The 57,671-nt window shown below is 41.3% G+C and carries 42 protein-coding genes (1 of these 42 cut by a window edge); 23 read left to right on the top strand and 19 right to left on the bottom strand.

Features of this window, described 5'->3' with window-relative positions; all coding sequences use genetic code 11:
• Positions 1–570 carry the 3' portion of a replication protein RepA gene (locus GCHA_RS22265; protein ID WP_007992392.1) on the top strand. 552 nt of this gene lie to the left of the window's left edge, so only the last 570 of its 1,122 coding nucleotides appear in the window; the start codon falls outside the window, past its left edge; the stop codon is at positions 568–570.
• A 657-nt stretch (positions 571–1,227) separates the two neighbouring features.
• A complete protein-coding gene (locus tag GCHA_RS22260) occupies positions 1,228–2,910 on the top strand; it encodes a glycosyl hydrolase family 28-related protein (RefSeq protein WP_007992390.1) in 1,683 nt (560 codons plus the stop codon).
• Between the two features lie 41 nt (positions 2,911–2,951).
• Here the strand turns inward: GCHA_RS22260 and GCHA_RS22255 are convergent, their stop codons facing one another.
• The gene (locus GCHA_RS22255) at positions 2,952–3,467 is read right to left on the bottom strand and encodes a hypothetical protein (RefSeq protein WP_007992388.1); all 516 of its coding nucleotides are present in this window, start codon (positions 3,465–3,467) and stop codon (positions 2,952–2,954) included.
• 14 nt (positions 3,468–3,481) lie between these two features.
• A complete protein-coding gene (locus GCHA_RS22250) occupies positions 3,482–6,481 on the bottom strand; it encodes a BNR-4 repeat-containing protein (protein ID WP_007992385.1) in 3,000 nt (999 codons plus the stop codon).
• 340 nt (positions 6,482–6,821) lie between these two features.
• Between GCHA_RS22250 and GCHA_RS22245 the strand changes: the two genes are divergently transcribed.
• On the top strand, positions 6,822–8,282 hold the full coding sequence (locus tag GCHA_RS22245) for a sulfatase (protein WP_318249037.1): 1,461 nt from the start codon (positions 6,822–6,824) through the stop codon (positions 8,280–8,282).
• A gap of 34 nt (positions 8,283–8,316) precedes the next feature.
• Here GCHA_RS22245 and GCHA_RS22240 read toward each other — a convergent pair whose 3' ends face one another.
• Positions 8,317–9,213: a hypothetical protein gene (locus tag GCHA_RS22240; protein ID WP_007992382.1), complete on the bottom strand. Its 897-nt coding sequence runs from the start codon at positions 9,211–9,213 to the stop codon at positions 8,317–8,319.
• 192 nt (positions 9,214–9,405) lie between these two features.
• Between GCHA_RS22240 and GCHA_RS22235 the strand changes: the two genes are divergently transcribed.
• The 4 genes from GCHA_RS22235 to GCHA_RS22220 all read left to right on the top strand — a co-directional run bounded on the left by GCHA_RS22235 (position 9,406) and on the right by GCHA_RS22220 (position 15,786).
• Positions 9,406–11,202 (top strand): glycoside hydrolase family 43 protein, encoded by a 1,797-nt coding sequence (locus tag GCHA_RS22235; RefSeq protein WP_007992381.1) that lies wholly within the window; start codon positions 9,406–9,408, stop codon positions 11,200–11,202.
• Between the two features lie 69 nt (positions 11,203–11,271).
• The gene (locus tag GCHA_RS22230; protein WP_007992379.1) at positions 11,272–12,732 is read left to right on the top strand and encodes a sulfatase; all 1,461 of its coding nucleotides are present in this window, start codon (positions 11,272–11,274) and stop codon (positions 12,730–12,732) included.
• A 33-nt stretch (positions 12,733–12,765) separates the two neighbouring features.
• Positions 12,766–14,265 carry a sulfatase family protein gene (locus tag GCHA_RS22225; RefSeq protein ID WP_318249036.1) on the top strand — a complete coding sequence of 500 codons (1,500 nt, stop codon included), beginning with the start codon at positions 12,766–12,768 and terminating at the stop codon, positions 14,263–14,265.
• Between the two features lie 12 nt (positions 14,266–14,277).
• Positions 14,278–15,786: a sulfatase gene (locus GCHA_RS22220; RefSeq protein ID WP_007992375.1), complete on the top strand. Its 1,509-nt coding sequence runs from the start codon at positions 14,278–14,280 to the stop codon at positions 15,784–15,786.
• Between the two features lie 443 nt (positions 15,787–16,229).
• Here the strand turns inward: GCHA_RS22220 and GCHA_RS22215 are convergent, their stop codons facing one another.
• Positions 16,230–16,460 (bottom strand): helix-turn-helix domain-containing protein, encoded by a 231-nt coding sequence (locus tag GCHA_RS22215; RefSeq protein ID WP_007992370.1) that lies wholly within the window; start codon positions 16,458–16,460, stop codon positions 16,230–16,232.
• Between the two features lie 153 nt (positions 16,461–16,613).
• On the opposite strand from GCHA_RS22215, the gene GCHA_RS22210 reads away from it, so the two are divergent.
• The 3 genes from GCHA_RS22210 to GCHA_RS22200 all read left to right on the top strand — a co-directional run bounded on the left by GCHA_RS22210 (position 16,614) and on the right by GCHA_RS22200 (position 18,043).
• Positions 16,614–16,982 (top strand): carbon storage regulator, encoded by a 369-nt coding sequence (locus GCHA_RS22210; RefSeq protein ID WP_039992912.1) that lies wholly within the window; start codon positions 16,614–16,616, stop codon positions 16,980–16,982.
• Positions 16,982–17,494 (top strand): hypothetical protein, encoded by a 513-nt coding sequence (locus GCHA_RS22205; RefSeq protein ID WP_007992366.1) that lies wholly within the window; start codon positions 16,982–16,984, stop codon positions 17,492–17,494. The genes GCHA_RS22210 and GCHA_RS22205 overlap by 1 nt, the downstream gene beginning before the upstream one ends.
• An 87-nt stretch (positions 17,495–17,581) precedes the next feature.
• Positions 17,582–18,043: a hypothetical protein gene (locus tag GCHA_RS22200; protein WP_318249035.1), complete on the top strand. Its 462-nt coding sequence runs from the start codon at positions 17,582–17,584 to the stop codon at positions 18,041–18,043.
• Between the two features lie 602 nt (positions 18,044–18,645).
• Here GCHA_RS22200 and GCHA_RS22195 read toward each other — a convergent pair.
• From GCHA_RS22195 to GCHA_RS22175, 5 genes are all read right to left on the bottom strand, one after another.
• On the bottom strand, positions 18,646–22,092 hold the full coding sequence (locus GCHA_RS22195) for a glycosyl hydrolase (RefSeq protein ID WP_007992361.1): 3,447 nt from the start codon (positions 22,090–22,092) through the stop codon (positions 18,646–18,648).
• 103 nt (positions 22,093–22,195) lie between these two features.
• A complete protein-coding gene (locus GCHA_RS22190) occupies positions 22,196–22,882 on the bottom strand; it encodes a 3-keto-disaccharide hydrolase (protein WP_007992360.1) in 687 nt (228 codons plus the stop codon).
• 38 nt (positions 22,883–22,920) lie between these two features.
• Positions 22,921–24,156: a hypothetical protein gene (locus GCHA_RS22185; protein ID WP_007992359.1), complete on the bottom strand. Its 1,236-nt coding sequence runs from the start codon at positions 24,154–24,156 to the stop codon at positions 22,921–22,923.
• Positions 24,146–26,923, bottom strand: coding sequence for an alpha-L-rhamnosidase (locus GCHA_RS22180; protein WP_007992358.1), 2,778 nt, complete (start codon positions 26,921–26,923; stop codon positions 24,146–24,148). Before GCHA_RS22180 ends, GCHA_RS22185 begins: the two co-directional genes overlap by 11 nt.
• Complete coding sequence (locus GCHA_RS22175) at positions 26,920–28,671, bottom strand: sulfatase family protein (protein ID WP_007992357.1); 1,752 nt, start codon at positions 28,669–28,671, stop codon at positions 26,920–26,922. Before GCHA_RS22175 ends, GCHA_RS22180 begins: the two co-directional genes overlap by 4 nt.
• A gap of 398 nt (positions 28,672–29,069) precedes the next feature.
• Here GCHA_RS22175 and GCHA_RS22170 point away from each other — a divergent pair, with 398 nt between their 5' ends.
• The 6 genes from GCHA_RS22170 (at position 29,070) to GCHA_RS22145 (ending at position 39,058) form a co-directional block, all read left to right on the top strand.
• Entirely contained in the window at positions 29,070–30,428 is a 1,359-nt protein-coding gene (locus GCHA_RS22170) for a BNR repeat-containing protein (RefSeq protein ID WP_007992356.1), read from the top strand.
• A gap of 66 nt (positions 30,429–30,494) precedes the next feature.
• Positions 30,495–31,901: a sulfatase-like hydrolase/transferase gene (locus tag GCHA_RS22165; protein ID WP_007992355.1), complete on the top strand. Its 1,407-nt coding sequence runs from the start codon at positions 30,495–30,497 to the stop codon at positions 31,899–31,901.
• 34 nt (positions 31,902–31,935) lie between these two features.
• Positions 31,936–33,405, top strand: coding sequence for a BNR-4 repeat-containing protein (locus tag GCHA_RS22160; RefSeq protein WP_039992911.1), 1,470 nt, complete (start codon positions 31,936–31,938; stop codon positions 33,403–33,405).
• Between the two features lie 69 nt (positions 33,406–33,474).
• A complete protein-coding gene (locus GCHA_RS22155) occupies positions 33,475–34,719 on the top strand; it encodes a glycoside hydrolase family 88/105 protein (RefSeq protein WP_007992353.1) in 1,245 nt (414 codons plus the stop codon).
• 100 nt (positions 34,720–34,819) lie between these two features.
• On the top strand, positions 34,820–37,600 hold the full coding sequence (locus tag GCHA_RS22150; RefSeq protein WP_007992351.1) for an alpha-L-rhamnosidase: 2,781 nt from the start codon (positions 34,820–34,822) through the stop codon (positions 37,598–37,600).
• Between the two features lie 39 nt (positions 37,601–37,639).
• On the top strand, positions 37,640–39,058 hold the full coding sequence (locus GCHA_RS22145; protein ID WP_007992349.1) for a sulfatase family protein: 1,419 nt from the start codon (positions 37,640–37,642) through the stop codon (positions 39,056–39,058).
• Positions 39,059–39,084: 26 nt separating this feature from the next.
• Here the strand turns inward: GCHA_RS22145 and GCHA_RS22140 are convergent, their stop codons facing one another.
• From GCHA_RS22140 to GCHA_RS22115, 6 genes are all read right to left on the bottom strand, one after another.
• Complete coding sequence (locus GCHA_RS22140; protein ID WP_007992347.1) at positions 39,085–39,612, bottom strand: YgjV family protein; 528 nt, start codon at positions 39,610–39,612, stop codon at positions 39,085–39,087.
• Between the two features lie 187 nt (positions 39,613–39,799).
• On the bottom strand, positions 39,800–41,182 hold the full coding sequence (locus GCHA_RS22135) for an NAD(P)(+) transhydrogenase (Re/Si-specific) subunit beta (protein WP_007992345.1): 1,383 nt from the start codon (positions 41,180–41,182) through the stop codon (positions 39,800–39,802).
• A 12-nt stretch (positions 41,183–41,194) separates the two neighbouring features.
• Positions 41,195–41,479, bottom strand: a complete 285-nt coding sequence (locus GCHA_RS22130) for an NAD(P) transhydrogenase subunit alpha part 2 (protein ID WP_007992343.1) — start codon at positions 41,477–41,479, stop codon at positions 41,195–41,197.
• Position 41,480: 1 nt separating this feature from the next.
• Positions 41,481–42,638 carry an NAD(P) transhydrogenase subunit alpha gene (locus tag GCHA_RS22125; RefSeq protein WP_007992342.1) on the bottom strand — a complete coding sequence of 386 codons (1,158 nt, stop codon included), beginning with the start codon at positions 42,636–42,638 and terminating at the stop codon, positions 41,481–41,483.
• A gap of 177 nt (positions 42,639–42,815) precedes the next feature.
• The gene (gene rhaM / locus GCHA_RS22120) at positions 42,816–43,130 is read right to left on the bottom strand and encodes an L-rhamnose mutarotase (protein ID WP_033186970.1); all 315 of its coding nucleotides are present in this window, start codon (positions 43,128–43,130) and stop codon (positions 42,816–42,818) included.
• A gap of 2 nt (positions 43,131–43,132) precedes the next feature.
• On the bottom strand, positions 43,133–44,044 hold the full coding sequence (locus GCHA_RS22115; RefSeq protein ID WP_007992339.1) for a DUF4861 family protein: 912 nt from the start codon (positions 44,042–44,044) through the stop codon (positions 43,133–43,135).
• A 370-nt stretch (positions 44,045–44,414) separates the two neighbouring features.
• Between GCHA_RS22115 and GCHA_RS22110 the strand changes: the two genes are divergently transcribed.
• Positions 44,415–47,483: a TonB-dependent receptor gene (locus tag GCHA_RS22110; RefSeq protein WP_007992337.1), complete on the top strand. Its 3,069-nt coding sequence runs from the start codon at positions 44,415–44,417 to the stop codon at positions 47,481–47,483.
• A 331-nt stretch (positions 47,484–47,814) separates the two neighbouring features.
• Here the strand turns inward: GCHA_RS22110 and GCHA_RS22105 are convergent, their stop codons facing one another.
• The 3 genes from GCHA_RS22105 to GCHA_RS22095 form a co-directional block, all read right to left on the bottom strand.
• Positions 47,815–49,080: a Y-family DNA polymerase gene (locus GCHA_RS22105; RefSeq protein ID WP_007992333.1), complete on the bottom strand. Its 1,266-nt coding sequence runs from the start codon at positions 49,078–49,080 to the stop codon at positions 47,815–47,817.
• The gene (locus GCHA_RS22100; protein ID WP_007992331.1) at positions 49,080–49,484 is read right to left on the bottom strand and encodes a LexA family protein; all 405 of its coding nucleotides are present in this window, start codon (positions 49,482–49,484) and stop codon (positions 49,080–49,082) included. The genes GCHA_RS22105 and GCHA_RS22100 overlap by 1 nt, the downstream gene beginning before the upstream one ends.
• Positions 49,485–50,151: 667 nt before the next feature.
• The gene (locus tag GCHA_RS22095) at positions 50,152–50,382 is read right to left on the bottom strand and encodes a hypothetical protein (protein WP_007992329.1); all 231 of its coding nucleotides are present in this window, start codon (positions 50,380–50,382) and stop codon (positions 50,152–50,154) included.
• Between the two features lie 579 nt (positions 50,383–50,961).
• Between GCHA_RS22095 and GCHA_RS22090 the strand changes: the two genes are divergently transcribed.
• From GCHA_RS22090 to GCHA_RS22075, 4 genes are read left to right on the top strand one after another with little or no spacing between them, the layout of a single operon-like run.
• Complete coding sequence (locus tag GCHA_RS22090; protein WP_007992327.1) at positions 50,962–51,963, top strand: sensor histidine kinase; 1,002 nt, start codon at positions 50,962–50,964, stop codon at positions 51,961–51,963.
• Positions 51,960–52,652: a response regulator transcription factor gene (locus GCHA_RS22085; protein WP_007992326.1), complete on the top strand. Its 693-nt coding sequence runs from the start codon at positions 51,960–51,962 to the stop codon at positions 52,650–52,652. Before GCHA_RS22090 ends, GCHA_RS22085 begins: the two co-directional genes overlap by 4 nt.
• 4 nt (positions 52,653–52,656) lie before the next feature.
• Entirely contained in the window at positions 52,657–53,313 is a 657-nt protein-coding gene (locus tag GCHA_RS22080; RefSeq protein WP_007992323.1) for a potassium channel family protein, read from the top strand.
• On the top strand, positions 53,310–54,674 hold the full coding sequence (locus tag GCHA_RS22075; RefSeq protein WP_007992321.1) for a TrkH family potassium uptake protein: 1,365 nt from the start codon (positions 53,310–53,312) through the stop codon (positions 54,672–54,674). Before GCHA_RS22080 ends, GCHA_RS22075 begins: the two co-directional genes overlap by 4 nt.
• A 52-nt stretch (positions 54,675–54,726) precedes the next feature.
• On the opposite strand, the gene GCHA_RS22070 is transcribed toward GCHA_RS22075, so the two are convergent.
• A complete protein-coding gene (locus GCHA_RS22070) occupies positions 54,727–55,365 on the bottom strand; it encodes an RpiB/LacA/LacB family sugar-phosphate isomerase (protein WP_007992319.1) in 639 nt (212 codons plus the stop codon).
• A gap of 383 nt (positions 55,366–55,748) precedes the next feature.
• Between GCHA_RS22070 and GCHA_RS22065 the strand changes: the two genes are divergently transcribed.
• Both GCHA_RS22065 and GCHA_RS22060 read left to right on the top strand, forming a co-directional pair.
• Positions 55,749–56,063 carry a cupin domain-containing protein gene (locus tag GCHA_RS22065; protein WP_007992317.1) on the top strand — a complete coding sequence of 105 codons (315 nt, stop codon included), beginning with the start codon at positions 55,749–55,751 and terminating at the stop codon, positions 56,061–56,063.
• Between the two features lie 594 nt (positions 56,064–56,657).
• Entirely contained in the window at positions 56,658–57,176 is a 519-nt protein-coding gene (locus tag GCHA_RS22060; RefSeq protein ID WP_007992312.1) for a DUF421 domain-containing protein, read from the top strand.
• Positions 57,177–57,671 lie beyond the last annotated feature (495 nt).

Here is a 57,671-nt window from a genome sequence, read left to right as displayed (position 1 = left end):
AAAGAATTTGTTGAGTCACTTGGTTACGCCGCATCATACGTGGAGGGTGGAACAAATGACCAAGTTATGGCGCAACTAGAAAAACTGTATAAAACTGAATTCGGCCACGAACAGCAAGAAAAAATACTGTTGGATAACGGAACAATAGAAATTAGAACGAGCAAGAAAAGTTTCAAGCTATTCGATGAGAAACACACTTTTGAGATAGTAAGAGGAAATTTGACAGAACGAGCCGAAGCAACAGTGAGGCTATCAGATACTTACTACAAGGAAATTAAATCGCATCCAGTGCCACTTAGCCTAGAAACGATCAAAAGCTTAAAGAAAAGTCCGTTGGCTTTGGACTTATATGCGTTCATCTCGTATCGTACGAATACCAAACGGTTAATCGCCATCAAACTGAAAGATCTAATGAAGCAATTTGGCATAGAGGGTGAGGCATGGAGGTTCAAAGACAAAGCAGAAAAAGCACTGATACTGGTAAAGAAATACTGGCCAGAGTGTAATGTACTTATCAAGAATAACGCGATGGTAATCATTCCGAGTAAAACTCAAGTAACAGCCCGATAAACCAAAATTCCTAAAATATTTAGAACCAGCTTTAAGCTGGTTTTTTTATATTTATTAAAAACCTCTTACTTCATACTATTCACAAATATAAATAATTACCGATCTAATAAAAAAATTTACTTATTTGGCTAATTTTTATTGAATTTATATTTCTATTTTTTTTTATATTTTTATGAATCTTTCTAGTATTATAGGGACTTACAGAGGACTCAGCGGGACAAAAGGCAGGGAATGGTAAAATTTAAATAGCATGATCTAAGAGGGTTTATAGTATGAAGTCGGAGGTTTTATAACATCAACTGAGAGAATGCGGCGATCAAATAGGAGAACTTAGCGATCATGTCGGAGTAGCATCGATCAACTCAGAGGGCACATCCATGTGTCCCTTTAAAAACCTAGCTTGTAGAAGACTACAAGTAGATCTTTCAAGTAGATCTTAAGTAAATAAATATAAATAAAAAAACCAGCTAAGCTTAAAAACCAATTCTTATAAAGCGCCCTCTGTAACTCACCTACTTATATCAAGCATTTCAAAAACCATAATATGGAAGAATTAGCCACAAAACTTCAAATGATTGTAAATGAAAGAATCTGATTGTATATTGAATGTTACGTACATAAAGCAATTTATTTACAATATTATGACAAGGATATGTGATGAAGATACCAAAGTTGGTTCCCCTCGCTGATTTAATACATCACCACGCATTAATTTCTATACTAATAATTTTCCCTAATATCACCCTAGCTGACACAACCCCCGAAATATCAAAAGATGGTAGCAATGTGTATATGCCTGATTTTTCATATGCGGGATACCACTTTGGTGAAAAGGAAATTGTTACCGAAGCTGACACCACATATATAAATATAACGGATTTTGACGCATTCCCTAATGACAATAAAGATGATACAAAGGCGATCCTAAGTGCCTTAAACTTTGCACACTCAGTAAAAGGACATGTGACAGTGTCTTTTCCGAAAGGGCGTTTTATTATTAAAGACATTCTTAGAATTAGTCGCAGTAATATAACGATTAGTGGAAAGGGAATGGGTACGCAAGGCACTCAGCTTTACTTTCCAATGCCTCTTTCAATTATTGATAAAACACCTCTTTTAGATGAATTGAGAAACTATCTGAGGCTACATAACAAAAAACAACATGATGCTGAGATTTATATAGATGATTATTTCTCAGAGTACTCTTGGTCTGGAGGGGTGATATGGATTCAAAAAGAAGGTACTCGGCCAGTACCTTACTTAGAGGAATTGGATGAGCAACTTCCAAAGTTAGCGACGATCACAGAAGGTAAAAGAGGTACGAAAGCTTTAAAAGTTAGCGACGCATCAAAAATTTCGGTTGGCGACGTACTGAGAATAGATTGGCACAACAAAAACGGTAAACAAGCCGGCATTATAAAGTCAATTTATGGAGACACCGACCTAATGATCGGTTCGCATCATTTTGATTTTCCAAATCGTCCACTAGTAATGCAACCCACTCAAGTAAAATCAGTGAGCGGGAATATGATTGAGATAGCCGATCCTCTTTTACATGACATCAACAAAGATATACCTGCCCACTTATCATCATGGGAGCACTTAGAAGAAGTTGGTATTGAGGGGATCTCAATTCAATTCCCAACGGGAGATACCTATGGACATCACGTTGAACAGGGTTTCAACGGTATTTATTTAACCAGTGTTTTCAACGGTTGGATCAGGAACGTAAGCTTTAGCAATGCAGACAGCGCTCTATTAACCGAGAATAGTGGCAATGTTACTATCTCAAATATACGCAGCGATGGAACACGTTTTGGCCATTATGGTATTCACCTTGGCAGCGTACATAATTTTTTAGTTGAGGATGTTAAAATATCAAACCCGACCGTGCATACTTTTAGCATGAACACCAAATCGACTAAAAGTGTGTTTTTGCGAGGAGAAGCTTTCACTCAACCTTCGTTAGATCAGCACGCAGGGGCTAACCATCAAAACCTTTATGACAACATGATTTTTCATGTAGAGGCAGTGCGTGATGAAGAAGGCCCTTACTACGATTTGTGGTTTGGCGGTGGGGCAGGGTACTGGCAACCTGGTCATGGGCGTTATAACACGACGTGGAACGCAAAAATATTTGTTGAAAGTGGTGCTAATAGCAATGAAACCGTGAGAATTTTAGGGAAAACAGAAGGGCCCGATGCGAGAGTGATTGGTATGTATGGAAATAGAAAGCTTGCTGTAGAACATTACCCTTCACCGCATATTGCCGACATCAATTCAAAAGTAGCTATACCTTCTCTTTACGAATATCAGAAACAAAAAAGACTAGAAAAGTAAGGGGAATGCGGCCCAAGGCTTCAGTCCTTGGACCGTTTAATTTAAATCATTCGTGTTCTGACAAGTACAATTCCTGCAATACAAAATATTGCCAAGCTTGATGGTGCAGGCACCGCTTTTGCATTTATCTCCTCAAAGTCAATGTTTTGTGCAAGTACTTCTGTTAATAATAATTCTGGTGAGGACACACCGTCTTCTAAAGCAATAAAGCTGAATGTTCCTAATGTAAACGATGTACCTAGGAAGCTATCCCAATCAGCAAAAAGTCCTAACTGAAGTAACAATTCATCCCCTGAGGCAAAAGCGTCGTCAAAATATGAGTTATCAAAAACACTATCAGTAATAGTAAGCATTTCAAACTCAAATAGACTGGAGTCAAACTCCCATACAATCTCAAGAAAATCTATTGCTGGATTAGCTTTATTAATAAACACCTCTAGCTCTATTAAATCGCCAGTTGAGTATGACGATGAATCACTTGAAAAGGTAATGAGCGATGCCTTTGATGAAAAGGACATCATTAAACCAAGAATAAGTATTAAGTTCGCAATCTTCATTTTCGTTATTCCTTTTAATTAGAACTACAGCGTGAATAAGTACAGCGTCGAACAAGACCTCTTGTGTCTCTGTTATTTACAACGCCATCACCATTAAAGTCATAGCGGATATCTATAATTTCACCCGCCCTTAATTTTGAGGTAAAAAGCTGCGTATCAGCTTTGTCTATTACCGAGTCCTTGTTTAGATCGCCCAGTAAATCAATGTTGATAAAAATGCTTGATTCAGACTGCTTGTTGTTGGAGTCAGTGGCGACTACGCGTACTAAGTGCGTACCTTCCGACAACGATAGTAATTCAGTCGAATAAGCATCAGCTCCCCATATAAACGGAGGTTCATAAATTTCTCTTATTAATTGATCATCAATGTAAAGGGCTAGGCTGACCAGAGAAATATCGTCATCCGCTGCAGAGGCCTCTGCCGTGATAGCAAGGTTTTGATATTCAGTCAGTAGTGAGATATCACCCTCATTTATCATGACTGATGGCCCAGGTAAGCTCAGGACAATAAGTGTCATATCAGTTTCACTCTCAAGTCCTGCGCTGTCTCGTGCTACGGCGGTAAAGGTATGTGTGCCAACGCCTAAAGGTGAAGGGTTCGGCTCATGACGGTCTAGCCAACCCATAGCACCAAATTCATAGGGTGCAAAAGAATGTCCGAAGTTCCACACTGGGCGCGTGTCCACCCTTACTAGCTCACCGTTTCTAAAAAGGGTGACAGACTGAATATCTCGCCCCTCCACCGGTGTTTCTGCATCGATAGTGATTGCTAATTTCTCATAGCCTTCATAAACAGTCACAGTTGAGTTTGGCCAAGTAACGATTGGCGGCTCTGGCTCTCCTTTAACGACAAGCAGCATAGAGGCTGTTGTTTCTTCACCTTCATTATCTGTCGCAACCGCTGTAAATTCGTAACTGCCCGCAGCCAACGGAGACGGATTAGGTGAGTGAGTATCAAGCCAGCCCATCGCGCCTGTTTCATGAGGTTTTGAAGCATGACCAAACAGGTAGGGAAGGGAGGTATCTTTCCTCACCAGCTCGCCATCAATATAAAGAGAAACCGACTCAATAGTGCGTCCTTCAACAGCACTTTCTGCGCTAATGTTGAGACTCAGCTTTTCAAATCCTTGATCTACTTCCAAGCTCTCTTGAGGAAATGAAACGATTGGAGCATTTGAGTTAACATTGAGTATCATTGTTGCAGTAGAGCTGTCGCCCTCGCTATCTATAGCTACCGCTTTAAAAACGTGGCGTCCTGCTGAAAGAGGGGAGGGGTTTGGCTCGTGCCTATCAAGCCAGCCCATTGCGCCAGTCTCATGAGGCTTAGAGCCATGGCCGAATAAATAGGGCAAGGATGTGTCTGTTCGGACTAGCTCATCGTTTAGATAAAGCGTAACGGATTGGATAGCTCTTACTTCAACTGGACTTTCAGCAGAAATGTTAAGGCTTAATTTCTCAAAGCCTTCTTCTATAGTCAAAGAAGGAGAAGGAAAAGATACGATAGGAGCATCAGCGTCGCTTTCTAAATCCAAATCGATAATTTGAAGGTAAAGCGGCATTGCGTTACCTGATGTACGCTCCATGAGGTAATAGTAAACTTTACCGTCTTTTATATAGAGTGTGCCATGATCGAATACTGGCCCATCGCTCGCTTCATACACTCTAACAAAATTGTTGGTGCCACCTTGGGCTTTCTCAACATAGGGGCGGCCGCCCCCTAAACCTACAATATAAACATTGTCACCTGATGTATAAATCTCACTTGCACCCGGGAAATCAGTACTAATTATGAATTCTTCAGCGCCGGCTGGTTTATATGAATGAATATAAACTTCTTCGTAGTCTGCTCTGCCGCGGTCGGTTGAACGAACTTTGCTGATAATATGGATGTCACCTTTTTCAGTAACAGTCCAGTCGAAGCTTCCCACAATGTAAACTGAGTTGGCTTCGGTATGGCTAATATAGTCACCTGGCTCAAATACTTTTATCTCATCGGAATTAATGAGCGGCCATGTCATTGGTTCGCCTTTGTGATTCTTCCAATCACCGAAACCATCTGGATGGTCTGAATACGCGTAATAGACGCCGTTCTGGTATTTATACTTGTCTGAATTATCGTTGCTTCGCTGTTGAAAGCCAACACGAAGCTTGCCATTGACGTATTTCATGTTTCCGTAAAGGCCCCAGTTGTATGAGTTTCCTTTGAGTTTTTGGTTGTTTTCATTGAATTTGGTGAACGTTGACCATGTTTCAGTCTCTGCATCATAGCGATTGAAAACATAAGCGCCGTTGTTATTGCCGCCCAAGCGCATGTAAAGAAGTAGTGTACCGTCTACCGTAGTAAAAAATTTAGGGTAGGTAAGGCGAGCAAAATTCTCTTTATCGCTGAGGTCCCCTGTCATGGTGAGGTGCTTATAGTCATTGTCTCCCTGACTAACCTCACTAGTATCCTTTACAAATTTATCTAAGGTAAAGTCTGAATGTGGCAGTTCGGCAGCCCCTGGAATACTGTAGGAATACCTAAAGAAATCATCTTTGAACTTACCGCCGTGATTATTGTTATCGTAAGCGTGCATATCGAACACCATATGGATGGTGCCATTAATCGGACTTACTGATAATCCGATAGTATTATGAGACTCACCAACCAGAGGGTCGCCCCTGAACCCTGTGTGTCTGTGGGGAAATTCTATTGTAGATAGCTCACCGCTGAGAGTGTTGTAACGAGAGAGCATTACATTTCGCTCAGACTTTCCTCCTTTATACCAAGTCATAAAAACAAAATGCTTGTACGTTTTAACCGCGTCTCCGTGAGCTGAAATATTCGGGCCAAAAAAATAGTCGTACTTCTCGCCAGTGTCAGGCGTAGTTACGTTACTAAAATCTAGATTTTCACCATCAAAGTGGAGACCCTCTTCGGATATCTTTACTTGTTGCTTCAATGTCACTTGCGCATGGAGCGTGAATGCGGTGAGTAGCGTTGTAGAAAACAACAACATTTTTAAACCGTTCATAAGTGTGTACTCAATGTTATAGGGTTAATTATTTGAATAATTTAAGAAGCTGCATTGAAAATTAAATTCATACATCAACAGCGGCATTAACCATGTTATTACACATTATTTACAAATTCACTTATTAATGGTCAAATATGGTCATATGTTGTCATATTCTTTCTTGTTGGAATATTTCTCTTTTATTTATTGTGTAGGTAGTTGTTTATCGAGGTAGACCGTTACGTAAAGGACTTTAGATTTGGGTCTATATTGTTTTTCATTTGAAATAATCATGAAATACGTAAAGCGTTAATACCTTAGATAAGCATTAAAATTAACTGGTGTGTGGAGTAAAGTTATGTTCGATAGAAGGATGTTTTTATTGGGAGGGGCATGTGCGCTCACTGCTAGTTGCACCTTTGATACGGGAGGAGTAGTAAGAAGATTAAAAAAAAGACCGAATGTTCTGATGCTTGCTATTGATGACTTAAACAGTTGGCCTGGGGCCATAAATGGTCAACCTACCACTAGAACGCCAAATATAGATCGTCTAGCACAACGAGCAACTACATTTACCAACGCCCATGCGTCTGCACCTCTTTGTGGCCCTTCCAGAGCAAGTATAATGACGGGGTTACTACCATCTACAACAGGTATTTACGGGCATGTGAAAGATGACGATATTAAATCTGCTAATGTTAAAGCGGCACAATCGATATTTCTAAGTGAGTACTTTAAACAACACGGTTACTACACAGCTGCAGTTGGGAAAATATTCCATTACAACGTACCTAAAGGGAGTTTCGATGTGTACGGTGGGCGTAAAAAAGGCTTCGGTCCCTATGCGCCAACGCGTTTTAAGTGGAAAAATAAAGGAACGAACACTGACTGGGGCGCGTATCCAGAAAGAGATGAACAAATGCCTGATTACGACTCTGCGAATTGGTTAATAAATCAGTTGCAGCTGGAACACGATAAACCATTTTTTATTGCTGGCGGTTTTTTACGGCCACACGTTCCGTGGACAGTTCCACAAAAATGGTTTGACATGAATCCCATCGACGAAATCGACTTGCCTCCCTATCTCAAAGAGGATTTAAACGATGTTCCAGAAATAGCCAAAAAGATCACTGAATTTAAAATGATGCCGACGACAGATTGGGCGATAAAAAACGGTGAATGGAAGAATATGGTGCAGGCTTATTTAGCCAGCATTTCTTTCGTAGATCACTACGTCGGTGAAGTACTAGATGCCTTGGAAAAGAGTCAATATGCCGACAATACAATCGTAGTACTGTGGGGAGACCATGGTTACGATGTCGGTGAAAAAAACCGCTTTGCAAAAATGTCGTTATGGGAAACCGCCACAAAAACAACGTTAATCATTAAACCTGCGAAAAATTCAGTTAAAAGTGTCAGTAATCGTCCTGTTAGCTTACTAGACTTGTATCCAACGTTAGTTAAAATGTGCGGGCTTCCAGCGAATTCTGCGAATCAAGGACATGATATAACGCCTTTGTTGCACAACCCCCAAGAAAAGTGGGACAAAGTTGCCATCACCACGTTTGGACCAAACAATCATGCAATAAGAACAGACCGCTACCGGTATATTCATTACGAGGATGGTTCAGAAGAGCTGTATGATCATTCAAGCGATCCAAATGAATGGTATAACCTAGCTGGTAACCCGAGCTATCGTGCAGTTAAAAATGAACTAAAAAAGCGCTTACCTGATGTAAATGCGCCTTGGTCACCTGTTTCTCAATATACCAGTAATGACTATTTCAAAAAGTTGACTGAAAACGCAAATGCCAATTAAGCACTTGCGCTTCAATTGATCAAAGAACAGGCTTTTAGTGTTTTTGCAGTAACAAGGGTTTCAATTCATTTGGCGTGGCTGTTTTAACACCACCTTGGCCCGCTCCAGTTAACCACCAATAGACCATGCCTGCGTCTGAGCAATCGAATTTACCTGCCTGAAATGGCACTATGCCATCTTTTTCGGCGTAGGATAGCATGTCCCATATAAACGATAGTCCTGCTTGCTCGCTATTCTTTGCCCAATCCCACGCTTCAATAGGGGTCTGTAGGCCAACATTTTGGTCGCCTATTTGGTATTCCTCAACCCCAAAATCTAATATTTGCTGCCACGTAAAATAGTCCCCACTATTATCGTTAGCTGGGTGATGAGAAACAACCTTTACATATTTACGCTGTTCACTATCGGCTTTATCCAAGGCATAACCGATTAAATCAGGCTCACCAGCTTCTATTATCCAAAGAGGGGCATCTTTGGATGCCTTGTTAATCGCGTTTACTAGGTCTTGGGTTGCGGCGCCTTGTTGAGTTCTGCAATTATACAGTTGTGTAACGCTATTAAAGGGACCAAAAAGGTCAAGCCCTTTGTTTATCGAACTTTGCAAAATTTGTTGACGACGGCTTTCATTTTCAGCGTCAATTTGATATTTCGCCTTGTTCCGAAAAGGATCGAGATCGCAAGAGTGTGAGATGTGAACTAAGCGGTCAGCAGCATCTGCACTTTGCAGCAATTTAAGCATCACAGGTGTTGCACCAATATCGTCGGGGTCAGGGGAGTTACCATCAATTACTATTGCCAGATGTCCCTTTGGTAATTTAATCGCAATTGAATCAGCGTCGGTCTTATACTGCTTGGTTAACTGTTTCTTATGAAATGAATTACAAGCTGTAATAGATAATGTAAAGACCAAGACTAAAATTAGCGCTTTCATGTTTATTTCTTCCCAAGTTATGAAGCCTTACCACATTGATAATTGCGGGTGTCCGTAGAACGCAAGCAAAGCTAATTATGCATACATTTGACTGAATGTGATTGATGTATTGTCAATAGTAGTCATAATGTGTCATTATGTAAATATTGTTAATTACTTATTTGACCACTTATTTCGGGCACGACTCATAATATGAATAAATTTAGAGAGATGAAATATAAGGCTATTGGTTGTTCTACTGCATTTCTAGCTACTTTAGCTGGGTGTCAGACTGATACGCGTAACCATGCAGCAGAGGACAAAACCGATGAGATAATAGTGTCTCAAACAGGCAGTTTTGGAGACCAAGGTGACGGTACTTACATAAACCCAATTTTGAATGCAGATTACCCCGATTCAGACATTGAGCAAGTAGGAGACACCTACTATATGATAAGTTCCAAGCAACATATGTCGCCTGGTATGCCCATTTTGAAATCGAAGGATATGGTTAATTGGGAAAATGTAGGGCATGCGTTTGCGGATTTATCTTGGGCGCCAGAATATAACTGGGATCGAATGAATGGTTACTCATTTGGTGTGTGGGCGGGGGATATCGCTTATCACGAAGGTAAGTGGTTCGTGTATCAGATCGATTACCAACACGGTTTAATGGTAACTACTGCAGATAACATCGAAGGGCCCTGGAGCGAGCCTATCATGATGCTCCCTAAAGCAGACGTTCTAGATGACCCCGCAGTATATTGGGATGAAGATACTAAAGAAGCATATGTGATTATTAATACTGGCGCTAAACAAAAAAGCGACAGTAATAAAGTAGAAGGGAATGAAAATCGTATCTACAGAATGAGCTGGGACGGAACCAAAATTCTAGATGAAGGCAAACTGGTGTATACCGGGTTAGGCGCTGAAGCTGCAAAAATTTATAAGAAGGACGGTTATTGGTACATCTTTTTAGCACAATGGACAATGGGAGACCCATCCACCAAACCCGGCGTGAAGAACCCAAAAAACGACAGAAAGCAAATAGTACTTCGCTCTAAAGAGAGTATATATGGACCTTATGAAGTTCGTACCGTCCTAGAAAAAGGCACTGCATTTGGTGATCGCAGCGCAAGTCAAGGAGCTTTGATGCAGGCACCTGACGGTAGTTGGTGGTATATGCATCAGTTAATTCAAAATGATGATATCCCGTTTCAAGGCCGGCCTCAGAACTTAGAGCCAGTCACTTGGATAGATGATTGGCCTTTGATTGGCATCGATGAAGATAACGATGGGATAGGAGAGCCAGTGAAACGTTTTGAAAAACCGATCAAAGGTTATCCAATTACAGCGCCGAAATCTGATGATACCTTCTCAAGTGCTAAGCTTGGTCCACAGTGGGAATGGAATCATAATCCACGTAATTCGCATTGGTCGCTGACAGAACGCCCAGGTTGGTTGCGACTCAAGGCCAGTAAAATACTACCGCAAGGAGATAAATACGGCCCTAAGATAAACGAATGGACCAACAATGATGGGTCTGATAGTGATTTTTGGCGGGCCAGCAACACCTTGAGCCAACGTATTATGGGGATCACTACCGGAACAGCTATAGCAAAGTTTGACATCTCAGGTATAAAATCTGGGCAACTTGCAGGTTTTGTGCGATATGGTGGTACTTTTAATTTACTTGGTGTAGAAGGCTTAGAAAACGGGAAAACGCGTCTCTTTTACATGGATGGAATGAGTAAAAAAACTCAAGGCCCTGAAATAACAAGTGACACACTATATGTTCGCACTTCCAATGTGAGAAATCAGGCAACGTATGAATACAGTACCGACGGGAAAATATTCAATCCCTTTGGGCCCACTTTTACTATCAGTTTTGGTAAATGGACAGGTGACAGATTAGGTTTCTTTTCATGGAATGAAAAAGAAGATGCGGGGTATATAGACGTAGATTGGTTCAAATACGATTACGATGGTCCGAAAACCAAGCGGAAATGAAGTTCTAATCAAACTAATATTTGAATAATCACTTTAATTTGAAATCTATTTACGTTGAAGGAGTTAACTATGCTGGGACTCAAGGGATATATACTTAGTGTAGTACTTGTTTGCTTGGGTTTTGCTTGCAAGGCGTCAAATGAAACTAGTGAGTCACGCGCTACAAAGAGCGACTCGTCCGTGGCTAATCAGCAAAATATTGTAATGATTATTGTCGATGATTTAAGACCAGCGTTAGGGGTATATGGTGATGATAAGGCGCACACACCCAATATCGACTCATTGGCATTTCAAGGTGTTAGTTTTAATCAAGCGTACGCAAATGTGCCAGTATGTGGAGCCTCTCGAGCCAGCTTCCTTACAGGGCTTAGACCCCAAAAAAATAGATTTATTGATTACAAAGCATTAGCCGAAAAAGATGCGCCAGGTGCTAAATCATTACCACAAATATTCCGGGAAAACGGATATCAAACGATGGCCGTTGGTAAAATATTTCATCATGCACGAGACCTTGCAGATGAAAGTTGGAGTGAAGGAGTTCACACATCGGGAATACCTCATACCACTTCCTTAGCAGCAAACGCGGCGAAACTAAAAAATGATGTCCCAAGCGAATCAGAGCAACTTGACATGTTATGGTTCGAAAGTGCAGATGTCGAAGACGAAGACTATCCTGATGGAAAAGTAAAAGATAAGGCGCTTGATGCTATATCCCTTCTAGCTGCCAAAAAAGAGCCTTTCTTTTTAAGTGTCGGTTTTATCCGCCCGCACTTACCGTTTTATGCGCCAACGAAATATTACGATCTTCATCCGTTAGAAAAATTTTCACCGTTTTCGCACAGGACTACCCCTGATGATGCACCTTCTTCGTTGCGGGGATCTGGAGAAATTAAGACGTACAGCTTTAGTGACTATGTTTACAATAGTGATGTGTTCCATACTTCTTCCCTGCGTGGTTATTATGCTTCAATCAGTTATGTGGATGCCCTAGTTGGGGACGTAGTTGAACAATTAACGTCATTAAATTTACGCGAAAGTACAACGATAATTTTACTAAGTGATCATGGTTTCCATTTAGGCGAACACAACTTTTGGACTAAACACACTCTATTAAAAACTGCCTTGAGAGTACCTCTCATTATTTCAGGACCAAATACCGCAACTAATGTACAGTCAAATGCCCTTTTAGAGTTGATAGATATTTTTCCAACGGTTTTAGATTTAGCTAAAATTCCTAAGCCAGAGGGTATCGATGGTGAGAGTTTCGAAAGTATAACCAACAACCCTTTACTGGAACATAAGAAACAAATCTATAGCCGCTTCAAAAAAGGCGATTCAATCATTACTAGTGACTCAATTTTTACGTTGTATGACCTAGGAACCTCAAAAGAAGAAATGCTTTTTGACTTAATTGCCGACCCACACGAAACCCAGAATTTAGCGAGTGAATCAGAGTACCAAAATCGAAAAACAAAGTTAAAAACAATGCTTCTAGATTGCAAAAATAACAGCAAGTGCGTTACACATTGACGGCTAGTTGCGACATTTATTTAGAGTAAACTCATGGGGCTTTTTATAAACAACAGATTGATTTATTTAGTCATTAGCATGGTTCCGGCCATTTTTATAATAGGTTGCATGGACCAATATTTGTCTGCTTCGGTTACTGATGATGAGCGCAATATTGACATACGGCCGAATATAATTTTTTACTTAGCTGATGATCAAGATTATACGGATTATGGGTTTTCCGGTAACGAAAAAGTTAATACGTCAGCAATTGATAGGCTAGCAAAAGAAGGTATGGTCTTTAGTAATACATTTACAGGCCAAGCGATTTGTGCACCCAGTCGCTCTCAACTCTTTACGGGGAAGTACCCCATAAGAAACGGGACTTTTGCAAACCATACTCCAACGAAACCAGAGATAATATCCGTTACAAAGAAAATGCGACAGCTGGGATACGAAGTGGTACTGGCAGGAAAAAGTCATGTGAAACCTGCCAATGTATATGATTGGGACCAAGAATGGACGTCGATACCTAAGGCTGGTGTGCCACGAGATTACATACCATTAGAGGAAATAGAGGAGTACTTTTTAACCGCAGAAAAACCGTTTGTGATGTTTATTGCTTCAAAATATCCCCATGGTAAATATTTCACTGTTGAAAACCCTAAATCTGAAAACTTAGAATTTTATCCCCATGACGAGCATTTGAAAAATAATCCCGACTATATATCCAAGAGGGCGGGCTACTATAGGAGTATTCAAGAGGACAATACTCAGCTTGAATCGGTCTTGAATATGGTAGATCGCAACCTCGGAGACAATACATTATTTATATACAGTTCTGATCATGGAGTTTCTGGTAAATTTACCGTGAAAGATATTGGATTAAAAGTGCCATTGGTTGCTCGCTGGCCAGGTTTGATTCGGGCAAATTCTCATTCAGAGCAGTTAATTCACTTTACAGATGTATTACCTACTTTTATTGAAATTGCGGGTGGTAAGCCGGATAAGAACTTAGATGGTGAAAGTTTTTTACCTTTATTGAAAGGTGTGAATAAGCCAATCCATCAGTATGTTTACGGGGTAAGTACAAATCAAAATATCATCAATACTCATGTTTTTCCTTCGCGCATGATTCGTGACAACCGCTATAAATACATACGAAACTTCAATGCACTGGATGTATTAAGTGAAAATCTCACAAACAGAAAAAGTGTAAACATATTTTTGCGTTTAGGTGCAGAGAAACATCCTGATACTGCGTTTGAAGAGTTATATGATCTTAAATCGGATCCATTTGAAAAAATAAATCTTATCGATGCACCACATCTGCAAGAAACAGTACAACGCCTAAAAGGAGAGTTGTTTTCATGGATGACCAAACAAGGTGATTTTCTCGATGAACGTATGGGTAACGTTCCTTTGCTTTTATCCCCAACGTTCAAACTCGATCAAAACAATCCGTTAAGAAAAAATAAATTAAAGCCTGAGAATTTAAATATTTTGAAGGAAGAAGACTACCTGAAAATAGAACATTGGTTACAAAAAGATTAATAAGGATAACAAATGAAGTTACTTATAGCCTTAACAATGCTCTGCTACTTGCTTACATCTTGTAGCAATGAACCGATACTTCAGAAATCCATAATACAAAAAAAACCTATGGATATAGGTTCTTCTAAACCAAATATTGTAATGATAGTAGTTGATGATTTGGGTTGGTCTGACGTTGCTTACAATCAAACAACCGATTTATTTGAAACACCTAATATAAATGGTCTCGCTAAGCAAAGTTTAAGTTTTGATAATGCGTATGCTGGAGCAGCAAATTGCGCACCTAGTAGAGCTGTTTTAATGTCTGGGCAATATGGTCCTCGACATGGCGTATATACAGTATCACCTTCAGAGAGAGGGGATATCAAAACACGGAAATTAGTTCCAATTAAGAATACAAGAGGCTTATCCACAGAGAATGTAACACTTGGAGAAACGTTAAAAACAGCGGACTACACTACAGGCAGTTTTGGGAAGTGGCATTTGGGAGCTGATCCTGACAAACAAGGTTTTGACGTAAATATAGCAGGCAGTCATCAGGGTATGACTTTTCATTATTTCAGTCCTTATAACTTGCCTAATATCGAGGATGGTCCTGAAGGAGAGTATTTAACAGAACGCTTAACATCAGAGGCGATTCGCTGGATGAAAGCGCAAGAGGATCAGCCGTTTTTTGCTTATATACCCTACTATACTGTCCATACGCCATATCAAGCTGTACTAGACAAGATTGAAAAGTATCGGAAAAAAAGTATTACAAATGATAAGGAAGCGACTTATGCCGCTATGGTTGAGCACATGGATATCAATGTCGGTCGTATATTGGATATGTTGAAAGCTGAAAATTTAGAAGAAGACACTCTAGTCATTTTTACGTCTGACAATGGCGGTTATCGCATGTCATCATTCCCCTCCCTATTGAGAGCCGGAAAAGGTTCGTATTATGAAGGTGGATTACGAGTACCTTTGTTATTTCGCTGGAAAGGTAAGATAAATCCAGGCTTAAATCACAATCCAGTTATTAACGCTGATTTTTACCCTACTCTGCAGGCCATTACTAAAGCTCGGCCTCCTGAACAACAATTAGATGGAATTGACTTGACCCCTGTATTACTAGGAAAGCAAAAGGACATCAAAAGAGATTTGTTTTGGCATTTCCCGGTTTACCTTGAAGCGCACCATGCACCTTCAGATCAATCGCAAGATGCACTTTTCCGCACACGCCCGGGTAGCGCAATTCGCAGTGGTGACTGGAAACTTATTCAGTATTTCGAAAACGACGATTTTGAATTATATGATTTAAGCAATGACATTGGGGAAACTAATAATGTAAGTGAAATTTATAAAGAGAAATTCAACGAGTTAAAAGCCAAACTGTCGATCTGGCAACAAAATGTTGGAGCCGATATCCCCACCAAACTTAACCCAATGTATGATGAGACTTATAGTCGTCAAAAAGCCTCTGAGGTTTTAACCGGGAAGACTAGGTGGTCTAAGAGTAACGAACAGATTCACAATTGAGTGCTCCATTATTTCAGCCAATAATTTTTTGCCTGTTAATTAGGCGTTAATTTCTGCTTTAGGGTGATAGTCGAATTAAAATCTGAATGTCCCCAACGACTGCTTCTGGCACATAGCAGTATCTGTTTTAAACCGACACGAACGACCGCACCTTGTCTTCAGCGGACTACTAACGCAGTTTCGCCAATGACCGCTTTTCGCTCAAAGCTGCCAGTCAGAGAACTACCTCACAACGACTGCAATTGGCACATTGCCGTCGTTGTGAGGTAGTTAAAATCAACATTTCGAAAATGTAAAATCTACGCGGAACTTCAACCTAAAAACAATGGCCAGTTTACGCTGCTGACAAAACATGCCGTTCTCAAAAGGTGCTTGTGAGCATGACTGAATCAATAGCTTGATAATCGTCATGTTAGCTTTCATTCGATTTAATTAAATCAACATTAGCTAGCAGGGTAAAATTGAGTTGTTTTATTTTCTTTCCTTTCCAACAGCTCACCGACTTCACATTCAAATAATTCACATAGTTTATCGATTGCATCTAGATCAATACGCTGCGCTGTTTCTTTGTAGAGGAGTGTCACTGTATTTCTGTGCAAACCAGTTTCTCGGGCTACGTCCATCACCTTCATTTTTTTCTCGCCCATTAGGCGAGCCAAATGACATTTAATCATTCTTTTTGATACCTAGAGTTGTTATTTGTCTTTTTACATGACATTTTTAGATTGACTTGAGACGCTTATAATTACACAATGTCATTCAGGGTGGCAAAACGTTCTTATAAGACGTTAATTGCTGTGTAACTTAACATATTTAGGAGTGTCGAAATGAGTTTTTTAGTGATAACACGTAAATCTGGCGAATCTCTGGTACTGAGAGCAGGTAACCAAACTGTTCAACTTGTGGTTAGAAAAGTAACAAATGATGGGGTTAAAATCTGCTACAACACTTCATGTGCAGTAAATATAGACACTGGATTCAGCATGTTAAGCGTTAGCAGTATAGAGCCGGTTATTATCAATCATTCTAGCAACGATTTTGAAATTTCGGGCCTGAAAAATGAATTAGGTAACCCAGTTTATGTAGGCTGTTCTTTTTTAGATGTTAAACGAGGACACATAAAGCTGGGGGTGCAAGCTGATAGTTGCGTTGAAATCATGCGTGATGAACTTCTTTCAACTGAGGTGCTAGCATAATGTTTCGTTTAGGATTTGAAGGGAAAGGTAAGTTTGGATTAAATTATGATTATTACTGGGACTTGCAAAACTATCGTAATAGTCATGAGCACGAATCCGCTCCACTGTTTAATGATTGGCAGATGCAAACCCCGTTTGCGCGATATCTGTCTGAAGAAAAACGTGTTCTATGTTTTGCTTCTGCAAAAAGTAAGTGCGTTGTCACAATCGATAACTGTATTTTTCACCTTAGGCAGCATTATGCGTTGAATGAAGGTGACCACACATTAAAATTACATGTCATTAGCTATCATGGTCATGATGATGTAATCGTGTGGGACGTCATGAAACATTTGCCGGCCAATTTAAATAAGGGAGGGGCTCACACAGAGCATAAGGTGAAAATTGCGCGCCCTCTCAAAATAACGATGCTGCAGGATGATGAGCTCATCTTGACACATAGCATGAATATTCAATTGTTGGACTCTACGTGGATCGATATAAGGCAAGATGAGCATTGCTTAGAGCAATAGGCTGATATTTGTCTATTGCTTTGATTACTGACAGGTTCACGAATGAAAAATGAAACTCGCAGTGTGATATGAAAAGTTAAACTTGAAATGAGTACTAAAATGGATGTCGACGTCGTAAAAAAAATACCAGTGGAATACTCAAAATCTGACAAATTGATAGTCGCGCTAGATCAGCACGATAATCTGCATATCGCTATGTATATTGGACAAGGCGCATATGACTCAAGGCCTGTTGAGCGTTTTGTAGATGAAATCAAAGAGACCGTTATTGAACCGTATCAAAGTGAGCAGTTTATACTTGACGGGACGATAATCTCATACCCAGGATGTCCAGTGCTCAGGCGTTTAAAAGTTAAAGATACGATGCAGCAGGAGTTCATTTTGAATCGCGTTAAAATGTGGACAGGGAGTGATGAAGCGGCACTAAATTGGTATGAAACTGAAACGATTGCTGCATTTGGTATGACAGCGAAATCAGCTGTGGGATCTGGTTTCTTCAATGAACTTATCGATTACATTGAGAGCATAAGTCAGGGAGGTTACGCTTGATGCTCTACTTGTTGAACGTTTCTGTCTTCACAGAAGGCTATATTGGTAGACGAAAGTAAATCTTTCACATCAAGAGGTGATTTGATTAGTGTGTGTAATCTCATCATTGTCTGCTTGAAATAATCTAGAAAGCTATGTAGCAATCTGTTTACCCATGCTCTCATAAAATTTCGGATTTTTAGGGCTCAGAAAGCAAAAAGTGATTTATGGATTTGCAACGCATTGAAGGGTTATGGAAAGTTTCCATCGACACGAGTTGCCGATTGATGTGCTAATTAACAGAATCGAAAAATTACGAAAACATCGCTGAAGTGATCAGTGATTTTAAGGATAATTTAAAACAGCTAAGTCAGTGCGCTGTGAAGTGGTAGCGGTTTTCAAATAAAGGGTAAATAGTGAGGTATGAATCAACTATATTTGCGAAGGTTCATTTTGGTATTATTTAGAGTACATAATAATACATATTGCAAATAAGATTTATCAGTTAATAGTCTCCATTAACGAATAATACTTGGTTCGTAAACGCCTGCAAAAATGCGACGAGAGGACGCAGTTCTGCATTTCGTTTCGTAGATTAATCATTCAAAAAAGACGTGACTTGATCATTTTATTGGCAATTTAAAATACTTTTGTGCGCTTAGTGTCACTGGACCTAATAATCCAGAATCAATCAGCGGGTCACCAGCTTTCACAAACTTATAAGTGGTAAAAGTACGACGATGCCCTTTTTTCCCGTAATTGGGAAGCGGCTCATTGTTTGTATACCAACTTGGCATTACAGGCACATGGCTGCCATCTTGTTGCCAATATCCCGAGCTATCAATAAGTTCTTCGTCAGTGATTAAACGGTTGTTCCATGAGTTCGCTACCTTCACGGTGATATGATTGTCGCCGCTTTGTAGGTAATCACTGACATCTAGAGTAAAGGGAGATAACCAAACCGTACCTGCCTTGCTCCCGTTAATAAAAACTTCTGCTGTATCATGTACTTTACCAAGATCTAAAATAACCATTTGATCTTCAGCGAGTAAATCTTCGTTGACAATAAACGACTTTCTATAAGTGGCGATACCAGAGTAAGCGCGAATTTCGGGGTTATTAGAGTCTTTCCAATTGTTTAATTGTTCAAAGGTAACGTTTTGGCCGAAACCGTAATCTTTATCAAATACCACATGCCAACTACCTGATAGGGTTTGCGAGGCAGGGATACGTTGACCGTTGAAGTCGGCTAACTGTTCTTGTTTATTTGTAACTTTAAACGAAATTTCATATTGCTCGTCATATAACACTTCAATATCGTTGTCTTTTACTAATAGTGGGCTAAGAGTAGCCTTATTTGCGATATCATCGTTGAAGACGATAAATGTTGATTCATTTGGGTCTAAGCGGAACGCTAGATTTGTAGTGCTGTTACCACTATCGAAAGCAGCTATTTTCTTTATCCTGCCAGTCTTAGCATCCCATAACTCTGGTATCTTTCCACTGACCTCAAAACTAGCGTCAAATAGTTTTCTCTTTCCGCTATCGTTGTATACAAAGTAGATATCTTGTGTATCTGTTTTTCTGTGGGTATAAAACAAATCTTTGGTATCTTTTATGCGTAAATCAAAATCAAAGCCATGTTGCTGGTAGAGTTTTTCCCACTCTGAAGCGCTATTAATGCTTAGGTGAGTGGTCGGCTGTGCCCAAATAAATTGAATCATTTTCTCAAACTGGGCTTGTTGAACAGTGGTAGTATTTCGACCCGCTAAATGTTGAATTGGAGCCCCAATAATAACGCCTCCCTGCTTGGCGAACTCGTATATTTTTTTAACCGACGACAGCGATAAAGTGTCATGGTTTTTCAGCATCAGGATCTTATATTTAAGGCCATGATCAAGCTGATAGCGACCGGTTTGGTAACGTAACTCGTTCAGTTTTTCTGTGTTTAAACAATCGTAATTCACATAGGTTGGCACGTGTTTACTTTCTCGTTGGCGTCTGTCAGGGCAACCTGTTGGTGTAGCTTCGCCTATATACCATGCAACATCAGCAACTGGATGCCCTTGACGTAAGATATATTGCCCTCTTGAAAGGTATTCAAACCAAGCTTTTCCGGCCGTTTTAAACCAAGGCTGAGTTGCATCAACATGCGCTCCCCACTTATCCATGGTCATGCCGGGCACGACATGTGTATTCGCTTGATGAACGAACCGATGGAATACAAATTCGTTTACACCCAAGGCCCATGTTTTATCACCATCGAATTTCGCATACGCTGGATTAAACTTCCAGTTATGATCTACGGTTGCAGTAAAGGCTTCGGCAGATATGACATTTCGGTTATATATGTGACCTGCGGAAATTGCTGACGCTAACATATAGATATCACGTTTTAACCAGAACTCACCCATCGGTATGTCGACTTTACTGCCAGCGTCCAACTCATTAAACGGCCCATGCCCGTATGGTTCCGTATAGGTTTTCAAACCATCTTGATGCGCTAACTCAGTAAAGTACTCGTAATAGTTTTCGGTGATTAGTTTATTGCTAAAATCGCGTATATCCCAAGTAATATCCTCTGACGTTTCAGCTGAGTCTACAAACTTACCAGCGAGCAAAGGCAAAAAAGGTATTAAGTCGTAGCCTTTATACTGTTTAAACTGTCGGGCATAGCCTTGTGTCCAGTTTTGCCCGCCCACCTCATAACTATCAATTTCTAGATACTGCATTACTCCCGGTGCCACTTCTTTTACCTTATCGATAACGTTGGTAACATAAGCGCTGTAGTGATGTTTAAATGCAGCGCGGCTGAATTTGTCCACTTCTAGACCCCGTCCTTCATCGGTAGGAGGTATATTCGTTGTTCCTTTAGCTGTAAAACCAAATCGCATTATTGTCCAGTCCCCCTCGGGCAACTCTGCTGTTAGGTGACCATCGCCTGATAGCTTGTCGGTCAGATCGACAATCGATCTTGGGTCAATAATATGCGCTTTTTTAGGGTTACCAATTGGGGGAAGGTCATGGTATTTGGTATGAGTCGCAGATGTGCGTCCTAAAAAGTTTCCTATTCTAGGTGTGGAAGCAAGACGAGCCTCAAATATGTTTAAGGTCTTATCAGCAACAATTCTAAAATATTTAGCCGTTACTCCTTCAAAAGCAGCATCAAGTGCCCACCGGACACGGCCAGGCCGATTGACCCGCATATCGGTGTGCTTTTTAAAGTTCGTCCCATCTTGCGAATACTGGAGTTCATACTTTATATGTTTCCCCCAGTTTATATCGACACTGGCAAAGCGAATGGTAACAGGCTTTTCATAACTAAACTGTAGCCACACAGGTTCCCCGTTTTTTGATTCAATGGTCGAGACATTATCAACTTCGGTATTGTTCACTACCGTGACATCAAATTCAGGATCTGACGCTGTTATGATTGGCCTAAGTTGAGAATCAATTATATCGGTAGGCAATGAGGGGTAAGCGAGTACCGCTATATCATGATAATAGTCAAGCATAGTCATAGGTTGGTCTAATCTGAGACTTATTTTCCCCTCGTTACTAGCGTCACTAGTCACGACTGATTCACCCCAAGTAACTTGCTTCATGCTATGTTCTGGTTTGTTCCAGGGCCCACCACTTGACGACCATCCGTCAGCATTGTGAATACCAAATGTCAAACCAAGGCGCTTAGCTTCAGAGGCCATATGCCCTATCAGTTCAATGTGTTTTTCCGAGTTAAAAAGTACTTTTCCTTTAGAAATATTACGGCCAAGATTGAAATACAATACGCCTCCTATGCCAGCCTCAGCTATACTTTCAAAGTCTTTGGTGATCCCTGCTGCAGACATATTGCTATTCATCACGTGATACCAAGTATAAGGTCTGCTGTCGGAAGGTGGTGACTGAAAGTTTTGCACTAAGGTTTGATACTGTGTCTTCTCTTTAGCGCGAGGGATAGCTTGACTATCGATGTTTGACTGTGTTTTTGTACTTTGTCGATTCTCGCAACCCGTTAATGTGCCAATAGTGAGAAAGGTTGCGAGCATTAGTATTTTATTATTTAACTTCATGAATACCTCATTTCGTTATTTTCTGTTTTTCTAGTGCTACATAAAACAGGGCATAATTCGCTTTGAGTTGATTTTGTCTAGGACTATGTTGTCAGTGTGCTTCTTATAAACTTTCAATCGTAATATTTCGGAAAGCGACGATATTTGTAGTGTCGCCATGGTCTTTGTAAATTTTGCTTCCATGATGTTGAAACGCAATAACCCCTTTTCTATCTTTAGAGTCTTCAACATGGGTTGTTAAGGTGCCATTGACATAAATTTTTAATTCAGAGCCAATACACACAATTTTCAAAGTGTTCCATTCTAAGTGTTTGTACGCGTCTCGTTGCTCTTTCCTCCAAGCACCTAAATGACTTCTAATGAAGTCTTCATCACGATGTGATCGAGTCGGGTGAGTGGGATATAGCCACTTTCTTCTTGATTGATCGAATAGTGCGCCTGTCCATTTTCGATCACTAGGGTCCACTTCCGCTTGATAACCAATCACTTGTTTTCCATTGTCTGTATCTACAATTTGGCCGCGAAAAATGATGCCTGAATTGCTATATTCTGAGGTATTCGGCATTTTGACTTGTGCTTGTAAAACGAAGTCAGAATATTCAGCTTTCGTTGATAGAAACCAATTTTTCTGCGAAATAAGATGTAGTTCGTTATTTACAACCTCCGCATGACCGTATGTGTAGACATTTTCAAAGTTAGAAAGCTTATCGTCTATTAAGCTCTGCTGTGCTAAAGACTGATAAGATATAGTTGCTAATAGTAAGACAATGAATAAAGTTGATATTTTCATAATTGGATGCTTCTTCTCTGAATGTTTTGACTTGGGCGTTAGTCATATAAAACAATGCCTCTCCATCTTCCTCTAGCGAAAGCTGTTCCGCCGTTTTCAGGAATTTTCCCATTTGTGACAGCTTTCGCTTCAACTCGTAGGATATCGTTGGGTTTAAGCGTCAATGATCCGAGTTGGAAATAATTCTCCTGATAGTCGATTGCCGTTTCCTTGTTAGTAACCTGTGCTATCAATTGATCATTAAGAAAGACACGATATGATGATTCCCCATCAATCTCTCCTAGTGTCACTAAGGTTGCTTGTGAAAATACGCGCTTTTCTAAGGGCTTTTTACTCCAAATATTGTCTGAAACTTTTAACTCGGCTGAGACCCAAGTATCTCTGTATGCATCTTTCCGAGCATCAATAGAAAGTGCTTCATTATTCTGGTCGTAGTAAAAAGGTATATTGCCAGCTGAACCAAATTCTTTATCCGCTTTAAGAATTAGGCTGTACTCTTTGATCTTGAGAAACTTTGTTTTTTGTTTAATTGGGTCTGGGAAATAACGAGTCTCTTTTGGCCCCTTACCCGAAGGTACATAGGAAGGATCTTGGGTAAGAATAAGTTTATCTAACTCGAAACCGTCTTCTCGCATCGAAACGGAGAGGTTATGTATCCCCTCATTTGGAACGTCAATCCAGACAGTGTTTGGTGTTCCACAATGATTTCCTTGAACCCTTTGATTAGAAGACCATCTCCAGCTGTCTTTGCCTTTACATAATTGAAGGCGCTTACCACTGGCGGGCCACTGCGCGTTCAGGCCGAAGTGTACGCCGTTATCTTCGCTGCCTGTGCTGTAAGCTCTTGCCCAAATATAGTATTTCCCTCTTTCTCGAAAATGTATTGGATATGTAATGATGGCTAGTTTACCGGGCTTTGCTGAAAAATTTTTACCTTCGATGAGCTTCTCATTATGATGAGTTCGCGTGTCAGGTAGCAGTTCAATGTAACTGTTTTGACTTGCGCCCTGAACGTGCAACGGATCATTATCAGCGAAGCCGTGTAGCACTGCGCTAGAATCATTAAATACTATCCATCTTCTGTGATCGCTATAAATCTGCGTTGTATACTGTTCCGCTTCAATAACAACTAAACCATTCTTGCTCTGAATTGGGGTATCTCTTAACGCTAAAGTAGCGTTAGCAAGCTGACTGTTCTCAAGTGCCTTAGTGCTTGACGATACTAGAAAAAAACACAGTACCGTCAAGTTCTTGCAGCTTTTGTTACGAATCAAAATGCTTACTCTGTGTCGTTGGTGATTCGGAAATCAAATTGAACTGATAAGTACCTGGTTGAAGATCGAATGAATCGCTAATAGGTTTTTCATTCAAAATTTTAGATTTATCTATCTTGTAACCTACTGGTATGACCACTCTTGCTGTCGAGTTTTGGGGTATTACTACATCTAGTGTTAGTAAGCTATTTTTCGTACTCCAAGAGACTTTTACCTCCCCTTGAGGCGTTGGATATGAACCTTCAACAAAACTAAGCTTTGCTGTAATTTGGGGAGCAATCGTGATTTCCTTAAAACCTGGTTTGGCGGGCTTAATACCCAAGATTCCTTCATAGAACCATTTTGATATTGTGCCATAAGCATAATGGTTGAGTGAATTCATACCTTGTGGATTGAATCCATCTTCAGAAGAGTACGAGTTCCAACGTTCCCATGTAGTCGTTGCACCATTATTAATTGAGTAAAACCAAGATGGGTAAGTTTCTTTAAAAATAAGCTCGTAGACTAAGTCACTTCTGCCTGCGTTTTGAAGTGTTTCCGCTAACAGGGGCGTACCCAAAAACCCGGTGCGTAAATGCATATCTGATGCTTCAAGAAGGGCAATCAGCTTTTCTTGTGCTTGGGCTCTTTCATTCTCCGGAATGAGGTTATATGCCAATGATAATAGGTATGCAGTTTGCGTTGACTTGCCTTTGGTCACATTCAAATCGGAATCAAAAAAAGTATCTCGGAATGCTTTGGTTATTTTTGCATGTAATACACTCAAAGCCTCATAGTCCTGCACTTTATTCAGTTCTTTAGCTGTCTTGGCGGTCATTTCAACTGAGCGCGCGAAAAATGCGGTTGATATAAGCGAGAAATCAGTGTCACCACGGTTTGCGCCTTTGCCTTCAGCCTCAGGGTAAGGCTGCAACCAATCCCCAAATGTTTTCATGTGAGACACGTAACCTTTAGCCTCACTCTTATGATACTCAACCCAGGCCTTCATAGACGCATAACTGTCTTCGAGTATTTTGACGTCTCCTGTCATGGTATAGAGTTCCCAGGGTAAAATTGTCGCAGCATCTCCCCAGCCAGACGATGTCCAATCTATCCATTTCACATATGGAATATAAAGCGGAACGAACCCATCTGTTGTTTGTTCTTCGCGCAGACTTTTTAGCCACGCCGACCAAAAGCCATATGAATCTGACATGTACAAAGAGGGGGTAACAAAAGCGTTTGCATCGCCTGTCCAACCGAGCCGTTCATCCCTTTGGGGACAATCCAAAGGAATATCAAAGAAATTACTTTTTAGACCCCAGTTAATATTCTCAAACAGCTTATTGAGCTTTGGATTCGAGCTGTTAAAGTTTTTGTAAAGTTCAATATCAGAATGTTGAACATTGGCAGTTATCCAATTGATATTTGGTTTTTTGGTTTCATCAAAACCAGAAACTTCAACATAACGGTAACCATGGAAGGTGAATGTCGGTTTGTAGTTTATTACTGATGTTTTTGCTGGAAGATAATAATCAGTTGAATGCGCAGAGCGATAGTTCTCAGTATAAAACGCCCCCTTATGTAACGCTTCTGCAAATCGAATTGATACTTGCTTCCCTTTTGTAACTGGTAAACTAAGTGAAGGGACACCCACCATATTTTGGCCGAAGTCAAAAATAGCAGTACCTGGTTTGGTTTGAGTAACAGAGATTGGATTAAGCGTTTCTATTTCTCTTATAGGAAGATGACGTTTTGGGCGTAAATTTACAGATTGCAAAACATCTTCTACTACTACTTTACTCCAACCAGAGTCATCAAAGGTGTGTGTTTTCCACCCCGGCATTTCATAACGTTGGTCATACCGCTCACCGTCATAATTACTAGCAAAGCGAATCGGACCATCCTGCGTGGACTTCCATGTGCTATCCGATGCTATAATCTCTTTGCTTCCATCAACGTAAGTAATTTCTAACTGAGCTAAAAAGCGAGGGCTTTGTTTGTGATCTGTGTCTAATAGATCTGCAATCCTGCCTGCATACCAGCCTCCAGCAATTGTTGAGCTGATAACATTTTCCTTCGACGTCAGTAGGGGAGTAACATCGTATGTGAGGGTCTCAATTCTTTTCTTATAAGGTGTCCAGCCGGGCGTAAGGACATCGGATTTCGCAACATCTCCACCATTGATAAATACCTTAAAAACGCCTTTCGCAGTGACATAAAGTCTGGCTTTTTGTACATCAGGGAGTACGGTAAACGGTTTTCTTAAGTATTGAGGTGTAGCTATCACTTCTTGAGGTGGGGATAAATTAGTATCTGTTGTAGCAGCACCAATCCATTTTCCTACCCAGTCATTATTCTGTAGAAGCCCCATTTCAATAGTTTGAATTGGGCTCCAGTCGGACATGCTATTTACCTGATCCCAAATTCTTACTCTCCAGAAGACCTTTTCTCGTGAATGCAATTCTTGGCCCTTATAAGAGATCCAAGATGTTGACGACGACGAGATCTTTCCACTATCCCATTTATTGGGAGCAGACTGAAGCTGCTTGATGGATGTAGCCACTTGTATTTGAAAAGCTGTCTGCTCTAGGCCGCCTGTTTGATCGGAAGGAAGCTTCCATGAAAAGCGAGGCTGTTTTTCATAGTAACCCAAAGGGTTTGCGAATCCTTCTCCCACTCTCAACTTCTCTGGAGGAGCGTTAAGTGAGCTGACCTCATTGGTTGAGCAGCCGATTATTAGTTGGCTGATTAAAAGTGAGATTGAGATAAATATGATGAATTTCACTGCGACTTACCATCCTTTTGACTAGGTTGACTGATCTGGAATACCTTGCTAATGCTTTTTTGAAAACCAATTCGATGGGCATTTGCCTCTATTTCTCCTTGGTTTAAGTGAATTGCGTGAGTGTAAGGACGCCAACCTGACATTGATCCATCTTCACTTTGGATACGATATGAAATTATTGCACCCGGGGTTTTACTAGTTATTGCAATTTTTCCATTGAGTTGTTTAAACACTGGGGCAGACGTCTTGGGCTGCACATCGCTACCATTCCATAGTTTCGTTATAAGCTCTCGCTCGCTCAAAAGAGGGTCATCATTAATTTCTTCGAGCCAGCGGTCCATTTCTTTTTCCATTTGGCTGAGCACGGGTTTGTAATTTTCGATATGTGCTAGATTAGATAGCTCATTGGGATCTCTACAAACGTCAAATAGCTCATTCGAATCTTTCTTTGGGCGAAACCACTGCGATTGGTACGGTGTCAATTTGCCTGCTTCCTCAAGTGTCAGCAGCTCTTGCATTGTTGGTATTTTTTCACGATAGGCTACAGGCAGATAATAAGGAGTATCCGGTTGATAATTTCGAATATATTTATAGCACTTACTTCTCACTGCCCTTATTCTGTCAGTAATCGCATCAAAACGATCTGCTGCAGCATATATGTATTCACGTTGTTGAGTATCTTGTGAGAGAAAACTTCTACCTTGCATATAATCTGGCTGTGAAATACCGGCCATATCAAGTGCGGTGGGGGCAAAGTCAACAAATGAGATTAACTGTTCGTCAATTGTTCCTGCTTTTTCACCGTCAGGGAAACGGATCACCATAGGAACTTTTAGACCACTATCATAGATTAAACGTTTTTGCCTTGGCAGCGGCCCCCCATGGTCTGAATAGAAAACGATAATGGTGTTGTCATACAAACCGTCTTCCTTTAATAGTTTGAGTATGGCGCCAATTTGTTTGTCTGTTTCGACGAGATTATTGTACATCTTCCAAAGGTCGTGCTGCACAACGAGCGTATCCGGCAGATACGGTGGAACAGGGAAGTGAGTATCTTTACTAATGTGTACAGGGGTGTGTCCTTTGTCGGTTTTAACGAGTGCTTCGGTGGGTAATTTGGAAATTTTTTCCGCGTTGTCAGAGTAGTAGTGTCTTTGTTCAATTTTTCGGATGCCATAGGGTTCAAACAATCCTGACTCGTGTGTAGTGGTGAAATTAAAAACAGAGAAGAAAGGCTGGTTACTGGGTCGATGACGCCAGTGTGCATATATACCATTTTCATTCCAAGCACTATCTGGCGCTGTAAATTGATAATCAGTTTTATAATTATTTGTAGTGAAGTACCCAGCTTCTCGCATTAATTGACTTAACATTTTAGCGTTAACCGGAGGGACAGCTTCATACTTTGGTAACCCAGTTTCCTGTGTATTTGAAGAGGTACGCATATTATTGGCGCCCATTGAAGTCGGATATATTCCCGTGGCTATCGCTGCTCTGCTTGGGGCGCAAACACCTGAAGTAGAGAACACATTGGTGTATACCACTCCTTCTTTAGCCAAACTATCAATATTGGGTGTCGCTACCGTATCGTCACCGTACAAGGCCAACGTAGGGCTCATATCTTCGATTACTAGCCAAATAATATTTTTAGGCTGCGATCCCACACCATCTTGTGCAAAGGATTTAGCTGGAGAGACTGACACTCCTATAAAGATAAGCATTGAGATAATTATAAATACACGATTCATGAGATGTCCTATCACTTATTAGTTCTAATTAATCAGCCATAAGCTTGTGCGGCGTAGAATTTCCACTATGTTAACACTTTTTTAATCATAGGTAATAAATAATAGTCATAATCAATCTTTGCTGTAAGTGGAATCTGGTACTTATTGCCTTCATTTTTATTTTTTTAAGATCATTTTATTCTCTTTAACTGGTAGGTTACTCTTTAATAGTGAGTGTGGTTCACATGCGGAACACAAGTATGTCAATGCTTTAAAAGAGATTATTGTTAATTCAGAGGTATTTGCATGATCTTTGGTGAACTCATCATATCTAATGAGTGAAAAAGATTGTATATGACGTTTTAATTGTTTAAAATTGTTAACGCTGTATTAACGTTTAGATCTTTGAGGAGTCTGAAATGAAATCTCTTTTCCGCTTACTGAGTACTACGTTTTTCGGAGGGATGTTGCTTGCGCCAAGCCATATTTTTGCTCAGACTTTTGATAAGAACGCTTGTTTTTCAGTAGAAGCTATCGATCGAGTTTGGTCGGGCCATCGTGTCGCTTTTGACTTTGTGACTAAAGGTGACCGACAAATTGTTGCTTATTATGATGCAAGTAGACAGATGAGTGTAGCCTACCGTGAGTCGCCAACGGGAAATTGGTTTTTTCAAAAGTTAGATAGTTACCTTGGTTGGGACAGCCATAACAGCGTTGTTATTGGATTAGATGAGAAGGGGTATATTCATATTGTCGGAAATCTTCACGTGAATCCAATTGTCTATTTTCGGAGCGAAGATCCTTACGATGTGCGAAGCCTTAAACGCGTTGAGTTTATGGCAGATAGAGCAAGTGAGAGCCGGATGACATACCCTGAGTTCTTCAACGACGCTGATGGCCGGTTGTACTTTAAGTATCGAAACGGTCGAAGCGGAAGCGGAAATGAAATATACAATGCTTTTAATGCAGGCTCAGTTAGTTGGGACCGACTTCATCAAACCCCCCTTGTTGATGGTGAAGGTGAGAGAAATGGATATTTCTGGGGTCCTGTTTTGGGACCAGATGGTTTTTTTCATCTTTCCTGGGTGTGGCGAGAAACACCCGTAGCATCTTCAAATCATGATATCTCTTATGCGAAGAGCCGTGATTTAGTCACTTGGGAGACGTCTGATGGAAAACCACTTCAACTCCCTATGACACTCAACAGTGCCCAGGTGGTTGTACCTTTGCCTCAGAAATCAGGGATATTAAATGGTCACACTCCGATAGGGTTTGATAGCGAAGGCCGTCCTATTATCTCTTATCAAGCCTATGATAAGAAAGGGCAAAGTCAGTTATTTATCGCTATCAACAAGGAAGGAGAATGGCGTCGTCATCAAGTATCTTCATGGAAGGACTCAAGACAGGATCTTGATATGACAGGAGCTTTACCGACCACATTAAGTGTTAAAAAGCCGGCTGTGTCCCTCGATAATGGTGATATTCAAGTCTATGCAACTCTTGACGGTAATCGTTTTGCTTACAACTTAGACGCCGCCTCTTTGAGGGTTAAATCGCAGAGTATTATGTCTGAAATACCCGAAGCTTTAAAACCGTTCGATAAACCAAATGATATGCCTCTTTATACAACTCCAGCTAAACGATTGGAGGAAAAAGGAGATTATTTCACCGGTGACAAAAAATTCTATTTAGCTTGGGAAACGCTGCCACCTAACAGAGACAAAGGCAGAGCGTTTATTCCAGAACCAACTACTTTGACCATGCACTGTATTGAGTAGTGCTCGATAGCAGTTTCTTACACACATTTTTCGACACTCGATACATCCATTTTATTAGGAATTACAATGAAAAAAATCAGGTTTAACCTCATAGTTTTATTTGGTGCTGTATTAACATCCTTATCCTCTAGCGTTGTTGCAGCTGACAAACCAAACATCATATTCATCTTGACAGACGATTTGGGCTTTAACCAAGTTGGCGCGTACGGTAACTCGCCTATTAAAACCCCTAATTTAGATAAACTTGCGTCGAATGGCATTCGATTTGACCAAGCTTATGCGGGAAATACTGTTTGTTCTCCTTCAAGGGTGTCCTTATTCACAGGGCGAGACGGGCGCTTAATGACAAACAATTCAAATACAGTTCAATTGACTGATTTGGACGTGACGTTGGCTCATGTGCTTAAGCATGGTGGTTACGACACGGCGCTATTTGGTAAATATTCAATAGGCTCACAAATGGGCGTAACTGATCCACTTGCTATGGGATTTGATACTTGGTTTGGCATGTATTCAATTTTAGAAGGTCACAGACAATATCCACAAATATTATGGCGCGATGGTAATAAAATTCGCATTCGCGAAAATGAAGGTGGCAAAAAAGGCGCGTACGCCCAGAAATTGTTCACGGAAGAAGCAATTAAATATATCAATAAGCCTAGAGAAAATCCTTTTTTCATTATGCTCGCGTACTCTTCACCGCATGCTGAACTTGCAGTTCCAGACAAATATAGCAGTCAATATAAGTTTGACGAAACCCGCTATTCAGGTATGGAGTCAGGTGTTCCCGCAGACAAATATGCATCTTACTATCCTGAACCGCTCGAGAAGCCTAATGCCACTTTAGCGGGTATGGTTTCGGCGCTAGATGATTATATAGGGCAAATAGTCAAAGAGCTTGAGGCGAACGGACAGCTTGATAATACACTTATCTTTTTCACATCAGATAATGGTCCACACGATGAGGGCGGAGCAGATCCTGAGTATCTAAAGGCATCAGAGCCCTATCGTGGAATGAAACGCGATTTATATGATGGTGGTATTCATGTACCCATGATCGTCCATTGGCCTAACAAGATTAAAACTGCCCGGGTTGATGAAACGCCTTGGTTGTTCGCAGATGTGATGCCTACCTTTGCCGAAGTTGCAGGGGTCAATTTGAACATGGTTCCTCGAGTCAAGACCAATGGCAAGTCAATCGTAGGGCTGCTCAAATCACAACCGAATAAAATGGATGAGCGTGTGTTGTATTGGGAGTTTTCAAAACAAGTTGGCGATCCTAACTCAGGTGTTATTGGAGACACATATCAAGCTGCGCGTAAAGGCCAATGGAAAGCAGTCAGATATGGCTATGATGCGCCATTAGAGCTTTTCAATATCGTGGCTGATCCTTCCGAATTGAAAGAAATATCTAATCAACATCCAAAAGTCGCCGCTGAATTTTTGAGCCTGTTTGAAGAAAACAAAGACTAATTATCTTTCGAGATACTTAAGAGCCAATAGTATTATGAATTTAAATAAAATATTGAGAAAGAATTCGCCCAGTGGATATAAAGCGTTACTTACGTTTTCAGTTATATCTGGCCTTCTGTTCACTGGGTGTGCACATCAAGAGTCTTTGCCGAATACAACGACAAATATTGTAGACAGGCAGGTTGGATACTTTGCAGATAATGGGGTAGGTAACCCGTTAGCAATAGTACAACACCCAGCAGGAATACATCAAAATGGTATCACTTATGTATCTTATCAGGGGCCGAAAGAAGATCCTTATATAGCGTCTTATAATCACGAAACTAGGGAATGGCTGGGGCCCTTTAGAGCAGGGATCAGTGAATTGGGTAGGCGCGATGGAGGAAAGAAATTCGATAATCATGGTAAACCAACCATGTTAATCGATGATGATGGATATATTCATATTTTTTACGGCGGACATGGCGGACAAGCATCGAATGGGAAAAACACTCTTGGTAATACGCACCATGGAGCGAATAAACACGCTATTTCAAAAAGACCCTATGATATCTCACAATGGGAAGACATAGACAATATCACTCCGTTTGGCACCTATAACCAAGCTCTTAAAATGGACAATGGTGACATTTATTTATTTTTCCGCCACGGTGCTCATCGAAGTGATTGGGTATACCAAAAGTCTGTTGATAACGGCCGAACGTTTGCCTCACCTGTCTCTTTTCTAAAACACAAACGCAGAACAGATATTGACGCGGTTGATAGCTGGTATGCATGGGCTGGCAAAGGCCAAGGAGATAATATTATTGTTTCTTACGATTATCACGTTTGCTGGGACGGAGGTGCTGGTATCAATGGGCGCGGCCACACTACTGAGCGGCACGACGTGTATTTTATGTCGTTCAACACAAAAACCGGAGAATGGAGCAATGTGGAAGGCGAAAAGCTCAAATTACCGATTACGAGAGAAGTTGCTGATGAAAAAACGTTAGCGATGAGAACCGGCGAGCTCTGGACTTTTAATGGCTCAACTCATTTGGACCAACAAGGACAGCCTCATATCGCTATTAATGCCGGTATCGACAAAGGCGCCAAAACTGGTGGGCCAAAGCAAACTAGACATATCCGTTGGAACGGAAACAAATGGGTCGGAGGAAATAAAGTTGTTTCGCAATATGAGGGCGTATCGCGAGGTGACTTTACGGTCAGAGATCCTGAAAATATTCGCTACTTAACTGCATACAATCAAGACAATGATGCTGTTTTATCGTGGCGGCAGAGTCATGACGGTGGCGAACATTTTGTAGAGGATAAAACGGTCTTAAGGAAAGCTAATGCTAGTTTTGCGATATCTGCATTTATCAAAGACGCTATCCCTGATGCACAAATGTTAGTTGCTGAAAAAGTCAGTGACGAAGGGATAAAAATGTACTTAGTGGGCGAGGGAGGTGCAGTTACTCGCTCTCTTGTTGACCTTAAAACAGCTATACCAACTTCAAATTAAAATTTAATAAATGTCTTTTGGGCGAAGGGGTTTTTATAAAAACGCGCCGCGAGCCAACAGTGGGAAACGATGATGAAAAAAATGACAATGAAATTATCTGCTATAGCGCTTAGCTTAACGATGGGCTTAGTTGCTTGTTCTGAGCAGACAGACACGGTGCAATCTAGTTCGAAAAAACCAGTTGTAGATATACAGGCTCAACAAATGAGCGAAGCTGTTGATCGTGATATTCAAAACACTGCAAAAAATGTAGGAACTAAGGTTGCGAAATGGCAAATAGCCCAGTTTGGAAACCTGAACTACATACCTGAATCTCATCGTGAAAAATCAGAAAATGCGAAGTTTTGGATCCAGGCATCATTTTACATTGGCTTAACTCGGTGGATAGACGAAACAAATGATAAGTCACTGACTGACTACGTTAGTGATGTAGCGAAGAAAGAGAATTATGAACTCATACTTGAAAGACCCTACCATGCTGATGACCACGCGATAGCACAAACTTATCTGTGGCTGGCTGAGCGTACAGGTATAGAAGATGCTTATCTTCCTACCAAAGAAGTTTTCGATATGATTTTAGAAAAGCCACCAACAGTTGGTTTGTCTATGGCAGATACAGAAACCAGTACGGGCAAATACCACCTTGAGGGAAATTGCCAACTGCGTTGGTGTTGGGCTGATGCATTATTTATGGCACCTCGGGCTTGGGCACAAATGAGTAAAGTCACGGGCGACCCAAAATATCTAGAATACGGCGATAAAGAGTTTTGGGCTAGTGCAGACTACCTTTTCTCAGATGAATATGGACTGTTTTACCGAGATAGCCGTTACTTTGATACAAAAAGCGATAACGGTAAGCCTGTCTTTTGGGGACGAGGAAATGGATGGGTTTTCGCTGCAATTCCATTGATTATCGAAGAACTACCAAAAGATCACCCTTCTCGGGACAAGTATATAGAGCTTTATAAAAAGCATGCTGAAGGGCTAATGGTACTGCAAAAAGATGATGGCTATTGGCCAGCTTCGCTAATGGATGCCGACAAGGTTAAAACGCCTGAAGTAAGTGGTACGGGTTTCATTACGTTTGGCCTCGCTTGGGGAGTGAATAATGGTATTTTGACCGACGCACGTTCGAAGGAGGTTGTCGAAAAAGGTTGGGATGCTATTACTAAAGCTGTCACTGACGATGGACGCGTACATTGGGTACAGCATGTGGGCAAAAGCCCAGACCCAGTTAAAGAATCAGATTCTCAGCTTTATGGCTCAGGAGCTGTATTGCTTGCAGCATCTGAAATGTTGAATTGGCAACAGTAACTAATGTGTTTCACAGAACCTTAATCATTTAGCGATGATTAAGGTTTTTTTATCTGATTATAAATTAAAGCCACGCACGTCCTCGCCGGAGAAACGCTTCATGCAACTCGCTAAAATTGTAATTTTATCTATCACCTTACTGATTATGAGCTGCAGTTCTAAAGATCAGACAGTGGCCAATACGCATCCCGATAATTTAGCCGTGGAAGGTATTAGCGTACCGCTTAATGTACATAGCCGCGCGCCGACTCTGTCTTGGCATGCCAATGTAGATGAACAGACGCATTATCAAATTCAAGTAGCCACGAGTGTGACAGCGCTTATTGAAGGTCAACCGGATTTGTGGGATTCCGGTAAAACAGAATCTAGCCGGTCGATCAATATTGGCTATAAAGGAAAGGCTTTAGCAAGCAGGCAAAAAGCGCATTGGCGAGTTCGGGTTTGGTCTAGAGCTAATTCGTTAGAATCAGATTGGAGTGAAATAAGTCATTGGGAAATGGGCTTAACCACTAACGCAGGTTGGTCTGCGAAATGGATCATGGCAAATAGACCTGAGGCATCTGCGCTTTCTCCTCAAGTATCCCAGTGGATTTGGAATGCAGCTAGCGACCAAAACCCGCAGAAGACGCGACCTGAATATATTGTAAAGAAGCTACAGGAACAGCCTACGGCCTCCTTATTAAGGCGACAATTCAGTATTGATAAGAAAGTGGTAGGCGCGAGGTTACATAGCACCGCTGCTGGCTATTACGAAGTATTTATAAACGGCAAAAAGGTAGATTCGCGGATTATGGATCCCGGACAAACCGATTACGAAGAACGGATTCTATATAACACTGACGCCGTTGAGAGCTTAATAACATCGGGTGACAATGTTATTGCCGCACATTTAGGTAGTGGTTGGTACAACGAAGAAATCGCTTTTTCTAAGCCAGATAAAAACTTGTCGTACGGTCAACCTAAGCTTATCGCTCAGTTAGAGATCGTCTTTGACGACGGTAGCTCAAAAACGGTTAGTACGGACAACTCATGGTATTGGCATACTTCACCAATATTAAAAGAGGGGTTGTTTTCAGGTGAGTTATTTGACCAACGCTACGCATTAGATAACTGGATGACGAAAACGGATACAGAGCTATCCGATGCTTGGCAAAATGTAAAATCGCTGCAAAGTTGGCCAACAAAATCTTTAGAACCTCAATTACTACAGCCAGTGCGCATCGCTGATAAGCTGGTGGCTGAGCGTATCCTTTCACCAAGAAAAGATGTATGGGTATTCGATTTCGGCCAGAATTTTACAGGGATCCCTGAGCTGAACTTAGCATTGTTGGACTTAGAAGAAGGCCAAGCTGTTTATCTAAAGTATGCTGAGTGGATTGATGATGATGGCAACATCAGTCAGAAAAGTGGTGGTGCTGCCCCGAAACTTAAGCAAACCGATGCATATATTGCTGGCAAAACTAACCCCAAAAAGTGGCGACCAACGTTTACTTGGCACGGTTTTCGTTATGTTGAAGTGGTTGGTTTAAAGTCGAAGCCTGAGCTCGACGCGTTAAACGCATATCTGGTCAGAAGCGATGTGCCTGTAAGTGGTCATTTCTCAAGCTCGGATGACATGATTAATAAAGTCCATGACATGGCGTTATGGGGTTATCAAAGCAACTTAATAAGTGTTCCTTTTGATTGCCCGATTCGAGAACGGGCAGGGTGGACTGGAGACGCGCATGCCGCTTTGGTTACCGGAAACTATAACTTTAATTTAGAGAATTTTTGGTCCAAGTACTTAGGTGATTTTCGCACGTCGACTTATGTGGCTCCAACTGTTGTACCTGGCAGGAGGTCACAAGGTGGAAAGTTTGATTGGGCCGTAGCAGAAATTATCATCGCGTGGGAACACTATCGTCATCATGGTGATATTACTGTGCTTGCCGACCAATATGATAGCTTGCAGGAGTACATGAATGCGGGGCAGGTGGAATTAAACAATAACATGATAAGAACTGGATACGGCGATTGGTGTGATCCAGTTAGAGAGCCTGGTATGGCAAGAGTTGGGGGAAGATGCACGCCGCAGCATACTAGCCATGTTGTCACCAGTTCTGCTCTGTTTGCGCATGGTGCTGACCTCATGGCAAAGATATCGCAAGCGCTAGGTAAAAACACTCAGCAGGTTTTTTACAAACAACTTTTCGAGTCGGTGAAGAACCAGTTTAACGAAGAAGTATTCGATCACAATACAGGACATTATGGTAGTCAAACTGCTGATGCAATGGCGTTAGCGTTTGGCTTTGTCCCTAAAGACATGCAGCAGCAGGTTGCTGATAAACTGAATGAAGACGTTGTGGTTAATTGGGGCGGGCATGCATCGGTTGGTGCCCTAGGGCAAACTTATCTTTACCGAGCACTGAGCGATTACGGGTATGTAGACACCGCTTTTAATATTTTCAAAGCCGAAGGATACCCTGGCTACCCTTATCTCATTAATGAGCTAAACGCTACCACACTGTGGGAGCGAAAAGGTGGGTTTAAGCCTAAGGATAAACTTACTTTAGAAGATGCTCCGGGCCGATCGCTAAACCACCCATTTCACTCAGGATATGATGGGTGGTTCTATGAAGGCTTAGGCGGGATTAGACCTTTCAAGGACACAGTAGGGTTTCAAACTTTTCAGCTTAAACCTGTATTTCCATCATCTTTGAACGCCGTAGATGTTAGTTACAACACGGGTTACGGGAAAATTGAAAGCCGATGGCGCAGAGCGAATAATCAAATAATTTGGGATTTTGTGATACCTCAAAATACCAAATCGACAGTGTTCCTACCGAATTTAGAGCCGCGTATGTATAAACCAGGTAAGCATACAGTTGTGCTTGAAAATTAAATGGTGAACAACAGTACATAGAAAGTATAGGGAACTGTTATGAAAATTAGTAAAGTATCGCTACCCGGTAAACTACTGACTGTAGGCGTCTGTGCAATGATCTGTATTAGTTTGCAAGGTTGTGCAAGCAAGCCTACTGCCGAATCTGAAGAGGTGAGCATTCAAGATGAAAAACTCCCTAACATCGTACTGATACTGTCTGATGATCATGCTTGGAATGATTACAGTTTCATGGGCCACGATATTGTACAAACTCCGAACCTAGATAAACTAGCATCTGATGGCATAACGTTCAGGCATGCGTACGTGCCCACTTCTTTGTGTAGGCCCTCACTTGCCACTATTGCTACAGGATTGTATGCGTATCAACACGGCATCACGGGGAATAATCCATCTAAAATGGTGCCAGGCGGTAAAGAGGGACAAGAATATCATCGCTTAAGAGAACGAATAATTGCGAAGATTGACAAGGTCAAAACACTTCCGCAACTGCTTAAAGACAAAGGGTATGTTTCCCTTCAAACTGGGAAGTGGTGGGAAGGGAGTTATTCTAGAGCTGGCTTCGATGAAGGAATGACCCGTGGGTTCCCTCAACTTGGAGGAAGACACGGCGACGATGGCTTAAAAATAGGCAGACAAGGAATTGCGCCTATTACAGATTTCATTGACCGAATGGATGAACAAAACAATCCATTTTTTGTCTGGTATGCGCCTTTCATGCCTCATGCGCCCCACACACCGCCCACACGTATTTTAGAGAAATACGCTAGCTTAGATTTACCTGAATCCATTGCAAAATACTACGCAATGATAGAATGGTTTGATGAAACAACTGGCCAATTATTTGAACATATAGAAGGGCGCGGCCTGTCTGACAATACTCTGGTTGTTTATGTTTCGGATAATGGTTGGATTACAAACCCTACTCAAGAGGGACGATTTTTACCAAAATCGAAACAGAGTCCCAACGAAAGTGGTGTACGTACTCCCATAATCTATTCTTTGCCGTCCAAGTTTAAATCTGGATTTCGAGAAGACTTAGTGAGTAGTATCGATATTGTCCCGACTATATTAGGTGCGACGGGTATAGAGGTACCGCCAGAGTTACCAGGTATAAATCTGTATGACAACTTGGTTAATGGTGAGCCTCTAAACAGAGACACTGTTTTTGGAGAAGGGTATGCCCATGATATGGACATAATAGACGACCCAGAATCGACACTTTTGTATCGATGGGTAATCAAGGGAGATTGGAAGCTAATCGTGAGTTATGACGGGAAAAATGCTAGTTATCAAAAGTATCATGATCAATTTCTAGTTGGCCCTCGTCTTTACAATTTGGCAGAGGATGAACACGAAAAGATTAACTTGGCTGCTAAGTATCCTCAAAAAGTAAACCTGCTAAAAGACCAATTAGAGCAGTGGTATAAACTCGAAGAAAGAAAAATGATCAAATAAAGGACGGAATAACGAGCAGGCATTTTTCAATTTGTTTGCTCGTTATGTTTGCAATGACTAGGACCAATGTCTTTTTTCAATCTGTATATCGTAAAGCTGTTAACCACGATAACGCTCAACTCAAGCAATACTCCACCTATTGAGCCAATGTAAATATTATTCGTTAACCAAAACATTGCTCCACATATAAATAATCGGCGCATGGTAATCCCTGACGCATAAAAAATTGCATAAGTTCCGACGCAAGCCCCAAAAATGGGGAAAATATCAATCCAACGCTCAACGTTAGATGCACCCCAGATGATATTTAACAGAATAAAGACAATCCCAAAGCTTTTGTGATTGGATTTAATGGAAACGATTGTTCTTAAAAAATTAAGGCCGTTAGCTATCATTCCGGTTGTAGAACCTAACAGCATGAAATGAATCGTTTGCAAGGCAAACATGGCGATGAGGCTAAGTTTCAATTTAATGTCGTTTTTCTGGGTAAAAGTGAATATTGCTACTAGAAAGCCTAAAACCCCAAATATCTGGCCCAAAATCTCCAACGTCATAATAGATTTTCGCTTTATAAGTTGAGTAAAATTTACGTGGCATAGTACAAAGTTATGCACACAAACTGGTTTGCTTGCGGTGGTGCTAAGTGTTTAGTTAATATCTAAATCTCAGGTTTCTGTATTAAGTATTTGCCCTAAAGAGGCTAAGCGATGAGCCTCTTTAGGAGCAGGCTCATCAGTATTCCTAGTCGCTGAATTCTTTTATTAAACTGTTAATGGTCTCTTTTGCATCTCCTAACACCATTCTTGTATTGTCTTTAAAAAATAGTGGGTTATCGACACCGGCAAAACCTGCGTTAATGGAGCGTTTGAGTACGAAGACCGATTTCGCTCTATACGCTTCAATGACTGGCATACCGTAGATGGGGCTGCCTTTCATTTCCTTCGCTGCAGGGTTAACTACATCATTAGCTCCAATAACAATCACGACGTCGTAGTTTTCCATCCTAGGGTTTACATCATCCATTTCATACAGTTGATCATATGGTACGTCAGCTTCTGCAAGAAGCACATTCATGTGCCCTGGCATTCGCCCCGCAACAGCGTGAATAGCGTAATCAACACTGCATCCGTTATCTTCCAACAATGTTTGCAATTCTCTGACGGCATGCTGCGCTTGTGCAACAGCCATACCGTACCCAGGGATGACAAGCACAGCTTGTGCCGCTTCTAGCACGTAAAAAGCATCTTGTGGTGAAAGGATTTTCACCTCGCCCTTGATCACTTCCCCTTGCTCAATAGGCTTAGAGAAACCTGAAAGTAAGACATTCATGAGGGACCGATTCATTGCTTTACACATTATATTGGTGAGAATAAGACCCGAGGCGCCTACTAAAAGCCCTGTTACAATTAGAATGGTATTTCCGATAGCCAAGCCCGCAGCAGTTGCTGCAATCCCTGAGTAACTATTCAACAGTGCAATCACAACAGGCATGTCCGCTCCGCCAATTGAGATCGTAGCCCAAAGACCAAAACTTAATCCCAGTATAATAATTACATATAGCCACAGCCCATTGAGAGGTTCTGATATAAAGAAAATCCCCGCTATTACCATACCCACTAAATGCAATATGCTTAATTCTCTTAGGCCTTTGAATATAAAGGCTTTGGAGGACAGTTTGCCAGATAGTTTTCCCCATGCGACTACAGAGCCTGAGAATGTTATTCCACCTATTAATAGCGTTATAAGCAGCGTTACCAATAATGTATGATGACTGGATCCTGGGGGTTCTACTCCAATACTCAGAACTGTAGACCAAGCTAATAGCAAAGAAGCTGCTCCTCCGAAGCCGTTGAATAATGAGACCATTTCAGGCATTTGCGTCATTTGTACTGATCGTGCTTTCCAACCGCCATAGCATGCGCCAATAAGCATACCTGCAAAAATATATTGGTAAGTGATGATCTGATGGTCTAGCAACGTGGCGACGACTGCTATTAGCATCCCTATAGCTGAGATAAAGTTTCCTTTTCGTGCACTTGCTGGATGACTGAGCAGCTTCAAGCCAAAAATAAACAGCCCAGCGGCCACAACATAAGTAAGATTTATGATAATTTCTATAGTCATTTGGAGCGGCCTTTAATTAGAATTTTTCTTTTTGAACATGCCAAGCATTCGATCAGTCACTAAATAGCCACCCACCACGTTAATGCTCGCTAAGGTAACTGCGGCGGTGCCCAGTATGGTTGTTAGAAGGTCATGATCTGCCCCAGAGGCCACAAGAGCGCCAACTAACGTGATACCCGATATAGCGTTTGAACCAGACATTAACGGTGTGTGAAGGGTGGCAGGAACTTTTCGGATTAATTCGAAACCAAGAAATGCTGCGAGCAGCACGATGAAAAGTAGATAGATAGTTGCCACGTTAAGCTCCTTTATATGCTTCTGTTAGCATGTCGTTTGTAATAGCTCCGTTATGGGTAATAACGCAGTTTGCAAGAATGTCGTCTTCTAGATCGAGCAAGAAATTTCCGGTATCTGCATCTATAAACTCATCAAGTAGATTGAAGATATTATTGGCATACATATCAGTTGCATCGCGGGCCACGTCTTGGCTCCAGTTGCCGTTACCTACTAAAGTGATGCCATTGATTTTGATAGTTTCACCAGCCTTAGAGCCTTCTACATTGCCTCCAGATTGAGCAGCCATATCGACTACCACGCTGCCTAACCTCATCTTTTCAAGAGTGCTGCTCTTTATCAGTAAAGGGGGCTTTCGACCGAAAAGTTGAGCCGTTGTAATAACGATGTCTGAATCAGCGATTGCTTTTTGCTGTGCGGCTTCTAACTTATTTTTTTGCTGTTCTGTTAGCTCTTTCGCATAACCATCTTTTGTTTCGCCGGTATCTCCGATATCAATTTTTAAAAATTTGGCTCCCAATGACTCAACTTGTTCAGCAACAACCGGTCTGGTGTCGTAAGCTAACACACTTGCACCTAACCGCTTTGCAGTGGCAATAGCTTGTAGCCCTGCCACCCCAGCCCCAATAATAAATATCTTCGCGGGTTTGATTGTTCCCGAAGGAGTCATCATCATAGGTAAAATAGAGGGTAAGTTAGCCACGGCCTTCATTACCATGACATACCCAGCCAAACTGGCTTGGGAACTAAGTGCATCCATTTTCTGAGCTCTTGACGTCCTAGGGACCATCTCAACAGATACAGTAGTAATGCCGGTCTGGCATAGTTTGGTGACCAATGATTTTTGGAAGAAGGGGTCAATATGGCCAATCACAATTGCATTATTCGCCAGTCGAAGGATGAGCTCCTCATGAGGGCTGTTAACACATAATAGGATATTAATTTGCGAGATAATGGGTTCAATTGTATCGACAACGTGAGCGCCAGCTGCTTCAAATTCTTTATCTTCGTACAGGGATAGGGCGCCCGCATCTTGCTCGATAAATACATCAATACCCTTACGGGTTAGTTTTGCTACGGTATTCGGTGACGCCGCACATCGCTTTTCTGTGTGCGAGGTTAAAAGCGCACGCTTTGCTTCATTTAAGATTAGGATTTTCAATTATCTCTCCTTTTTTGCTAACAGGAGAATGAGTAAACGACTCATTCAGTATACGTTTTCTGTCGTTTACTGATGTAGGGGTGCCGAGTAAAAGCTAGTGAAATGAGCTCGCGATTTCGATTGTTTATATTATTGTGTTGAGATCGCGCGCCTGAATATTAAGGTGAGTGGTTAAAATTACTCAAGATGAAAGACCTGCGACAACTCAGTCGTAACCGGTTCGTTATCTTCAAAGGTTTCCATAATGTCTGCCATGTACGCCCACCATTTTTTTACTATGGGGTTTAGAGGGAGTGACTCCATGGTGTGGGTATCCTCGCGTTTCAATACTGCAAACAGTTTGTTAGACCTTGCTTCATAAAAAATACTGTAGTCTGAGACGCCAGAGCTCTTAAGTTCATGCACTAACTCAGGCCAAATCTCATCATGTCGTTTTTTATACTCGACTTCAAAGCCTGGCTTGAGCGTCATTACAAATGCTATTTTTTCCATTTTTACTGCTCGAAGTTATTAAGATAATTAGTCCACTGATCTATTGAGGTAATTTCACCAGCCCCTTCCCAGCCGAAACCTGAATAATATGTTAATTCGCCAACTTGAGAGGATTGCGTTACCAACCATATATGGCTCGTATCTTTGGTCTTTGACGGAGTGTGAATTATCTTTTTGACCTGACTTGGTTCAATTAAAGCGCCGGTTCCAAGTCCTTGTTGGTCTATTTCCTCCCATGCGGCGATCCAGCCTTGTTGCTTGTTCTGATATACGCTGGCTTTCTCATCGTGAGTGGCAACGCCTATAGCAATAGGGAGCGAGGCAGGAGCTCCATTTAAGTAAAAAATAGAGTCGACTTTGTACAACTGAGAGCCGAGAGGTAGCGAAACTGTTTTCTCTTCTTTAACTTTACCTAATGGCGTTTCAAAGTCGTAATAGAGCGTAAATTTAACTTCGCCACCATTATTTTGATGTATTTTATACGTCGTAAAGTTATGTGCGTAATAGGGGGTGTCATCTACCCAAACTGCGCTTCCACCAACACCGCGACTGATACCAGTGTGGTATGGGTCATAACCTTCTCCCCTGTCTTCGTGGTATGTCTGTCCTGCGAAGTGCATTTCGTACCACTTATCAATAATTGAGTAATCTACTTTCTTCAGCCAAGCGTCAACACCGCTTGCATGCCCGGCTAATGGTGCTGCAGGTCCATATACTCTAAATGCTACTTTGTCGTTTTCCCAAGCAAAGTCGTCACGTCTCTCTGGTACAAATGAAGCGTATGATTTTACTTTATTCGTGTTTTCATTTTGATGCGCTTGTTCATTAGATTGAATTCCTGATGAACAACCAACAAAGAACGAGGCTGCAAGTATTGTTGTAACTGGGACAAACGCCCACTTAGGTATATACATCTTAAAACTCCTACGACTATTCGAAACTAAGGAAAACACATTACTGTCAATGGGCATTTCCTATGAAGCCTGAAGCTGAGGTTCTGAGAAAGCATAGATTGACGTAACAGGTTAATTTTCGCAGTGTGACCGATAATGATTGATATTGCATTATTATGAGCCTGATTGCAATGACATATTATACGAGAATGTCTAATGACATTGCTCCTTCTACAGTCCCTTGCTTGTCAGGGGGGTATGAGGGTAGGTTTGCTCTATTTTATTCTGTTAATTTTTAATTCACTTAATCGCAACAAATTGATTGAGTATGATTAACAAGTGATTTATATTTCCCGAAAATGATCGTTTATGATTTTTTAAGGAGAGGGAAATGCTAAAAGTAAACACAAGAAAACTATATTTGGCTGCAGCAATATCTTCAGCTTTTGCTTGCGTGACAATGAGTTCTCAGGCGCAGGTTTCTCAAGACGAGAGTGAAGGAAACCCAGAAACAGAAGTGATTGAAGTTCGAGGAATTAGAAGTGCATTGGCGAGTGCGTTAGCAGAAAAACGTTCTGCCGATAGTATTAAAGAAGTTATTCAGGCTGAAGATATCGGCAAGCTACCAGATCAAAACCTTGCTGAGGTACTTGAAAATGTAACTGGTGTGCAAATCGACCGCACCGCAGGTGTTGGTACTGGTGTCCAGATTCGAGGAACCAGCGCCAATAGAGTTGAAATAAACGGGGTTTCTACTGTCGGTAGTGGTAGTGGGCGCTCTGGTATCAGTTTTGATGACCTGCCTGCGGCGCTAATATCCTCATTAGAAGTGATTAAGGTACCAACAGCTAAAACGATTGAAGGATCTGTCGGCGGTACGATAAACCTCAGAACGCTTAGAGCTCTAAGCTTAAACGAACAGCTGCTTTCATTTCGAGCCCAAGCTGAAAATAGTGATTTGGCAGATGCTACTTCGCCGAGAGTTTCCGGAACGTTTGGAGACAATTGGGATACAGACTTTGGACGAATTGGGATTGTGCTGACAGGAAGTTATGCCGAACAGCAGGTAGCATCGTTCGATCCACGGCTCGATCGGGATAGAGAAGTGTTACCGGGTTCTGGAAGTGGAAGTGCAGAGTCTTTTCCATTTCTAAGAACGCAGTTTCTGGAGCAAATGACAACGCGATACGAATACGAGACCAATAACTTTACTGCCTCCGTAGAATTCGAGCCTATGGATAACCTAAAGTTATACTTTGATGCGACGGTCAACAAACAAGAGCGAGCGCAGAAGACGTCTAGAGCCTACATATCGGGTACTGGAGGCGCTGCAGTGGTCGATAATACGGTAAACAATGAATTTGAAACGATTAATTTAGGGACAATAGATGGCCCTAACGGTCCTCTTGAATTGGGAGAAGTTCAAGCGGTGCTAAGTGGGACATTAGGTGTTGGCGTTGATAGTAACAATAATAATATTGATCCCAATCTACGTGTTGGCACTATTACCGGCTCGCGTATTACAGATAGTGATGTTTTCGCAACCGGATTTGAGTGGGAATCAGATCGACTTAAATTGAATTCTGAAATATCTTATTCTAGCTCAGATTCAACGTTCCCTAGATTGAATACCGATCTTGATTTTATTAATCCTTATGGGCCACAACCTTCTGCTGGGCTCAGCATTGATAATGGCGTGCCGATTGAATTCGATGCATCTGGCGGAGTGCTTCAATTTGGTATAGCGCAAGGGATGGACTCCTCACCACTTAGCGAAGATCTGCTTAATCCAGCAAATTATGCTCTACGTAGTGTAGGAGTCGGGCGAAACTCTCAGGAGAATGCCGAGACTGCTTTTAGAGTTGACGGTACATATGACATATCAGATTTAAACCCCTATTTTTCAGATATCAAAGCAGGGGTACGCTGGAACAAGAATGAAGCGCTGAGTAATAACGTAAATTCGTCATCTAATTTTTCAAACCCTAATACAACGTTTTATCGACCTACCGCGGATCTCTTCGCGGATGTAGTCGCGCCAGGTCCGAGTAATTTTAATGAAGCTGATAGTAGGCGTTTATATATTGCTGATTATCTTGGAATCGATGCAGACGTCGCATTCTCGAACCCTGAAATGGTTCTTAACGCTTTAAACGATGCGATAATAGCTAATAACGCCACACAGATTGCCAACTGTAATATTACTGAAGGTTATGCAACTCTTTCTGAGCCTTCATTACAACTCGACTCTTTTTTTGATATAGAAGAGGAAACTACTGCACTTTATGTTCAAGGCGATTTCCATTTTTACGTAAATGATATCCCTATTCGTGGCAATTTAGGCCTTCGTTACATTGACACAGAAGTAACATCAGTTGGTAATAATATTGAAAATGGACAGGCAACTGGACTCCGAGAAGAGACATCATCATATGACTATTTTTTGCCACGTTTTAGCCTAGCGGCAGAAGTTATCGATGACCTGGTTTTACGAGGTGGGATAGCAAAAGATATACGTAGACCCGATTTTGATAACTTGTCTACGTCGATAAACTTCCCAGGAGGAGCTGGTTCAGCTGTTCAAGTGGGTAATCCTGGGTTAACACCTGAAGAAGTTATTTCTTATGATATTTCTGCCGAATATTACTTTTCAAACTCTAGTTTTGTCAGTGTTGGGTTTTTCCATAAGAAACGCACTGATATTTTTGCCGCTGTGAGAGATAACCCAGAAGAGCCTATTGGTGAAAATGGTCAAATAGAACGTGATATTACCGACCCATGTGAAGGGGGCGGTATATGGAATCCAACGGTGACAGATCGCAATGTTTGGTCATCAGTACCCGGAACTGGAATTTGTGTACCATTGCAAACTACGATTAATTTGCCAAATGAGGAAACACAAACGGGTGTTGAGATAGCGTTTCAACATGATTTATCAGCATACGAAGATACACTTGGTTGGGCTTCAGGGTTTGGTCTTATTGCTAATTATACTTATCAAGAATCAGGGTCTAATATCGACACCTTTAGACCTGCTACCGGCGATGGGAATGCTCTGAATAACCTTTTAGGACGAACAGATACCGATCAATCGACCTCGACACTCAGCGATGACATCGTAGAAGAGCGAATCGAACTAGAAGATTTATCCAAAAATGCATACAACATCACTCTGTTTTATGACAAATACGATCTTAGTATCAGAGCTCGTTACACGTGGAGATCGTCGTTCAAAACGGGCAATTTGATTAGTTTCGATATGCCAAGAATTGTTGATGATAGAGCGCAACTGAATATGAGCGTTAGCTATGATATTAACGATTCTATGAGTGTAGGTTTAGAAGGAATAAACCTTCTCAGGGAAGATCGAACACAATGGTGTGTCAATGAAGGGGCCTTGTTGTGTGAGCAGGGGTTAACAGATCGTCGAATTATTCTTGGTGTGACGGCGAATTTTTAGCTATTTTAATTTAGCGTAACAGTAAATTTTTTAACGGTGCCCCCAATAGTCGTTGTCGACGAGTATTGGGGGCGTAATACTCTCAGCTAACTTCAGTCTTCTAAACTCATTGTATATTTCTTGAGGATTGACCAATATAGTCAAATAAAAGACATATTTTTCTCTGCCTTCATCTATCAGGAGCATCAAATGTACGAAGACCTTATTTTGCTAATCCCACTGGCACTGTTAGTTATCGGTACGATGCTGGTAATTCGCTATCCGAAAAAAACAACCACTGGCGATGACCATAGAGATTAAGCCTTTATCTCTAATGGTTTGAGGCTCGCACCTAGCAGAGAATTTTGGGGATATCACTCCATTTTGTCGTGTATTGAGGGGACAGGAACTCTCGTCGCATAGCAAACTTTTGCTCGAAGCCTTTGGCGGCCATTTGAACTGTGGAACGTCCGTATTTAGCGTTAATATTATCCATACAAGACATGAGCTTAGCGTTGTCATTTGATGGGCTGAATAAGTCGTATTGAAACAGCCCCTCATCGTGCAAGTCCAATAGCCCCACACCGCATTTGTAATAACGAACACCTGATTGATAAAGCTGCACCATAGCGCTTTCAATCACGCTTACGATGTTGCGGGTGTCATTAGTCGGCACAGTAAAGTGATGAAAGTGTGAGCGGCGAAAATACCCTTCTGCATCATGAGGAGAACTCGTCGCAAATAGCGTCATGCTTGCGGTCAGACTCTTTTGCTTGCGCAGCTTTATCGCGACCGTCTCAGCATGGCTAGCTAACGCACTGCGTAGCTCGTTGAATTCTGTAATCCGATTACCAAAGCTTCTCGTGCTGTATATCTCTTTTTTAGCAGCACGCACACTATCCCAAGTATGGCGTACCTCACCATTTAACTCTCGCACCGTATTTTCGACAATTATTGAAAACTCCTTGCGAATTTGCGACGGGTCTCGATTAGCTAGCTGCCATGCGGTATTAATTCCTAATGCGTTTAGTCGCAAACCTAATCGTTTACCAATACCCCACACTTCCGTCACATCCATTTGTGATAGCACATCTTTGCGCACTGCCAGAGTATCTAATACTGCAACGCCTTTGAATCCTTCTACTTTTTTAGCTGCATGGTTCGCCACCTTGGCTAATGTGGGCGTTGGGCCGATACCCACGCAAATAGGCAGTCTAACCTCGCGCCAAACGGTTTTTCGAATCTGAGTCGCTAGGGCTGTCCAGCCTTCTTGGGGCGGCGTAGCCTCGTTACCGTAATATAAAAAACACTCATCAATGGAATATACGTTAATGTCAGGGGCGAAACGTGCGCAGGTATCCATCATGCGCTGACTTAAATCTGCGTAGAGTTCGTAGTTGCTAGAGCGAATAACGACTCCGGCTGCCTCAAGCTCCTTTTTCACCTGAAAGTACGGCACGAACTTCTTACCCACACCTAAGCGCTTAGCAATGCCACAAGCCGCACAGATACAGCCGTCGTTGTTTGTCAGTACTACCACTGGCTTATTGCGAATTCTGGGGTCAAAGACCTTCTCGCAACTGGCATACATGCTGTTGGCATCACACAAGGCGAACATCAGAGTTGCTTCTTAAAGGGTCGATGTAAGCGAATAGAGCGCGTCACCACCCCCTCTATCTGAAAGTCGTCACCTTCTTGCAAAAAATATGGCGGAAATCGCTTACTGGAAGACAGTAAACAGCGCTGCACTTTATCGATTTTCTTGCACACGAATACACCGTTGAGGTTAGCCACCACCACGTCTTGGTCTTTAATTTCTTGAGCGCGGTCTACAATCAACAAGTCACCTGAGAAAATACCATCACCTTTCATCGACTCGCCCTGGGCAACACCAATGTAGGTTGCTGAGGGGTGGTCAATCAGTAGCTGGTCTAAATCTAAGTTAAGCTGTGTGTATTCTGCCGCAGGTGACTCGAAACCAACGATACCCGCAGACGCTTTTATGGGGATAAACTTCAACATATACTGTAATTATATACAGTATTATTTTATTTGAAATACACTTCGTAATAACTTTTTATGTGAAAAGTAAGGTATCTATAACGTAAGGGAAGATCAGTATATTGCTATTTGAAACGCACGCCCAAAGCTTTTACGGGTAAACTAATCAACCTAAATGAAAGTTCTCATAACGCTAGGATACTGACAAAGTCGGTTTTGAAATGCGTGGCCAAAAACACAATGGCGTTATGATAGTGATCTGGTGGAAAAAGTGCCGTAAAAGAGTGATACGAAACACAATATAATTCTGCTATTGATAGTACCGCTCAATTACTTGTCGATAATGGTCATCAGCAAGCAGTTATTGACTACTTAGATGGCATCACTACTCAGTGGTTATGGGTGATGGAATACAGAATTACACGAGGCCGTGATTTGGACTCAACAATTCAATTGAGTCAGTACGCGCAGGAAACGTTTTGACAATAGTACTGAATAATGAGGAAAAAATTACACTATTTTGCCTACGGATTACGTCTAACACGTAGTTTTACTTTGCCGCTTGCGGTATGAACTAGATAAGATGAGTGATGCGATATTGACGGCATTGCGAGAGCGCAGCGATACAGACCATAAGTGCCATAGGAGCACCGCTGCACTATTTGTAATACAACTATCTGCGTTAGTATTAGTGTTGTGACTTACTTCTTAAAATGGAGGTAATTAATACCCCACCTAAGACGGCCAGCCCAGTGGATTTGATAGGATTGGCTTTAACATAGCTATACGCCCCAGTTATCGTACTGATAGCTTTCTGCCGCTGACTGGATACTGCTTTGTATAACTTGCGTTTTTCCGTTTCACTAATCGTGTCCGCAATTGTTTCTGAAATGCTATTTTTATCCAACTGATTGCTCATAGAGTCCTCCGAGATATTATTGATTTCGTCGTGTTAACAGCAGCAATCTGCATGCCACTTGGACTTAACGAGCAGTTATGTAACTTAAACTAATGCTCTCTATGGCGTTCAAAACCGTGAAGCGATGGAACATGCGTTTTTAGCGGTATGCTGTTACTTAAGACGTTTGGTGACATTCATGAGATAAAACGTCACTTTATGCGGGGGCAAAAGTGTATCGCTGGTAAGGAGAGTCCTATCTAGAATTGTGAACACCATGCGCGTTATTGCGAGGTGAGTGAGTCATTAGATGTCGCCGCGGATTGGGTCGCGATAGCAATAGTCGATAGTGAATTCGCTAAATCGATAGTGGATTACTCAGAAACGGGTAATTACAGAATCAAGCGCAGAGCCAAAATAAGACTAATCAAGGCACTATTAAGCAGTCTTTTGCAAAGCCAGGAACCCTTCTCATATAGCCAACACTCTTTAACCTTCTAAACTCAGCAGACTCGTTTTTACACAAATTTTACGCGTTTTATTTGCAATTGATTGTTACATTAATTAAACCCTAAAGATTCGAGTAAATATAACGCCGTCATGCACCCTACCGCGCTTACTATTTTAATTATGCTGTTAGCAATACTCATCTGCTTTACGATGAGCAGCTGGTTTATGCCCATTGGTGGAATATTACTTATCTTACAATTTGGAGCGGCTAGCTGCGCAATATTATATTCACGCTCAAACGGATTACTCGCAGCTTTAATTGGCGCTGTCAGCTTTAATTTTTTGTTTACCCAGCCTCAATTCTCTATTCGCATGGAAAACATAGAAGATATTATCAATATGGCGACATTTGTCGTTGTGGCATTTGTGACAAGTGAATTCACTACGTTTTATCAAAAGCAACAAAAGGCGCTGCGAGTTGCTCAGATGCAAGCAGATATATTGCGCTCCGTATCACACGACCTTAGAACACCGCTCGCCTCTATTATTGGTTCGATGGAAACGCTACATGAATATTCTACAAATCTTGAGGAGAGCGAAAAAACGGGACTTATTAGTGGCGCGCTTCAAGAGAGCAAGCGCCTGCATGCATATATTGAAAACATTTTGCACGCAACTAAGATACAAAACGATCTACTTATTGCAGCACGAACTCCCACGGATATTGAGCGGATTTTTAGCGATTTAGAAAGCCGCTTTAACACATCTCGGCTTGAGATTTTTGTCCTTGTGAGCTCCCCAACTATTATTGCTAGCGAACCTCTGTTGCAACAAGCAATCTATAACGTCGTTGATAATGCGTTGAAATTTAGCCAAGACAAAGTACTTATTCATGTGTCCGATACAGAGGAAAATCTTAAGATTACTGTCAAAGATAATGGCTGCGGATTACCAAATAACGATACCGAAGCACCGTTTCAACTTTTTTCTTCTTCAAGAAAGGGCGATATAGGCAAGGGCGGGATAGGCCTAGGATTAAACGTGGCACGCGGCATAATTTCTGCGCACAAGGGTACCATTCAACTTAGAAATACAAACCCCGGTTGTAAGGTCATTATTATGCTTCCCACCATCAATGAGCCAGCGTCATGAGCACAGTATTAATTATTGAAGACGAAATCAATATTCGAACAATGATTAAAATTGCTCTTTCAGTCGAAGGTTATACCTGTCTAGAAGCTTCAACGGTGCGCGACGGAATCCATATCGCAATATCTTCATTGCCAGACTTAATAGTTCTTGATCTCGGTCTACCCGATGGCGACGGTCAAAGGATATTGAAAAGGGTAAGAGAAACTAGCAAAGTTCCCATACTAGTATTATCCGCCAGACATTCAGAAACGGTTAAAGTGCAACTACTTATGGCAGGGGCAAACGATTATGTGCATAAGCCATTTAGTGTTAAAGAGCTCATCGCTCGAATAAGCGTTTTGTTAAGAGATTTAACCCCCATTATTTCCGAAGCAAAGCCCCTGAGGCAAGTCGCTGGGCTGAGTATCGATATTAACTCAAATACAGTGCAGGCCTATGGCAAAAAGGTATTACTCACACCCAAAGAGTTTCAACTATTAGATATATTAACCAGAGAGCCTGGGGTATTTGTCAGCCAGCAGCGCATACTTCGTTCGATATGGGGTGTACATCGAAGTGAAGATTCCCATTACGTGCGTATCTTAATCAGCCATCTTCGCAAAAAGATCCAAGTAGCAACCAAGCCATCTTTCATAATAGAGACAGCAGCAGGACAAGGTTACCGCATTAATTGTCATCCTTCGGAGTAGCGTTATGGCACATTTTACCGTTATTGGCTTAGGTCGGTTTGGTTTGACCGCCAGTCTTGAATTAATTCATATGGGACATACCGTTACCGGAATAGATAAAGACGAAAAACTAGCAGAGCAACATGCTGGTGAATTAACTCAGACGTTGATTTGTGATGCGACTGACGAGAAAGTGCTTAAAGACCTTAATTTATCGCAAAGCGAATCGGTATTGGTCGCCATAGGTGAAGACATGCAATCCAGTCTGCTTTGCACCCTAAACCTAAAAGCACTAAATGTTAAAGATATATGGGTTAAAGCAAATACCTCCGCACATCACACTATACTTTCCAAGTTGGGTGTATCGCGGATAATTCATCCAGAAGAAGAGATGGGAGCCCGTGTAGCTCAGGCGTTGAATTATCCTATGGTGAATGATTATTTAAGCCTAGGCCATGGTCAATACATCGTTGACATAAATTTGCCTAGCTCCTTTTCAGGTCGCCCTATTCAAACTCTGCTAAAAGGTTATGTGAATACAGTGTCTTGCCTTGTGTTAAAGCGAGGACAACATATCGAGCAGTCCCCCAGTTTAGAATTTGACTTGATAGCAGGTGACACCGTTATTTTGTGTGGACCACGTGAGTCTCTTATTAAAATCGCCCCAAGGCTCGAGCGATGACTAAATGGAGTTTACAGAAACGACCATCTCACAAAAAAACCAAAAATGCCTCTAAAGTTCAAGCCGCTCCACCGCTTATTCTTTCTTTGAGTTTTTTGGGAGTGATATTCATAGGCACCTTACTCCTTATGCTCCCTGGCATGACCACACAGCCAATTTCATGGATACAAAGCCTATTTACCGCAACTTCGGCAGTGACGGTTACCGGCTTGGTAGTAGTCGACACAGGCACGGTTTTTACAACATTAGGACTAACAGTAATCGCATTACTCATTCAAATAGGTGGGTTAGGATTAATGACATTCGCTGTTGTTACTCTTATTGCTTTGGGCGGAAAAATCAGTTTTATCCAACAATCTGCAATCAAGGAAGCGTTTAATCAGACCGACCTATCAACCTTAGTGTCAACTGCAAAGTCAGTACTAATATTCGCCTTTGTCATAGAATTGGTCGGTTTCATAATATTATCCATGTTTTGGTTACAAACAAAAACATGGAGCGAAGCACTTTTCCACGCTTTCTTTTATACCATTTCAGCTTTCAACAATGCCGGCTTTGCCTTAAATGAAGACAGCCTATCTTCATATGTTGGTAGCCCCACTATCAACCTAACCATTACAGGGCTTTTTATTATTGGCGGGCTCGGGTTCTCTGTTTGGATCGAATTACTTAAAAAACGTAAATGGCAAGGTCTATCGGTCTATAGCAAAGTAATGATTCTTGGAACAGTGCTAGTCAATATAATAGCGGTCGTACTTTTCTATATCATAGAAGAAGACAACCCAAATACCTTAGGTTCCCTTGATGGTGTATCTGCATTTTGGGCGACTTGGTTTCAAGCCGTAACACCAAGAACGGCCGGGTTTAACACATTAGCTATCTCAGAACTTGAAAATGCCTCTACCTTTCTCATGCTCCTGCTAATGTTTGTTGGAGGCGGGTCCATGAGCACAGCAAGTGGTATAAAACTGGTCACTTTTATCGTGCTAATTTTATCCGCTTACAGCTATCTTAAACGAGATCCTTCTCCAACTTTGTGCGGTAGAGCAATCAGTTCTGAAACCAGAAACAAAGCGCTCGCACTGACACTTATTTCCACTGGTGTATCCTGGGTGGCAATTTTTCTATTATTGATAACCGAAGACGCACCGTTCCTTGACGTAGCATTTGAAGCTATTTCAGCCCTCGGCACTGTAGGGTTATCGAGAGGATTGACAGGAGATCTATCAAATATTGGTGAGCTGATTATTATAATACTCATGTACATGGGACGTTTAGGCCCACTCACACTTGCATATTTCTTGGCCAGCCCACGTAACGTAAGAGTCTTGTATCCTAATGGAACATTAACCATCGGGTAAAACAGTAAAAAGCAGGCTCATTTAGAGCCCACTTTCTTCTTTCGTTATTTATCTATGATAGTAAGGATCTTACGTAGGCCTTCACTGATTCATCTTGACCATTCTCAAATAAGCATTGCTGGAAGCGTTCTCCAGAGACGGCGACTTTCACAAGGTTTTGATCAATCTTTTTCAAAGTATCCACATAGCTTTCGGCGGCGAGTCCTGCTTTTAGTTCGGCTAAAATGGCAGCATTTTTGACTTGAGGCTCTTTTCTTTCTACTGGATACCCATTCCCTCTCTCGCCTGTAAGAGCTTTTTCAAATATGTATCGAGCATTAAGTTCTGCACCCCATCCAAAGCCTTTTGCAAAAGGTAGGGCTAGTGCATTGCCGTTATTAACTTGATTAAATAAAAATGCATCGGACGGGTCGATACAATATCCGCAAAATACACCTGGCTGAGCATTCAGTGACATAAGAGCGCCTTGCCCTGTGCCACAACCAGCAATAACAAAATCTACTGCTTTCGAGTTTAATAAAATTCCAGCCATTATGCCTAGATGAACATATGTAAGGTGATGATCACCCTCACTGCTCATGCCAACGTTATAGACATCATGTCCCAAGGAACTTGATACAGCCTGCAATTCCCCAAGAATTATCGGATTTTTTGCTGCTTGACTATTTTCCATCATTAAAGCTATTTTCATGACTACACCTGATTGAATGTGATTAATAATGGCTATATTAACATCTTTATTAACGAGAATTAAGTACCAACGCGGTAAAATAAACCTTCTAGATGAAACGAGAAAAATCCTCTGGATTTAGTAAAAAAGCGTGTTTTTCCTCATGTTCAAAATCGATAACGTTATAGAGCTCACCTATTAAATAGTTTTTTGCGCTCGTTTATTCAAGGACGAGTAAGAGCAAACAATGTATAACACTAAAAAATTCTGCTTTTCTATCCTCCATATTTGACGGATAATGATTGATTATGAGGTTGCAGCGCGAAACTGACTCTTTTGCCCACGCGTGACATTGTTACGAGTAATGTTTTGACTTTTTTAACATCTATAGACAAGGGAGCTATATGAACACGCAAGTGAGAGAAATTGAAGATCTAGGAGAAGGCATTAAGCGACAAATACTTGCTTACAACAAAGATATTATGGCGGTTAAGGTATGGTTTGATAAAGGCGCTATCGGCTACGCGCACAAACATCATCATACACAAATCACTTATGTTGAAGAAGGCGAGTTCATTTTCACTATCGCCGGTAAAGAGCGCATATTAAAAAGTGGGGACTCTTGTATTATCCCTCCTAACGTTGAACATGGAACGACGACAACTACTGGTGGATTATTAATCGATACATTTAGCCCTATGCGTGAAGATTTTTTATAGAACAAAACTTTTATCAATGTGAATCAGCTAAATAACGAGGAGTGAGTGATTCATCTTGGTCATTCTTTGGGTGGGAAAAATCGTTGGTGTTTCGCCCTTTACGCTAGTATTTCTGACTCTAAATCGGCAGCCGTTAAACCCGCAATATTAACACAATCAAGATCGTCTCAACTGGCCATTATGTGAATGGAAACGAAATTTTTATAATCATTAGCGCTTTCAGTTACAGGAATAATTTACCTTCCCCTTAAGCAAAATCGTGTAAAAAAGTATTCCTGATCAAGCTTTCATGCTCATACATTTTTAACTACTAAGAGCTAATAGTAATTGACGATATTGAGAATTATCTCTGAGCCAGAGTGGGCGCGGCAGTTAAGCTACTTTAGCCAATTTCATTTCAAATTGGCTTGGTCTTTGCTGAATAGGCTTGATATTAGCAACACTAATTTGCTAATGAAAAACGTCTAGGCCGCACCTACCATCTTTTGTAACGCTACAGAAAACGCATTAGGGGGAATACAATCCAAGGTAACCACTAGTATTTTACAGCTAGTTTTTAAAATACTAAATTTGCACGAAATTAAGGAGGTAGTCATGTTTGTTAACGATCCATTAGTGGACCTTTTTTTACGAGCTATTTTGTTAACCGGAATTGCAATGTTCTGGGTTGTATTGCTTGTACGCGTAAATGGTCTGAGATCGTTCTCTAAGATGACCAACTTTGATTTTGTTATGACGGTTGCCATTGGTTCTTTACTCGCAGGAGCAAGCCAATCAACCGAGTGGACTAGTTTTATACAGACAATGCTATCTATGGCGATGCTCTTCATCGTCCAATATTCCACCGCCACTCTTCGTAAAAAATCAACAACGTTCGAGTCTATAATGCAAAATAAACCTGCTTTACTGATGCAGAATGGGGTGATCTTACATGATGCCTTAAAAGCTACTCGTGTGGCTGAAAGTGACCTCATTGCGAAGCTTCGAGAAGCAAATGTTTTAGACCTCGCACAGGTTCGTGCTGTCGTACTTGAAACCACTGGCGACATTTCTGTCATTCATGGTAGCAGTTGTTCTGATAAATTATTGCAAGGTGTTAGAACGGTTAAATAAATGGGGACAATCAGCAAACGATTTGTTTATGGACGTAGAAAGCTTTTTAACCCAATACTCTTCAATGGCTTTTCGACTTCGCTGAAGATGGCAAGTTAGGTTTTTTAAGTATTTAATTGCCATATTTTTGATCAACTTCTAGGCTCGAAAACTACATTTTTTTTTACTATTTCGGCTTAGCTATGCACGTGAAGTGGCCAACTCAGTGAATTGAAAATTAGACGAATTGACTGCTTTATTGATGAAGAAATGTAATACCCCCATAAAGTCGGAGCAGTCTTAAGTTCGCCCAAAGGGAATTCCCCTACGGGTTTTGCACTGCGTTCTTGGTACTTGAAAGGGAACAACCAGTACTGCACACCGACGCGTTGTTAAAACTCGCTGAATGAATTCTCAGAGGGTAATTATTTAATGGAATTGTTATCACAATGGTTGAGGCTATGGTTTCACGTTTGAATTCAACAATATGTTTTATAAGTCCGCTTCCTCAGTAAA

It is taken from the genome of Paraglaciecola chathamensis S18K6 (genome assembly GCA_000314955.1).
Lineage (GTDB): Bacteria > Pseudomonadota > Gammaproteobacteria > Enterobacterales > Alteromonadaceae > Paraglaciecola > Paraglaciecola chathamensis.
Note: the sequence above shows the minus strand (reverse complement) of the source record. Positions and strands in the feature narration are given on the sequence as shown.

Bases quoted from the DNA above. Each gene is read 5' to 3' on its own strand.
- GCHA_RS22260 (WP_007992390.1), top strand. From the start codon at position 1,228: ATGAAGATACCAAAGTTGGTTCCCCTCGCTGATTTAATACATCACCAC.
- GCHA_RS22255 (WP_007992388.1), bottom strand. From the start codon at position 3,467: ATGAAGATTGCGAACTTAATACTTATTCTTGGTTTAATGATGTCCTTT.
- GCHA_RS22250 (WP_007992385.1), bottom strand. From the start codon at position 6,481: ATGAACGGTTTAAAAATGTTGTTGTTTTCTACAACGCTACTCACCGCA.
- GCHA_RS22245 (WP_318249037.1), top strand. From the start codon at position 6,822: ATGTTCGATAGAAGGATGTTTTTATTGGGAGGGGCATGTGCGCTCACT.
- GCHA_RS22240 (WP_007992382.1), bottom strand. From the start codon at position 9,213: ATGAAAGCGCTAATTTTAGTCTTGGTCTTTACATTATCTATTACAGCT.
- GCHA_RS22235 (WP_007992381.1), top strand. From the start codon at position 9,406: ATGAATAAATTTAGAGAGATGAAATATAAGGCTATTGGTTGTTCTACT.
- GCHA_RS22230 (WP_007992379.1), top strand. From the start codon at position 11,272: ATGCTGGGACTCAAGGGATATATACTTAGTGTAGTACTTGTTTGCTTG.
- GCHA_RS22225 (WP_318249036.1), top strand. From the start codon at position 12,766: ATGGGGCTTTTTATAAACAACAGATTGATTTATTTAGTCATTAGCATG.
- GCHA_RS22220 (WP_007992375.1), top strand. From the start codon at position 14,278: ATGAAGTTACTTATAGCCTTAACAATGCTCTGCTACTTGCTTACATCT.
- GCHA_RS22215 (WP_007992370.1), bottom strand. From the start codon at position 16,460: ATGATTAAATGTCATTTGGCTCGCCTAATGGGCGAGAAAAAAATGAAG.
- GCHA_RS22210 (WP_039992912.1), top strand. From the start codon at position 16,614: ATGAGTTTTTTAGTGATAACACGTAAATCTGGCGAATCTCTGGTACTG.
- GCHA_RS22205 (WP_007992366.1), top strand. From the start codon at position 16,982: ATGTTTCGTTTAGGATTTGAAGGGAAAGGTAAGTTTGGATTAAATTAT.
- GCHA_RS22200 (WP_318249035.1), top strand. From the start codon at position 17,582: ATGAGTACTAAAATGGATGTCGACGTCGTAAAAAAAATACCAGTGGAA.
- GCHA_RS22195 (WP_007992361.1), bottom strand. From the start codon at position 22,092: ATGAAGTTAAATAATAAAATACTAATGCTCGCAACCTTTCTCACTATT.
- GCHA_RS22190 (WP_007992360.1), bottom strand. From the start codon at position 22,882: ATGAAAATATCAACTTTATTCATTGTCTTACTATTAGCAACTATATCT.
- GCHA_RS22175 (WP_007992357.1), bottom strand. From the start codon at position 28,671: ATGAATCGTGTATTTATAATTATCTCAATGCTTATCTTTATAGGAGTG.
- GCHA_RS22170 (WP_007992356.1), top strand. From the start codon at position 29,070: ATGAAATCTCTTTTCCGCTTACTGAGTACTACGTTTTTCGGAGGGATG.
- GCHA_RS22165 (WP_007992355.1), top strand. From the start codon at position 30,495: ATGAAAAAAATCAGGTTTAACCTCATAGTTTTATTTGGTGCTGTATTA.
- GCHA_RS22160 (WP_039992911.1), top strand. From the start codon at position 31,936: ATGAATTTAAATAAAATATTGAGAAAGAATTCGCCCAGTGGATATAAA.
- GCHA_RS22155 (WP_007992353.1), top strand. From the start codon at position 33,475: ATGATGAAAAAAATGACAATGAAATTATCTGCTATAGCGCTTAGCTTA.
- GCHA_RS22150 (WP_007992351.1), top strand. From the start codon at position 34,820: ATGCAACTCGCTAAAATTGTAATTTTATCTATCACCTTACTGATTATG.
- GCHA_RS22145 (WP_007992349.1), top strand. From the start codon at position 37,640: ATGAAAATTAGTAAAGTATCGCTACCCGGTAAACTACTGACTGTAGGC.
- GCHA_RS22140 (WP_007992347.1), bottom strand. From the start codon at position 39,612: ATGACGTTGGAGATTTTGGGCCAGATATTTGGGGTTTTAGGCTTTCTA.
- GCHA_RS22135 (WP_007992345.1), bottom strand. From the start codon at position 41,182: ATGACTATAGAAATTATCATAAATCTTACTTATGTTGTGGCCGCTGGG.
- rhaM (WP_033186970.1), bottom strand. From the start codon at position 43,130: ATGGAAAAAATAGCATTTGTAATGACGCTCAAGCCAGGCTTTGAAGTC.
- GCHA_RS22115 (WP_007992339.1), bottom strand. From the start codon at position 44,044: ATGTATATACCTAAGTGGGCGTTTGTCCCAGTTACAACAATACTTGCA.
- GCHA_RS22110 (WP_007992337.1), top strand. From the start codon at position 44,415: ATGCTAAAAGTAAACACAAGAAAACTATATTTGGCTGCAGCAATATCT.
- GCHA_RS22105 (WP_007992333.1), bottom strand. From the start codon at position 49,080: ATGTTCGCCTTGTGTGATGCCAACAGCATGTATGCCAGTTGCGAGAAG.
- GCHA_RS22100 (WP_007992331.1), bottom strand. From the start codon at position 49,484: ATGTTGAAGTTTATCCCCATAAAAGCGTCTGCGGGTATCGTTGGTTTC.
- GCHA_RS22095 (WP_007992329.1), bottom strand. From the start codon at position 50,382: ATGAGCAATCAGTTGGATAAAAATAGCATTTCAGAAACAATTGCGGAC.
- GCHA_RS22090 (WP_007992327.1), top strand. From the start codon at position 50,962: ATGCACCCTACCGCGCTTACTATTTTAATTATGCTGTTAGCAATACTC.
- GCHA_RS22085 (WP_007992326.1), top strand. From the start codon at position 51,960: ATGAGCACAGTATTAATTATTGAAGACGAAATCAATATTCGAACAATG.
- GCHA_RS22080 (WP_007992323.1), top strand. From the start codon at position 52,657: ATGGCACATTTTACCGTTATTGGCTTAGGTCGGTTTGGTTTGACCGCC.
- GCHA_RS22075 (WP_007992321.1), top strand. From the start codon at position 53,310: ATGACTAAATGGAGTTTACAGAAACGACCATCTCACAAAAAAACCAAA.
- GCHA_RS22070 (WP_007992319.1), bottom strand. From the start codon at position 55,365: ATGAAAATAGCTTTAATGATGGAAAATAGTCAAGCAGCAAAAAATCCG.
- GCHA_RS22065 (WP_007992317.1), top strand. From the start codon at position 55,749: ATGAACACGCAAGTGAGAGAAATTGAAGATCTAGGAGAAGGCATTAAG.
- GCHA_RS22060 (WP_007992312.1), top strand. From the start codon at position 56,658: ATGTTTGTTAACGATCCATTAGTGGACCTTTTTTTACGAGCTATTTTG.